Source organism: Arthrobacter sp. CDRTa11 (assembly GCF_026427775.1).
GTDB lineage: Bacteria > Actinomycetota > Actinomycetes > Actinomycetales > Micrococcaceae > Arthrobacter.
The window spans coordinates 2,287,061-2,344,731 of the sequence record NZ_CP044532.1 but is presented as its reverse complement, the minus strand read 5'-3'; the positions used below and the strand labels follow the sequence as shown (position 1 = coordinate 2,344,731).

44 protein-coding genes (2 of these 44 running past the window's edge) are annotated in these 57,671 nt (G+C 61.3%); 20 read left to right on the top strand and 24 right to left on the bottom strand.

Annotation, left to right across the window (positions count from 1 at the left end):
• The 3 genes from F8G81_RS10525 to F8G81_RS10515 form a co-directional block, all read left to right on the top strand.
• On the top strand, nt 1–1,287 hold the 3' portion of the coding sequence (locus F8G81_RS10525) for an alpha-galactosidase (RefSeq protein WP_267278913.1). The gene continues 900 nt to the left of window position 1, outside the view; the window shows 1,287 of its 2,187 coding nt (coding positions 901–2,187); the start codon falls outside the window, past its left edge; the stop codon is at nt 1,285–1,287.
• Between the two features lie 1,624 nt (nt 1,288–2,911).
• A complete protein-coding gene (locus F8G81_RS10520) occupies nt 2,912–3,532 on the top strand; it encodes a helix-turn-helix domain-containing protein (protein ID WP_267278912.1) in 621 nt (206 codons plus the stop codon).
• A complete protein-coding gene (locus F8G81_RS10515; protein WP_267278911.1) occupies nt 3,529–4,089 on the top strand; it encodes a DUF6036 family nucleotidyltransferase in 561 nt (186 codons plus the stop codon). The genes F8G81_RS10520 and F8G81_RS10515 overlap by 4 nt, the downstream gene beginning before the upstream one ends.
• Nucleotides 4,090–4,453: 364 nt before the next feature.
• Here F8G81_RS10515 and F8G81_RS10510 read toward each other — a convergent pair whose 3' ends face one another.
• The 6 genes from F8G81_RS10510 to F8G81_RS10485 form a co-directional block, all read right to left on the bottom strand.
• Nucleotides 4,454–5,467: a hypothetical protein gene (locus F8G81_RS10510; protein WP_267278910.1), complete on the bottom strand. Its 1,014-nt coding sequence runs from the start codon at nt 5,465–5,467 to the stop codon at nt 4,454–4,456.
• A gap of 569 nt (nt 5,468–6,036) precedes the next feature.
• Nucleotides 6,037–7,503 (bottom strand): NAD-dependent succinate-semialdehyde dehydrogenase, encoded by a 1,467-nt coding sequence (locus F8G81_RS10505; RefSeq protein ID WP_267278909.1) that lies wholly within the window; start codon nt 7,501–7,503, stop codon nt 6,037–6,039.
• Between the two features lie 39 nt (nt 7,504–7,542).
• Nucleotides 7,543–8,889, bottom strand: a complete 1,347-nt coding sequence (gene gabT, locus F8G81_RS10500) for a 4-aminobutyrate--2-oxoglutarate transaminase (protein WP_267278908.1) — start codon at nt 8,887–8,889, stop codon at nt 7,543–7,545.
• Nucleotides 8,890–9,069: 180 nt separating this feature from the next.
• Nucleotides 9,070–9,873, bottom strand: a complete 804-nt coding sequence (locus tag F8G81_RS10495) for a maleylpyruvate isomerase family mycothiol-dependent enzyme (RefSeq protein WP_267278907.1) — start codon at nt 9,871–9,873, stop codon at nt 9,070–9,072.
• Nucleotides 9,874–9,920: 47 nt separating this feature from the next.
• A complete protein-coding gene (locus tag F8G81_RS10490) occupies nt 9,921–11,612 on the bottom strand; it encodes an amidohydrolase (protein WP_267278906.1) in 1,692 nt (563 codons plus the stop codon).
• Nucleotides 11,613–11,812: 200 nt separating this feature from the next.
• Nucleotides 11,813–13,144, bottom strand: a complete 1,332-nt coding sequence (locus F8G81_RS10485; RefSeq protein WP_267278905.1) for an MFS transporter — start codon at nt 13,142–13,144, stop codon at nt 11,813–11,815.
• 210 nt (nt 13,145–13,354) lie between these two features.
• On the opposite strand from F8G81_RS10485, the gene F8G81_RS10480 reads away from it, so the two are divergent.
• The 5 genes from F8G81_RS10480 to F8G81_RS10460 all read left to right on the top strand — a co-directional run bounded on the left by F8G81_RS10480 (nt 13,355) and on the right by F8G81_RS10460 (nt 20,299).
• Nucleotides 13,355–14,473 (top strand): PucR family transcriptional regulator, encoded by a 1,119-nt coding sequence (locus F8G81_RS10480; RefSeq protein ID WP_267278904.1) that lies wholly within the window; start codon nt 13,355–13,357, stop codon nt 14,471–14,473.
• Between the two features lie 12 nt (nt 14,474–14,485).
• The gene (locus tag F8G81_RS10475) at nt 14,486–14,809 is read left to right on the top strand and encodes a DUF2961 domain-containing protein (protein WP_323809240.1); all 324 of its coding nucleotides are present in this window, start codon (nt 14,486–14,488) and stop codon (nt 14,807–14,809) included.
• A 1,155-nt stretch (nt 14,810–15,964) separates the two neighbouring features.
• Complete coding sequence (locus F8G81_RS10470) at nt 15,965–17,488, top strand: aldehyde dehydrogenase family protein (protein ID WP_267278903.1); 1,524 nt, start codon at nt 15,965–15,967, stop codon at nt 17,486–17,488.
• A 219-nt stretch (nt 17,489–17,707) separates the two neighbouring features.
• On the top strand, nt 17,708–19,729 hold the full coding sequence (gene acs / locus F8G81_RS10465; protein WP_267278902.1) for an acetate--CoA ligase: 2,022 nt from the start codon (nt 17,708–17,710) through the stop codon (nt 19,727–19,729).
• Between the two features lie 12 nt (nt 19,730–19,741).
• The gene (locus F8G81_RS10460; RefSeq protein WP_267278901.1) at nt 19,742–20,299 is read left to right on the top strand and encodes an adenylate kinase; all 558 of its coding nucleotides are present in this window, start codon (nt 19,742–19,744) and stop codon (nt 20,297–20,299) included.
• Nucleotides 20,300–22,607: 2,308 nt separating this feature from the next.
• Here the strand turns inward: F8G81_RS10460 and pntB are convergent.
• The 6 genes from pntB to F8G81_RS10430 form a co-directional block, all read right to left on the bottom strand.
• On the bottom strand, nt 22,608–24,131 hold the full coding sequence (gene pntB / locus F8G81_RS10455) for a Re/Si-specific NAD(P)(+) transhydrogenase subunit beta (RefSeq protein WP_267278900.1): 1,524 nt from the start codon (nt 24,129–24,131) through the stop codon (nt 22,608–22,610).
• Nucleotides 24,128–25,681, bottom strand: a complete 1,554-nt coding sequence (locus F8G81_RS10450) for a Re/Si-specific NAD(P)(+) transhydrogenase subunit alpha (RefSeq protein ID WP_267278899.1) — start codon at nt 25,679–25,681, stop codon at nt 24,128–24,130. Before F8G81_RS10450 ends, pntB begins: the two co-directional genes overlap by 4 nt.
• Before the next feature lie 167 nt (nt 25,682–25,848).
• Complete coding sequence (locus F8G81_RS10445) at nt 25,849–27,021, bottom strand: hypothetical protein (RefSeq protein WP_267278898.1); 1,173 nt, start codon at nt 27,019–27,021, stop codon at nt 25,849–25,851.
• Between the two features lie 48 nt (nt 27,022–27,069).
• Nucleotides 27,070–28,125 (bottom strand): 2,3-butanediol dehydrogenase, encoded by a 1,056-nt coding sequence (locus tag F8G81_RS10440; RefSeq protein WP_267278897.1) that lies wholly within the window; start codon nt 28,123–28,125, stop codon nt 27,070–27,072.
• 40 nt (nt 28,126–28,165) lie between these two features.
• Complete coding sequence (locus tag F8G81_RS10435; RefSeq protein WP_267278896.1) at nt 28,166–28,951, bottom strand: acetoin reductase; 786 nt, start codon at nt 28,949–28,951, stop codon at nt 28,166–28,168.
• 70 nt (nt 28,952–29,021) lie between these two features.
• Nucleotides 29,022–30,812, bottom strand: coding sequence for a flavin-containing monooxygenase (locus tag F8G81_RS10430; protein WP_267278895.1), 1,791 nt, complete (start codon nt 30,810–30,812; stop codon nt 29,022–29,024).
• A 239-nt stretch (nt 30,813–31,051) separates the two neighbouring features.
• Here F8G81_RS10430 and F8G81_RS10425 point away from each other — a divergent pair, with 239 nt between their 5' ends.
• A complete protein-coding gene (locus tag F8G81_RS10425; RefSeq protein WP_267278894.1) occupies nt 31,052–32,299 on the top strand; it encodes a helix-turn-helix domain-containing protein in 1,248 nt (415 codons plus the stop codon).
• A gap of 1,101 nt (nt 32,300–33,400) precedes the next feature.
• On the opposite strand, the gene F8G81_RS10420 is transcribed toward F8G81_RS10425, so the two are convergent.
• Nucleotides 33,401–33,769, bottom strand: a complete 369-nt coding sequence (locus F8G81_RS10420; RefSeq protein WP_267278893.1) for a type II toxin-antitoxin system death-on-curing family toxin — start codon at nt 33,767–33,769, stop codon at nt 33,401–33,403.
• Nucleotides 33,766–33,972, bottom strand: a complete 207-nt coding sequence (locus F8G81_RS10415; RefSeq protein ID WP_267278892.1) for a ribbon-helix-helix protein, CopG family — start codon at nt 33,970–33,972, stop codon at nt 33,766–33,768. The genes F8G81_RS10420 and F8G81_RS10415 overlap by 4 nt, the downstream gene beginning before the upstream one ends.
• 492 nt (nt 33,973–34,464) lie before the next feature.
• Here F8G81_RS10415 and F8G81_RS10410 point away from each other — a divergent pair, with 492 nt between their 5' ends.
• Nucleotides 34,465–34,956 (top strand): gluconokinase, encoded by a 492-nt coding sequence (locus tag F8G81_RS10410; protein ID WP_267279186.1) that lies wholly within the window; start codon nt 34,465–34,467, stop codon nt 34,954–34,956.
• A gap of 71 nt (nt 34,957–35,027) precedes the next feature.
• Here F8G81_RS10410 and F8G81_RS10405 read toward each other — a convergent pair whose 3' ends face one another.
• From F8G81_RS10405 to F8G81_RS10375, 7 genes are all read right to left on the bottom strand, one after another.
• On the bottom strand, nt 35,028–35,261 hold the full coding sequence (locus tag F8G81_RS10405) for a hypothetical protein (protein WP_267278891.1): 234 nt from the start codon (nt 35,259–35,261) through the stop codon (nt 35,028–35,030).
• On the bottom strand, nt 35,258–40,021 hold the full coding sequence (locus F8G81_RS10400) for an NAD-glutamate dehydrogenase (protein WP_416377140.1): 4,764 nt from the start codon (nt 40,019–40,021) through the stop codon (nt 35,258–35,260). The genes F8G81_RS10405 and F8G81_RS10400 overlap by 4 nt, the downstream gene beginning before the upstream one ends.
• Nucleotides 40,022–40,076: 55 nt before the next feature.
• Nucleotides 40,077–41,018 (bottom strand): 2-hydroxyacid dehydrogenase, encoded by a 942-nt coding sequence (locus F8G81_RS10395; RefSeq protein ID WP_267278889.1) that lies wholly within the window; start codon nt 41,016–41,018, stop codon nt 40,077–40,079.
• Nucleotides 41,019–41,091: 73 nt separating this feature from the next.
• The gene (locus F8G81_RS10390; RefSeq protein WP_267278888.1) at nt 41,092–41,913 is read right to left on the bottom strand and encodes an ABC transporter ATP-binding protein; all 822 of its coding nucleotides are present in this window, start codon (nt 41,911–41,913) and stop codon (nt 41,092–41,094) included.
• Between the two features lie 5 nt (nt 41,914–41,918).
• A complete protein-coding gene (locus F8G81_RS10385; RefSeq protein ID WP_267278887.1) occupies nt 41,919–43,679 on the bottom strand; it encodes a dipeptide/oligopeptide/nickel ABC transporter permease/ATP-binding protein in 1,761 nt (586 codons plus the stop codon).
• Nucleotides 43,672–44,718: an ABC transporter permease gene (locus tag F8G81_RS10380; RefSeq protein ID WP_267278886.1), complete on the bottom strand. Its 1,047-nt coding sequence runs from the start codon at nt 44,716–44,718 to the stop codon at nt 43,672–43,674. Before F8G81_RS10380 ends, F8G81_RS10385 begins: the two co-directional genes overlap by 8 nt.
• A gap of 11 nt (nt 44,719–44,729) precedes the next feature.
• Nucleotides 44,730–46,316 carry an ABC transporter substrate-binding protein gene (locus tag F8G81_RS10375; RefSeq protein WP_267278885.1) on the bottom strand — a complete coding sequence of 529 codons (1,587 nt, stop codon included), beginning with the start codon at nt 46,314–46,316 and terminating at the stop codon, nt 44,730–44,732.
• A gap of 305 nt (nt 46,317–46,621) precedes the next feature.
• Between F8G81_RS10375 and F8G81_RS10370 the strand changes: the two genes are divergently transcribed.
• From F8G81_RS10370 to F8G81_RS10330, 9 genes are all read left to right on the top strand, one after another.
• Nucleotides 46,622–47,254, top strand: coding sequence for an RraA family protein (locus F8G81_RS10370; protein ID WP_267278884.1), 633 nt, complete (start codon nt 46,622–46,624; stop codon nt 47,252–47,254).
• A 48-nt stretch (nt 47,255–47,302) separates the two neighbouring features.
• On the top strand, nt 47,303–48,652 hold the full coding sequence (locus F8G81_RS10365) for an MFS transporter (protein WP_267278883.1): 1,350 nt from the start codon (nt 47,303–47,305) through the stop codon (nt 48,650–48,652).
• Nucleotides 48,653–48,727: 75 nt separating this feature from the next.
• Entirely contained in the window at nt 48,728–49,531 is an 804-nt protein-coding gene (locus F8G81_RS10360; RefSeq protein ID WP_267278882.1) for a LamB/YcsF family protein, read from the top strand.
• Between the two features lie 133 nt (nt 49,532–49,664).
• Nucleotides 49,665–50,390 carry a carboxyltransferase domain-containing protein gene (locus F8G81_RS10355; RefSeq protein WP_267278881.1) on the top strand — a complete coding sequence of 242 codons (726 nt, stop codon included), beginning with the start codon at nt 49,665–49,667 and terminating at the stop codon, nt 50,388–50,390.
• Nucleotides 50,380–51,405 carry a biotin-dependent carboxyltransferase family protein gene (locus F8G81_RS10350; protein WP_267278880.1) on the top strand — a complete coding sequence of 342 codons (1,026 nt, stop codon included), beginning with the start codon at nt 50,380–50,382 and terminating at the stop codon, nt 51,403–51,405. Before F8G81_RS10355 ends, F8G81_RS10350 begins: the two co-directional genes overlap by 11 nt.
• Nucleotides 51,406–51,495: 90 nt before the next feature.
• Complete coding sequence (locus F8G81_RS10345) at nt 51,496–52,293, top strand: SDR family oxidoreductase (RefSeq protein WP_267278879.1); 798 nt, start codon at nt 51,496–51,498, stop codon at nt 52,291–52,293.
• A gap of 66 nt (nt 52,294–52,359) precedes the next feature.
• Complete coding sequence (locus tag F8G81_RS10340) at nt 52,360–53,532, top strand: pyridoxal phosphate-dependent aminotransferase (protein ID WP_267278878.1); 1,173 nt, start codon at nt 52,360–52,362, stop codon at nt 53,530–53,532.
• Nucleotides 53,533–53,537: 5 nt separating this feature from the next.
• Nucleotides 53,538–54,140, top strand: a complete 603-nt coding sequence (locus F8G81_RS10335) for a TetR/AcrR family transcriptional regulator (protein ID WP_267278877.1) — start codon at nt 53,538–53,540, stop codon at nt 54,138–54,140.
• A 30-nt stretch (nt 54,141–54,170) separates the two neighbouring features.
• Nucleotides 54,171–54,761, top strand: a complete 591-nt coding sequence (locus F8G81_RS10330) for a TetR/AcrR family transcriptional regulator (protein WP_267278876.1) — start codon at nt 54,171–54,173, stop codon at nt 54,759–54,761.
• A 32-nt stretch (nt 54,762–54,793) separates the two neighbouring features.
• Here F8G81_RS10330 and F8G81_RS10325 read toward each other — a convergent pair whose 3' ends face one another.
• From F8G81_RS10325 to F8G81_RS10315, 3 genes are all read right to left on the bottom strand, one after another.
• Nucleotides 54,794–55,300 (bottom strand): hypothetical protein, encoded by a 507-nt coding sequence (locus F8G81_RS10325; RefSeq protein ID WP_267278875.1) that lies wholly within the window; start codon nt 55,298–55,300, stop codon nt 54,794–54,796.
• A gap of 213 nt (nt 55,301–55,513) precedes the next feature.
• Entirely contained in the window at nt 55,514–56,602 is a 1,089-nt protein-coding gene (locus F8G81_RS10320) for an L-idonate 5-dehydrogenase (RefSeq protein ID WP_267278874.1), read from the bottom strand.
• A gap of 2 nt (nt 56,603–56,604) precedes the next feature.
• Complete coding sequence (locus F8G81_RS10315; protein WP_267278873.1) at nt 56,605–57,378, bottom strand: SDR family oxidoreductase; 774 nt, start codon at nt 57,376–57,378, stop codon at nt 56,605–56,607.
• Nucleotides 57,379–57,666: 288 nt separating this feature from the next.
• Between F8G81_RS10315 and F8G81_RS10310 the strand changes: the two genes are divergently transcribed.
• Nucleotides 57,667–57,671, top strand: partial view of an ectoine synthase gene (locus F8G81_RS10310; RefSeq protein WP_267278872.1) — the start only. It continues 343 nt past the right edge of the window; the window shows 5 of its 348 coding nt (coding positions 1–5); the start codon lies at nt 57,667–57,669; the stop codon falls past the right edge of the window.

The window sequence follows — 57,671 nt, the reverse complement described above, 5'->3', positions numbered from 1 at the left end:
GTCGTGCTGAACACATGGGAAGCCGTCTACTTCGATCACAACCTCACCACCCTGATCGAACTCGCGGAATCCGCCGCGGACCTCGGCGTGGAACGCTTTGTGCTCGACGACGGCTGGTTCCGCGGCCGCCGCGACGATCACGCCGGGCTCGGCGACTGGTACGTGGACGAATCCCTCTGGCCCAACGGGCTGACGCCGCTAATCGAAGCCGTCACATCGAACGACATGGAATTCGGCCTCTGGGTGGAGCCGGAAATGGTCAACCTCGACTCCGACATCGCACGAGCCCACCCCGACTGGATCGTTGGTCCCGCCTCCAAGTCGCACAAGGACGGCGGCCGGCTGCCCCTTGAATGGCGGAACCAGCACATCATCGACCTGGTCAACCCGGAGGCCTGGCAGTACATCTTCGACCGCATCGACGCACTCCTGCGTGATAACAACATCAGCTACCTCAAATGGGACCAGAACCGTGACCTCCTGGAGCATGGCCACGCCGGTCGCTCCTCGGTGCACGAGCAAACCCTCGCTGCGTACCGTTTGTTTGACCAGCTAAGGAAGGCCCACCCCGACGTCGAAATCGAAAGCTGCTCCTCAGGCGGCGCCCGTGTGGACCTCGGCATCTTGGAAAGGACGGACAGGATCTGGGCCTCGGACTGCAACGACGCCCTGGAACGCCAGACCATCCAGCGCTGGACCGGCCTGGTGGTCCCCCCGGAGCTGGTAGGCGCACACGTGGGCCCCACCACATCGCACACGACCGCCCGCACCCATGACCTGTCCTTCAGGGCCATTACCGCGCTCTTTGGCCACTTCGGCATGGAATGGGACGTCCGGGATGTGCAGGGTGCGGAGCGGACGGAGCTCAAGCGTTTCATCGGCCTCTACAAGCAGCACCGGGACCTCATCCACAGCGGTCGGATGGTCCGCGCCGACCTGGCGGAAGACTCACTCATGCTCCACGGTGTCGTGCCGCAGGCCGGCGCGGAAGTGACGGCAGGCTCGACATCCGCGCTCTTCGCGCTGGTCAGCACCGGTTCTGCCTTCAACCAACAGCCGGGACGCATCACCATCCCGGGACTGGAAGCGGACCGCACGTACCGCATCGAAGCCATCTTCCCGCTTCCCTCCGACGCCGACTACGAGTACAACTACACCCAAGTCCAGCCGCCTGCCTGGATGGCGGACGGTGCTGACGCCACCGGACGCTTCCTGTCGACGGTGGGCCTGCCCATGCCCGTCCTGAACCCTGAACATGCTGTGCTTCTGCAAGTCACGGCGGTCTAGCCGACCCAATACCCTCACGAAGACTGCCCGGCGTTCCCGTCTTTGGGAACGCCGGGCAGTCGCGTCTCCGGAGAAAACCATATGGAAATTCTGGACACAGGTGGCACCGGTTACATCGGTCCCAAACAGTTCTTTCCGTGCAGGAAGCCAGCCATAACGTGGTGGTGATTAACAACCTGGTCAACTGCTGCCGTCCGGCATCGAATGGTTTCTGTGATTTCCACCCGGCTAATCCGCCAGCTGCTCGCTCGCGGCCAGCGGTTTCTTCACGCAGCCAGCTCTTCCTTTGCGGTCCGCGACTCTGGGGCGGGGTTGCGAGACTTTCACCAGATGGGAACAGTCGTAGTGCGGACCCTCTTGTCAGGTTGACGAAAACCCCAGCCTGACGTCAGGACGTCAGGCTGTTACTGAGGCGTCGTCAAAATGGGGTTCAATTCTTCTTTTTCTGACATTGGCTTGGCGTGGCCCCTAGAACAAAACCTGGCACTTCCGACTCAGCGCAACGATAAAGTATTTCGAGCGGCCGCACCCAACATCTGGCGTCTATTCATTAACTTAGCTGTGTCAGAGGACGGGCCCTTATCAGTCATGGCGCCCCGCTCCCCCACGCCCTTAATTGTAAGAACCCAGCTTCGCTGTCTGTCATTCTGCCCTCCGGGACTGCTGGGCGGTTTTCCTTCGCCGTCGGGGAGCTACATGCCGCTCATGTCCGAGATCCCCACCGCGCTCCGACGTCACAAAGCGGATTCCCAAAATCAGACTTAAGTGTGGACAATGTCCACACCCACTTTGGCAGGACAAACCCAGCACATGCTGCTCCCTGGCGTGCAAGAGGAGCCCTTCAAAAAAAGATTTCGAACCAAAGTTGGCGACGTCATGTCGTGCCCGCAGCCCCGGACCATGAATAAATGTTGGCCACCCCCCGACCAACCCGACAGGACGAAACGAGGAACCGCATAAACCGAGCCACAGCAGGCGGAGGGCCCACTAGCCAGGGTCCTGAACCCGCCACCCCACACACCTGCATAGGCCCCCGCGGCGGCCAGGCCACAGCCCGCGAACTTAGCGTCAGAGGGACGCCATCACAAGCTTTGTACACACGTTAAAGCAAAATCCCCTCTGACGAGGGGATCTCTTGTGCCCGAGGTGGGACTCGAACCGCATTCCAACCCTTGAAAACATTGGGAACTCCAGAAAACATAAGCAATCCGAGCCAGTCCGGCCTATGTACGACCCAGTCCGAAGCCAAAAGTGTGGACATTGTCCACACACCAATTTCGTCGTTTCAATCTCCCCAACCGCCGACCGCATCCCACATGGAAGGGGTGCGGTTTCTTCGTTGTCCTGCCAAACAATCCGACGCTCCACCCGGGCCTGAACCCACGGCCGCAGGGCAAGCCTGGAGGCAGTAGCTGCTGCGTACAAAACCAGGTCGAACATCCGATCTCTCCACGGCGGCCGCACCTTCCTTCGGCAATATCATGATCCGCTCGACCAAGACTCCTGACCGATCAATAGCGTGCACTGATGCTGGCATGCCGCACAGGAGCCAGCTGACCCCCGACACCGCTTTCAGATGCGCATGTCACCATTCGGTGACATAATGGACCGTAGAAGGGATGCCATGACACTGGAAACCACCATCGAGACCCCCGCAGCAGCCGGCGCCATCATCCGCGCCCGCCGCACAGCCCGCGGACTGTCCCAGCAAACCCTTGCGGACATGGCCGGAGTGTCACGGAAGTTCCTCATCGATCTGGAGGCCGGCCACGCCCGCGCCGAACTCGGCAAGACCCTGGCCGTCATGGCCGCTCTCGGCCTGACCTTGGCCGCCACCGACCCCATCCCCCGCGGCGGCGACTTCGACCCGGCACGGCGCGACTACGCGACAACCTTCACGCGACTTATCGCCGAACGGGACTTTGAGTTCGCGATCAAAATGCTCGCCGACTACGCCAACGCATCCCTCACCGCTGGCAGACCGCTCCTCCAGCGCAGCCCCCGCCTCAAGGACCCGCACTGGTCAGCGGCCCTGGCCGGAATCACCAACTACACCGCACACCGCCTCGGCCAACCGGCGCCATCCTGGACGCGACGGATCAAGCCCCTCGATGCGGCGTGGATGCCGGCAGAGTCGTACCGCAGCATCCGTACACCCATGAAGGAACTCACTCGCACCGAAACCCCGCCGGAACTCGCCGCTTTGAACGTCTTCATCCGCGAACGCAGCCTGGCCACCGCATGACCGGCGGAGAACTCACCGCCGCACAAATCCGGGCCCTCCTCCATGAACTCGGCAGGCGTCTGCAAGCCGCCGGCGCTCACGGCGACGTCAAGCTCGTCGGCGGTGCCGCCCTCGTCCTTCAGGGCATCGGCAACCGCCCCACCGCCGACATCGATGCCAGCTACGCCGACCCACACACCATCCACGCCGTCGTCGCAGACATGGCCGCGGACTACGACCTCGCGCCCGATTGGCTCAACACCAACGCCGCAGCCTTCGTCCCCGACAACGCGACCTGGGTCGACCTTGAACAGCTCGACGGACTCACCATCCAGGCCGCAGACATCGAAACGCTCCTGGCCATGAAAATCGCCGCCGAACGCGACAAAGACACCCTCGACATCGCCAGGCTCCTGCGCCGACTCAACATCACCAACGCCGCCGACGCCGTCGACCTCGCCTACGACAAATACGGCGAACACTCCATCCCCCTCGCCGCAGGACGCGGCAACTACCTCATCGTTGTCGACGACGCCCTCGACGCGGCCACCACGCTCCAGTCCGAAACCAACGAATGAAACACCAGCCCGTCGAGCGATCGACAGCCTCACGCTTAAAGAAGGCAACTACACCTGCGGCTGCGGCGATGAGGAGCGCGAGAGCCGTGGTGACGGCCGAGATCCAATCAGTAGCGCTCGGGGCGTCGTCCTGAACCGCTCGTATGAGTTCTCTTGCCAGTTCAGCCCACTGATCCGCAGTCATGCTCGGACTGTAAAGCTTTCAACGTCAAGCTCGTCAGGACTCAGGTATGTGTACAAGCGAAGTTCGTTGAGGTTTCTCGGTTGAGCGAAAAGTCACTTACAGAATCAAAAGAACACAGAGGCTCGACGCCCCACGATTCAACAGAGGATTCACCCATGGAGTGGCGGTCATCGGGATGTCTCATGAAATTTCGGAGTTCGCGACTTCCCACTTACCGAGCGCTTCTTCATACTCAGATTTGATCAAACGACCATCTTCCCGGCGCATTTCAACAGTTAGTCGAACAGGCCTAGCACCGCCTAGTACCTCTAGATCGATATCCAACTTCAGCGATGGACTGTTTTTAAGAATCCGACGCTTCTGTGGCGGGATGTTTTTCGATGCGAAGCTCAAAGTGACAGCACCCGACGTAGTAACTGTGATGGCTTCCCTTGTCGTAATGGGTGCGGCTAGAGGGTCCGGCTGTTTGTCTTTATCGAGTACCTGCGGCCCTACTTTCGTCGCGAAAGCCTCGTCACCAATCCAAAGTTGGCCACTCATGATGTGCGTCGGTAGCGTTACGGTTTCACGCCCGTTATGGGCGATGAAGACGCGAAGACTGCCGTTGCAAACTAGCGCCTCTTCTTGGTGCTCCGAGCGGCCTTGCGGGGTAGCCCGCCGAATCTCCGGTCGATATGTGGCACGAAGATAGCCCTGGAGTGCGATCACTTCGGGCAACTTGGTGACCGGTATCAACATTCTGAGCAATTCATCGCGTCGAGCGCTCCGAGTTCCTGTGCCTTCCCGCATGGGCACCTCAAGGCTTGGGTTAGCAGAACCAGTTTTGACCACATACGGCGCACGGTCTGAAGCGATGGCAACGGCTACAACACTTTCTCCATTGGGACCGACAGGAACGTGAATGTGACGTGTCATCTCAGGAGGCGTGTGGTCGAACTTGTTCGTTATTTGCGCCCACCAGTCGAGGATGTCAGTCCCAGCTACATCGTGGACCGTACCGTCCTTTTCATCGATGCCGATGATGTAGACGACAGGATCGCCTGCAGCGCGGTTTAGGCTACCGGCCAGCTGACGCGCCTTGTTTTCCTTAGGCCAGTCCCTCTTGCATTCGATGAAATCGTTCTCTACCGACTGTCCGGACCGTATCTCATCAACGGCGGAAATCACTCTGGCTTCAAGATCGATGGCACGCATGGCATCCACGCTATCCAATGGCAGCGAAAACCTCGCTAAGGCGTTGACCGTCGGCGTGGTATGCCCTAGATTTGACGCCTCGTCCAGGAACAGCACTCCCCATTGCACGCCGGGTGCACGCAACTGGCCCCCTCCGGAGCAGGAACCAGCCCACCGGACCCTGGCTGACCGGCGGACGGGCCCCGATCGATACCAGAGGCCAACTCTGTGCCTGCCCTCATCGCCGCGGCGCGGGCGCCGACCCCGTCGAGCGAGATGATCGCATTGATCGAAGGTTGCCATCGGTGGGCCTCCTGCAGTGCAATGTCAACCAACTCCGCCGACGACACCAGACCATTCCGGATGCGGGCCGCCAGCTCGGAAACCCCGACATGGGCGAAGAACCCCGCGCCATGGGGATTCTTCAGTGATGCCTGGGACGATCGCATACTTGCCTCTTTGCACTCGATGGTTTCGATAGAGAATCGGCGAGGGCCTCCACGTTCCACTGCGGAACGTGGAGGCCCTCAATTTTCAGTCAGTTTCAGTGGCTATCGATGAGTCCTGTGGGACCGGTACAGCTGCGTTTATCAGCGCGGAATGAGGGTGTATTTGGTCGACAGGAACTCGCTGATGCCCTCGAATCCGCCTTCCCGGCCAATTCCGGATTGCTTTATACCGCCAAAGGGTGCGGCGGCGTTGGAGATGAGGCCGGTGTTCAAGCCCATCATTCCCGTCTGCAGTTTCTCAATCATGCGCTGTCCGCGATGAACGTTCTCGGTGAACACGTAGCTGACAAGTCCGTAGTCTGTGTCATTGGCGATTTTGACTGCTTCCTCTTCGGTGGTGAATCGGATGATGCCAAGGACAGGTCCAAAGATTTCTTCAGACATCAGAGCTGAGTGGGGACTGAGCCGGTCCAGGACCGTTGGCTGAAAGTAGTTGCCCGGACCTTCAATGGACTTACCTCCAGTGAGGACTGTTGCGCCGGTCGCTACGGCGTCAGCAACCAGGCGCTCAGCCTTTGCGACCGCACGGCCGTCGACCAAAGCGCCGATGTCGGTAGTTTCCTCAGCTCCCCTGCCGATCTTCATTTGCGCCACTCGGTCGCTTACGCGTTGAGCAAAAGCATCTGCGATGGATTCATGGACAATGATGCGGTTCGCCGCCGTGCATGCCTGGCCGATATTGCGGAACTTCGCTAGCAGGACGCCTTCAACGGCTCGATCCACATCTGCATCCTCGAAGATGATGAACGGGGCGTTTCCACCCAGCTCCATTGACGTTCGCAGTACATTTTGGGCTGCGGCTTCAAGGAGTTTCACACCCACAGGGGTCGAACCGGTGAAGCTGAGTTTTCTGAGGCGGGAATCCTTTAACAGCGCGCTGGACTGGTCCGCCGACGATGTGGTCGGAACCACATTTACAACTCCCGCAGGCAGGCCCGCTTCTTCGAGCAGTTGTACCAAGAAGATGGTCGTTAGCGGAGTCAGTTCGGCGGGTTTGATGACAACTGTGCAGCCGGCCGCCAGGGCGGGGGCTATCTTGCGGGTTGCCATGGCCAATGGGAAGTTCCAGGGCGTGATGAAATAGGTGGGTCCGACCGGGAGGTGCGATACGACGATGTTGCCAGCGCCCTCCGGAGTAGGGCGATAGTCGCCGCGGACACGGACGGCCTCTTCCGAGAACCAGCGCAGGAACTCGCCTCCATAGGTCACTTCGGCGCGGGCTTCGGAGATCGGCTTGCCCATTTCGATGCTTATGAGCAGTGCAAAGTCCTCGTGGCGTTGCATCAGAAGGTCGAAGGCTCGGCGGAGGATGTTTGAGCGTTCGCGCGTAGAGGTCTCAGCCCATGCCTCCTGTGCGGTTACGGCAGCTTCGAGCGCCCTGAGGGCGTCGTCGACTGTCGCGTCGGCGATCGTTTTGATGATTTCCCCGGTTGCGGGGTCTTGCACGTCGAATGTCGCGCCCGCCGAAGAGGGCTGCCACGTCCCTCCGATGCCAAGACCGGTTTGCACCCGGTTGATCAGTTCTTGCTCGTGGGGCTTTAAAGTCATTTCTGTCCTTCTAAGTACGTGAAGTTGGTTTGCTGTGGTTCAGGCATTTGCTTGGAGGGCATTCGCCACGACCTGAAGGCCCTCGCGCAACAAGTCGTTTGATATGGACAACGGCGGCAGGAACCGGAGCACATTGCCATACGTGCCGCACGTGAGTACCAGCACGCCGTCCTGGCCTGCCTTCTTCGCGATCGCAGAGGTGAGCGCAGCGGCCGGTCTCTGAGTGCCAGCTTCGACGAACTCGATGCCCATCATGGCCCCGCGGCCGCGGATATCGCCGATACGGTCATCGTCCTCACCGAGACCAGCGAAGAAATCGGTGATGATGGCACCAATTTCCCGTGCACGTTCCGCCAGGTTTTCCTGCTCATAGATTTCGATCGTTGCCACGGCGGCAGCACAAGCGATGGGGTTCCCTGCATAGGTACCCCCAAGCCCGCCCTCCACGGCGGAGTTCATGATGTCCTTACGGCCAGTGACTGCTGAAAGAGGGAGTCCACCGGCCAGTCCCTTGCCGAACGTCATCAAGTCCGGGACTATGCCCTCATGGTTCGCAGCGAACATGTCACCGGTACGGGCAAAGCCGGTCTGCACTTCGTCCAGGATGAAGATGACCCCGTTTTGGGATGTCCATTCCTGTAGGGCCGGTAGAAAACCGTCCGCAGGGGCGATGAAGCCGCCTTCACCCTGAATGGGTTCGATGATGACGGCAGCGACATTTTCGGCACCAATTTGCTTCTCGATTTGAAGTATCGATCGTGCACCGGCCTCAGACCCCGTGAGACCGTCTCGGTAGCTATAGGAAGCGGGAACCCGGTAGATCTCGGGGGCGAAAGGGCCAAACCCGTTTTTATAGGGCATGTTCTTTGCGGTCATTCCCATGGTGAGGTTTGTTCGCCCATGAAACGCGTGGTCAAAGACAACTACCGCCTGCCTACCGGTGTAGTGGCGAGCGATTTTGACCGCATTCTCAAGGGCTTCAGCACCAGTGCTGAAGAGCGCCGAGCGCTTTTCATGATCACCAGGGGTAATGGCGTTGAGCTTCTCGGCGACTTTGACGTAGCCGTCATAGGGGACGATGGTGAAACAACTGTGCGTGAACTGCTCGACCTGTTGCTGCACCGCTCGCACCACAGCTGGAGCTGAATTTCCTACACCGGTCACGGCAATGCCGGAACCGAGGTCAATAAAGGAGTTGCCGTCTGCGTCGATCAGCACCCCTCCTCCAGCGGCTACAACTGAAATAGGGAGCACTCCACCAGTACCTGTTGCGACGGCCGCTTCCTTGCGGGCCAGCAGTTCCTGCGATTTCGGGCCGGGGATAGTGCTCACGAGCTTCCGCACCTGTGGGAGAGTGGGGCCGCCTATTATTGTTGGAGCTGACATGGTTGACCTCTTCTTTCAAGAGTCGTCGAGGAGACTTGTTCATTGCCTAGAGGCATGGGGCGTCTGCGGAATTTCCGGCTGGACGAGACAGATGCTTCAGCCAATGCACACCGAATGCCCGCACGTGCGGTGTTCCTGATCCGGAGAGCAGTCTCTGTTGGGCTTCTTCGGCAGTGGTGACTAGATCCAGCGGTGCGCCGCCGGCGCGGGGCCGATCTCACGCCCATCTTCATTGATCTCCACCACGCCATGGTGGCCACGTCCGGTGGCCCAGGTCAGGAGGTCCGTCAGTGTGCCGGAGACTGTCAGAATGCCGCTTGCCGGTTCGCTTGGTCCTTCACCAGCAGGCTGAAAGTTCACGTGAGCGTCTGTTGCAACAGAGCGTACGTAATGGCCGTCCCGACCCTCCCAGGTAGTAAGAACATCCTGCACAATGCGGGCTGCGGCTGGCCGTGGAATGTCCTGGACGGTTGCCCCGTTGTTGAGATCGATGGCATGCAGCCATAGTTCGCGGGCCCGCATCCAAATGGTCTCGGAGATGGCAATCATGCGCCCCTGCGCGTTCTTTACCTTGTAAGCCCAGCGATCCTCCGGCAGATTCGTCCATGCTTCTTCGAGCAGTGCAGCCTCCTGCGATGAGAGGCGGATCAGACCCGTATGGGAGAGTGCCGATCCGAGGTCGATCTCATCCGCCCGTGACTCAGCCGACTTGTACATCGGATTCTCGATACCTGTCCGCGCCCACTGGACCAGCCGGGCAAGTGCTCGGGCGTTGTAGCCGATGTGCGCAATGACGTGTGCTCGGGTCCATCCGCGAAGGAGCGATTCGCCCTGAAGGTTCTCGGGGTCCAGATCGCGGACCAGCCGGTCAAAGCTCACCTGTCCCCCGCCGGCGAGGGCGAGATCCGCGGCGATCGTCGGTGCGGGCCCTTCGAGCGGGTCTGCATCCGATAGCGAACGCGTTAAATTACTTACTTTGTGCACCGTTAGATCCTCTTTGTTGTGTGCGTTTGGGTTGGGATGTTCGATCGTCAGCTGGTGCCCGACAGGAGCTGCAACTCTGGTGTGGAGTTCCTATGAGCTTCTCTTGCGTCATAGCTCAGCCGGCCGCCAAGTATCGTGGCCACGATGTCGATCTGGGCGATGTTGCGGGCAATCAGGGGCGATTCCGAGAACACCGTGAAATCAGCGAGTTTGCCGCGTTCGAGCGTTCCCTTGTCTCGGAATTGACCGGTGGCGCGGGCAGCCCACTCTGTGTGCGTTCGGAGCGCTTCCTCAGGTGTGATGGCCTCTCCTGCGGCGAAGGGCAAGCCTTTGTCGGTCCGCCGGTCAACGGCTGACTGCATGCCCCTGCGCAGGTTGTTATCTGCTACCGGCAGGTCAGAAGACCCTGCAAGAAGGGCACCTGCGTCGATAACGGACCGGCCCCTGTACAGCCAGGATTCCCGTTCAGGCCCAACCAAAGTGGCAATCTGATCGCCTAAGGGACCAATGAATCCTGCTTGAGGGGCCACTGCGATGCCAAGGATTCCGGCTCGTTCGACTTGGTCCGGGCGGGCGATACCAAAATGCTCAATGCGGCAGGGCGCCTCACCGCGGCCGTACCTATCCTGTGCCTCCTCGATGAGGTCCATCGCCAGGTCAATGGCGACATCGCCAATGGCGTGCAGCGCCAATGGCCATCCGGCACGGTAGGCACACAATGCGCGCTCCCGGTAGGTTTCTGGTTCGTCCAAAAGGTACCCGGTGTTGTGATCGTGTCCGCAGAAGGATTCGGTCACTGCAGCGGTTGCGCCCAAAAGAGACCCGTCAAGGAAGACTTTTACGTGTCCGAACCGGACGTAATCGTCACCGAACCCGTAACGGATCCCCAGGCCAAGTCCAAGACCTGTTCCTTGATGATGGAAATCGGCAGGATGCCCCGTTAAAGGTTGCAGCGCGTCCATGGAAGGCATCAGCTGGGCGCGTGCATGAAGGTGCCCGCTCTCGGCAGCGGCCTGGTAAGCCGCGACCTCGACTGGGCTGTGGCCGATCCACCCTCCGCCAATGCCGGCTTCGGTAAAGCTGGTTATCCCTTGTGCCGCGTACCGCTCGGTCGCAGCATCCAGGGCCCGAATGATTCTCTCGGTTGAGTAGGGCAGCAGCAGTGCCTGCACCAATCCCTGTGCAGCTTCTTCCAAGACACCGGTAGGTTTTCCTTCGTCGTCTCGCACCACAATTCCGCCTGCCGGGTCCTGGACGGTCGAATGTGAAGCCCCGATCAGGTGCAGCGTGGCGCTGTTGGTGATTGATGAATGGCCGGAAGCGTGCCGAAGGTAAAGCGGACGATTTCCAGTTATTTCATCGATACGCCCGATGTCCGGGAAGCGTCCCCCATGATGGGCTTGGTTGAATCCGGTACCGTGTACCCAGGCATCGTCATCACCGGACAGGCGCTCTGCTTCGGCCTCGATCTTGGCGTAAACCTCTTCGAGTCCTCTGCACCCACTTAGATCCACCGCATCGAGGCCGAGACCCCACCACGTTGTGTGGCAATGTGCATCGATAAGACCGGGGGTGATGCACGCATCATCGAAGTCAAGGGTCCGCTCCGCCTCCATATCTGTGACTTCTTCATCAAAGCCAACGATACGTTCGCTGATGACTCCGACAGCTGTCGCAATGGGCCTGTCGGGGTCCATGGTGAGAATCTCGTTCGCCCGGACAAGCAGGTCGAGTTTCATTGTGAAGTTCCTTTCTGGGGTCCAAGCCCATCCTTTCAGCGATGAGAGCGACCGTTTTTAGATGACTGTTGGCTTGGACTTGCCAGCATTGGACGGGCCCAGTCGAAGGGTTGGTCAGGGTAATTGCCTGCGCGACGACCGGGGCCCGGTCAGCTTAGGGATGGGCAACCGAGGCCGGATTGCCTAAGGCCCATTTTTCGCTAGTGCTTGAAACCGGGCAGGTTCACGCTGAAACGGGGCGCGATTGCACCGGCCGAGGCGGTGATGATCGAGATCAGTGCCAGCATCGCGGCGGCGGGCCACCAGTGGTTCCCCGCGGCTGCAACTACGCCAGTGACAATCAGCGGGACAAAGCCTGCCACCATGGCCGAGGTGTTGTTTGCAACAGCGACACCCGTGAAGCGGGTCTTGGCTTCAAACAGGCCGGTCAGAACCGCGCCGGTGCCGGCGTAGGGGAAGGATAGAGTCGATACCGCAAGAACCATGGCGATGACGACGAGGACGTGGTTGCCGGAGGTGAGGAGCAGGAACGCCGGAACGGCAACAACAGCGGAGGCGATACCGCCCCACAGTATGACCCGGCTTGAACCGTACTTGGCGCCGAGGCGTCCACTCCAGACAATCACAAAGATCTCTGCCACCGCAGCGGCAATGGTGCCAAGCAGCATCAGGGATGAGGGGTATTTGAGGACGTTGACTCCGTACCAGACGCAGAACGTGGTGACGAGATAAAAGCCGCCCATGCCTAGCAGGCAGGAGGCCATACCGATCAGGAGCTGCCGCCAAGCGTACTTGAAAGTGGTGCGGACTGGGGTCTGTTCAATTTCGCCGGCTGCTTCGATTTGACGGAACACGGGTGACTCTTCGAGCTTGCTACGGATATAGATGGCGATGAGGAGCAAGGGCAAGGAGATGAGGAACGGAATGCGCCAGCCCCACGCATCGAAGTTCTCTTTAGTGAGGAGGAACGTGACCAGGAAGAATCCACTGGAAGAAAGTATCGTCCCGATGGGCGCACCAATCAGTGGAATCACGGCGTATCGGGCGCGAAGGTGCAGCGGGGAGTTTTCCACCACCAAGGTTAGGGCGCCTGACCATTCCCCACCGACGAAGAGGCCCTGTATTACCCGCAACAACACAAGCAGGATCGGGGCGGCGATACCGATTGCGGCGTAAGTCGGCAGCATGCCGATAAGGCCTGTAATTATGCCAATACCGACAATGGTGATCATCAGCGTCTTGCGGCGTCCGATCCGGTCGCCCATGCTCCCGAAAATGATGCCGCCGAGGGGTCTGGCGGCAACGCCAACCCCAAAGGTGGCGAAAGAGGCCAAAGTCGCCGCAGTGGGGTCGCCGCTCGTGAAGTACTGAACGTTGAACACCAGCGCAGCTGCGGCACTGAACAGGAAGAAGTCGTAGTACTCAAGTGCGGAGCCGATCAACGCGCCCAACGCGACCTTGTTGGCGTCTTTCCTGCTCAGCTCTTGGACGGCATGTTGCTCTATCGTCACCGTCTGTAGTGTCTCACTCATGGTGGTCATCTCCGTTGATGCGTGATCTGGTTTACGTTTACATGAATCTTGCGCAAACATCTTGTTCAATGAGCATCTCAAGGGATACAGCCATTTTCGCTCAGCATTTCCCCCCGGATTCTTCGCAAAAACAGGGCATATGCACATATTGTGGAGCGTATGACTATGAACGAACCCCGGCTTAGCGGGGGTCCGGAGCCACATGACTCTATGCGTTGGCAGGAACTGCTGGACCAACTCAATCTTGAGGACCTCACGGAGGCATTCCTTTCTCGAATCATCGCAATCCCCGGCTACGATCCTGCCCCGATTCCCCTTTCTGAGATACGTCGTACGGGGCGCCTGGCATTCGAGGCCATGATCTCTGGACTACGGGAAGGTGGGCTTCACGAAGCAGTCGCTGTAGCTGCTGATGTCGGGGTTTCCCGGGCACGAGCGGGCATCCCCATCACCTCATTGATGTCAGCTATCCGTCTTGATTACAACGTCCTTTGGGAGGCCCTGACCAGGGTGGCAACACCGGAGGATGCACCTCTGGTGGTTCGCCACACCTGGATTGTGCTCAACACCGTGGACGAGTACGCGGGGCAGACCCAGCGGGCCTTTATCGCCGAGCGAGAGCGTATGCAGGACGAAGCATTTTCCGTACGGCAGGGACTGCTAGCGGAACTTTTCCAGACACGCGAGGTGACGGACGAACAGTTGCGGACCATCGCCGGTGAGCTTGAGATTCCCCTTGCTTTTCCCCTGCTAGTAGTGGGCGCGGAGCCCGACGAGATTCCAGCCCTGAGAGTTTTCATTGCTGAGGCCGAACGCACAGGTAGAAGCGTGTTTTCCCATCATCTTGGTGACGCACTTATTGTGTTCACCCCGCAACTTGAAGGGCCGGATTCTAAGCGCGATCTCTTCCTACGCCATCTGCTCACCATCAGAGTCGGAATTACCGATGCCGATGCTGGTCTCCGAGGTCTTCGTCAAGCAGCAAACATTGCCCGCGATCTCGCTCGGGTGTTCAGGGCCGGTGAACGTGGTGCAATGACCTGGAAGCGGGGCTGGGCAAGGCTTGCAAATCGGAGCTTGATCTTGGCAGGGCATCCTGTGCTGACGGACGTCAACGCAGCCCTTTCAAACTGCAGTAAAACGGAGCGTAGCCGGTTGGAAGAGTCTGTTCGCAGTTACCTCCGTACAGGCAGCGCAGGAGACTCGGCAGCGGAGCTCTTTTGTCATCGCAATACACTGACGAACCGCCTGCGTCGCTTTGCGGAGCTCACAGGGATCGACCCTGCCGTCCCACAGGATGCGGCGCGCCTCGTCGTTGGGTGGGCATGACCCGCGCGTCCGCTGTGCCGCCTAACCTCTAGCCTGGTCGTTACCTTTAGCGCTCCCTACTTCGGCTACCCGTTCCACGAGACCGTTAACCGAACCAAGGCAGCACCCTTCCACCCAGGGATGCCCCCCATGCATGGCATCTACCGTTGGCACATCCCAGACCCCATCTACTTCCAGGAGCGCCCGCGTGTGGCGGTTCAGCAAATCGGAACGTGGGATCACGGAGGACTGTTCGAACGCAGCGACGACATTTCCACCACCTCGTACTGGTATCAAGATGGCGTGAACCAAGTCCTCCCTGAGCTTCTCATCGCCCAGCACCGCTGGCCGAGATAGATTCCGGGACAAGGTTGAAAACCGGCGCAGACTCGAACTGGGTCTGCGCCGGGGTCGGCCGACTACCACCCGCACTGGGCCGGAAGTGGCCGATGGCTGTGACTGCTAGCGGACCCCGTTTTTCGTCACACCCACCTAGGGATTCCGGTATTCGGGAGGGACCTCTCGGAGTCGCGTTCGGAATCGCGCGTGCCATTCAGCTCCATACCCGTCTTACCGCTGATCCATTGGAAGAGCACTTCAGCTGCCCCAGACGCATGGGTGTCACTGCAAGTGATCCTCAAAGTCGGTGGTGTACTGCCGCTAACCAGCCGCAGCGGTGCGAAGGGATCATCCGGGCGTGAAACTGTGCTGGTGCGTGTCTTGCCGGTCGAAGGCTGCCTGAGGGACCTCGTGTTGTGTACCTGATTCAAAGCCATGGAGTTCCAGAGATCGAACAGACGCCAAATGTCAGGCCCTCCGTCGACTAGCTCCAAGCGAACCTTCAGGATCTAGTCCTGGCCGTCCAGCCCCGGTCAAGGCCTCAAACTTGTCCACGGAACCCATTCTCACGGGCCCCGCCGCCCTACTCGTAGGACGGAGTGACATCTCCCGCGCCGCAGCTGAGCTCGACGAAACGGTGGTCATCGGCGGAGTGTGATCGAGGAAGTCGCCCAAGGCAGCAGGATAGCGAGGCGCGAATTGTGTCCGTGTAAGGGTCGGTGACTGCGCACCGGCCCTTGCACCACGGCGGTCCGGGTCCGCGGTCGTAGACCTGGGGATCGCGGCCGTAAATGGCTGCCACATCGTTCAGCATGCCCACGGGTATGGACGTTTACTGCCTTGATCTTGGCATTGCTCAGCGGTTCGTCTAGACGTTCGTAGCCTTCGATCATGCGCGCCCTCCGTGCCGGCATGGGCCTTGCCATCAAGCACCGACTGGCACAATCGTGACATCTCAAGCGGACGGTGGGCTGGGGCTGCTCCCGCTTTTCGCCAGGGAGCTGGGGGTACCATCGATTTCGAGTGGTTGCTGGAGCCCGAACTCAACCAGATGACAGGGTAAGTGCCTTAAAGCAAAGGTATGCAACCTGCTTGTAACCTCCCTGCTCCTACGCTGAAAACGGTGGACGCCGGCTCAGGCCGCCACCTTCATGCGGAGCAAAGGAGCTAGCAATGACTGTTTATGCACAGCCCGGTACCGAGGGCTCAAAGGTCACTTTCAAGGACCGGTACGAGAACTGGATCGGCGGCGAATGGGTTGCCCCGGTCAAGGGCCAGTACTTCGAGAACATCACCCCTGTCACGGGCAAGGCCTTTTGCGAGGTGGCCCGCGGTACGGCAGAGGACATCGAGCTGGCCCTGGATGCCGCCCACAAGATCGCGCCGTCCTGGGGAAAGACCTCGGTGGCAGAGCGCGCCGCCATCCTGAACAAGATTGCCGATCGGATCGATGAGAACCTCGAGATGCTGGCCGTGGCCGAATCCTGGGACAACGGTAAGCCCATCCGCGAGACCCTGAACGCGGACATCCCGCTTGCGGCTGACCACTTCCGCTACTTCGCCTCGGCCGTCCGCGCCCAGGAAGGCCGGCTGTCCCAGCTCGACGAGGACACCACGGCCTACCACTACCACGAGCCCCTCGGCGTCGTTGGCCAAATTATCCCCTGGAACTTCCCCATCCTGATGGCCGTCTGGAAGCTCGCCCCGGCCCTCGCGGCGGGCAACGCCGTGGTCCTCAAGCCGGCCGAGCAGACGCCGTCGTCCATTCTGGTCCTGATGGAGCTCATCGGCGACCTTCTTCCGGCCGGTGTCCTCAACGTGGTCAACGGCTTTGGTGTGGAGGCCGGCAAGCCGCTGGCATCCAGCCCGCGGATCCGCAAGATCGCCTTCACCGGCGAGACCACCACCGGTCGGCTGATCAGCCAGTACGCCAGCCAGAACCTGATTCCGGTCACCCTGGAGCTTGGCGGCAAGAGCCCCAACATCTTCTTCAACGACGTGGCCGACTCCAACGACGCGTTCTACGACAAGGCCCAGGAGGGCTTCGCGCTGTTTGCCTTCAACCAGGGCGAAGTCTGCACCTGCCCGTCCCGTGCCCTGGTCCAGGAGGACATTTACGAGTCCTTTATGGCGGACGCTGTTGCCCGGGTGGAGAAGATGATCCAGGGGAACCCGCTGGACACCGAAACCCAGGTGGGTGCCCAGGCCTCGAACGACCAGCTGGAAAAGATCCTCTCCTACATCGATATCGGCAAGCAGGAAGGCGCCAAGCTGCTGACCGGCGGTGCACGGGCGGAGCTCCCCGGCGACCTGGCAGGCGGCTTTTACGTCCAGCCCACCGTGTTCGAGGGCCACAACAAAATGCGGATCTTCCAGGAGGAAATCTTCGGCCCAGTTGTTTCGGTGGCAAAGTTCAGCGACTACAACGACGCCATGGGCATCGCCAACGACACCCTCTATGGCCTCGGCGCCGGGGTCTGGTCCCGAAACGGCAATGTGGCCTACCGCGCCGGCCGTGAAATCCAGGCCGGCCGCGTCTGGGTCAACAACTACCACGCCTACCCCGCCGGCGCCGCGTTTGGCGGCTACAAGTCCTCAGGCATCGGGCGGGAGAACCACTCCATGATGCTGGACCACTACCAGCAGACCAAGAACCTGCTGGTCAGCTACAACGAAAACAAGCTGGGCTTCTTCTAGGCCAGCTGCAGCGATAACCCAACCTCATCTATCTTGTATCGATAAGGATTCAGTGATGATTTCCGAATCCACGTATCCCGCACTGGTCTGCGAGAAGAGGTGGCTGTCCATCGCACGGTCGCCGAGAGAGATAACGTGCGGTGTCCCAGCCGATTGAGGCACGCAATTTACTGCCTTGCTTTGGTCCCGCAGAAACTGAAGGAAACGAAGGGTTTTTACATGTCCACGGATATTGCCGCAATGTCATCGGGAAGCTATGTTGAGCAGGGCGACGCGCTGGAAAACCTGCTGCACGAGACGCGGGCTTTCGCGCCCACTCCGGAATTCGCTGCTGACGCCGTTGTCACGGCTGCGGATTATGAAGAGGCCGACGCCAACCGGCCGGGTTTTTGGGCTAAGAAGGCGCGGGAGCTGCTCACCTGGAACAAGGACTTCACGCAGGCGCTGGACTGGTCCAACCCGCCGTTCGCGAAGTGGTTTGTGGGCGGGGAGGTCAACGCCGCGTACAACGCGCTGGACCGTCACGTGGAGAACGGCCTCGGGGACCGGGTGGCCATCTACTTTGAGGGCGAACCCGGCGACACCCGCACGTACACGTACGCCCAGCTCACCGACGAGGTCAAGAAAGCCGCGAACGCCTTCGAGTCCCTCGGCGTTTCCAAGGGTGACCGGGTGGCGGTGTACCTGCCGATGATCCCCGAGGCTGTCATTACGCTCCTGGCTTGTGCCCGGATCGGTGCCGTGCATTCGGTGGTGTTCGGTGGTTTCTCCGCTGACGCGCTGCGGTCCCGGATCGAGGACGCCGAAGCCAAGCTGGTGGTCACGGCCGACGGCACGTACCGCCGCGGCAAGCCCAGCGCACTGAAGCCCGCGGTGGACCAGGCGCTGTCCGCCGATGGCCACAGCGTGCAGAACGTGGTGGTGGTCAAACGCAACGGCCAGGACGTGGACTGGCACGAGGGCCGGGACCACTGGTGGGCTGACACCGTGGAGGCCGCTTCAACCCGGCACACCGCCGTCGGCCATGACTCCGAGCATCCGCTGTTCATCCTCTACACCTCCGGCACCACCGGCAAGCCAAAGGGCATCCTGCACACCACCGGCGGGTACCTCACCCAGACCGCGTACACCCACAAGGCAGTCTTCGATCTGCACCCGGCAACTGACGTGTACTGGTGCACGGCCGACGTCGGCTGGGTCACCGGCCACTCCTACGTCGCCTATGCGCCCCTGATCAACGGCGCCACCCAGGTCATGTACGAAGGCACCCCCGATTCCCCGCACCAGGGCCGCTGGTGGGAGATCGTGGAGAAGTACAAGGTCTCCATCCTGTACACCGCCCCGACCGCCATCCGGACGTTCATGAAATGGGGACGGGAGATCCCGGACAAGTACGATCTGTCCTCCATCCGGGTGCTGGGCTCGGTAGGCGAATCCATCAACCCCGAAGCGTGGATGTGGTACCGCGAGGTCATCGGCGCAAACGCCGGCAAGAACGGCGAACGCAAGGACCATCCTGCCCCGATCGTGGACACCTGGTGGCAGACAGAGACCGGCGCGCAAATGATCGCTCCGCTGCCCGGCGTCACCGCCACCAAGCCAGGCTCAGCGCAAACACCGCTGCCCGGCATCGCCGTGGACGTCGTCGACGAGATGGGCGAGTCCGTGCCCAACGGGCACGGCGGATTCCTGGTCATCCGCGAGCCGTGGCCGGCCATGCTCCGCGGCATCTGGGGTGACCCCCAGCGCTTCAAGGACACCTACTGGTCACGCTTTGAAAACATGTACTTCGCCGGCGACGGAGCCAAAAAAGACGACGACGGCGACATCTGGCTCCTGGGCCGGGTGGATGACGTGATGAACGTGTCCGGCCACCGGCTCTCCACCACCGAAATCGAGTCAGCACTGGTCTCCCACCCCTCCGTGGCCGAGGCAGCCGTCGTCGGGGCCGCGGACGAAACCACCGGCCAGGCCGTCGTCGCGTTCGTCATCCTCCGCGGGGACGCGGTGGACTCCGGCGACACGATCGTGCAGGAACTCCGGAACCACGTGGGCAAGGAAATCGGCCCCATCGCCAAACCCAAAACCATCCTCGTGGTCCCCGAACTGCCCAAAACCCGCTCCGGCAAAATCATGCGACGCCTCCTCAAAGACGTCGCAGAAGGCCGCGACCCAGGAGACGCCACCACCCTCTCCGACAACACCGTCATGGCCCAGATCGCCAAATCGCTCACGAAGTAGAAAGTAGCCACTATGAAGAGAATGCTGCTCATGGGCCCTCCCGGTTCTGGCAAAGGCACCCAGGCAGAGCGTATTTCATCGCAACTCGGTATTGTCGCCATCTCTACCGGGGACATCTTCCGCGAGAATGTCCGTAGCCGTACGAAGCTAGGCACTGAGGCCAAGCAATACATAGACAGGGGCGACTTCGTTCCGGACAGCATCACCAACAACATGGTTTGTGATCGGCTCGCGCAAGTTGATGTCGCCGACGGCTTCCTTTTGGACGGCTATCCCCGCACAGTCACTCAGGCGCAGTTCCTCGATCACGTCCTCGCCGACAAGGGCCAGCAGTTGGACTGTGTCCTGCAGCTGACGGCCGACAGCGAGGAACTTGTCACGCGGCTACTCAAGCGCGCAACGGTGGACGGCCGCACGGACGATACTGAAAAGGTCATCCGCCGCCGGTTGGACCTCTATCAGCATGAGACCGAGGCCGTCGTGTGGCACTACGAAGAGCTGGGCCTCCTCACCCGGGTCAATGGCACCGGACCAGTCGAAGAGATTACGAGGCTCATTCTCCCTGCTTGAGCAAACGGGTTGGCTGTGCTGATGGTGGAGGGAGGTGCGCCCAAACTTGAAGTGCGGCCAGATTGTCCGTGCCGCATGCCCACCCGGTGGCGACGAGTGGTCCCCGCGGCGCGCCATGCTGACAAAAGGAGGAATCCACTCTAGCTCCCTCAGCAAGCGGGGAGAGCACTTTCAAGAGGACCAGTGCCCTGAACAACCTGAATGGCACATTGTTGACCACTTATGTCGGAAGTAAATCGCCGTCATTCCCCGGCGTTCCAGGGCCCAGGGCCCCTTCTTCTGCCGGAGCCCTGGTCCCCTAGGTTCCGCCGGGCAGCCCCTGCCTGAATACCGGCCCGGATGACCATCCGGCGGCGGGCTGGCCCCTCTTCCCGTCGACGCCAGGGTCCTCTGGCGTCGTCGACACTACTAATCAACGCCCTGAGAGTAAGGATCTATTAGCATGCACGCAGCACCCGGTTGTCTTGTCGTAGCGGTTCAAACCCGAATGGAACTGGACACCGCCCTGGATGAAGCGGTCGCTCTGCTGAAGCCGGCAGCCATGACTCAACAGGTCGGCATCTCGGTGACCCGACTCGGCCCGGGTCGCTATGAAGCGCGTCTAAACAGCCGTGTTCCCCAGGGTGTGACACTCGAAAGATGGGAGACCGAGCGGCAATGAAGGGACGAGAGAGCGAGGCCTCCGGTGCGTCGGCTTTCAGCGTTTCTAATATGGTCTGCCCTGCTGCCCTCCGGGCTGGCTGCCCGCTGGGCACGGCGGCTGTCGACCTGGCGTCGGGGAGAGACGGATTGAAAGTGTCGCTGACAGAATGCGAGATCGGAATCTTCCTGTCCCTGGCCCCGGGGCACCGCGTCGCTGTGAGGAATCACGATGCAGGGGCGTTATGGCGCGGATGGGTTGACGTGACTTTTCCCGACCAAGGATTTGTCTGGGTTATCACGGACGTCGGTGAGCGAAAGCTGTTCGATATCCGCGTGCACACAGTCTGGCGAGCAGAGCAGTCCGGAGCCTGCGGCAGATTTCGCCAAGCAGACGGCAACGGCATCGGGTATCTGCAATAAATCAGTCCGCAAAGAATAGTCTCTTCGCCTTCGGCATCAGACGGCCCTAACCGTTCTTATCTGCGAGTCTCTGGTTTTCGACGACGCCAACACCTTCCCAAGGCAGCAGCATCACTCCTCAAGTACCGGGCAGCGGCATTGGACCGGGTTAGAAGGCCTTATTGTCCCCGTACTTCACCGCGTTGTGATCGAACAACTCGGCCCAACATCTGCGCCGACCTCACCCTGATCCAGCGTTCCTCCACGCACATCACACACTGAATCATTCATGCACCTCGCCGTCGGCGTCCTCCATACGGAAAAGGCCCTCACCAATATCGCAGTATTAGGGCAGGTACGCTAACTCGCATTTTTCATGAGGGTTAGGTTGGAATCCGGGTCCCGGTTTAACTCTTGTGCGGGTTGTTTTTGTGTTGGGGCGCAGCACTGGTGTCGCCGGTTGCTGCTGGGTGGGCGTCGGTTTCCACGCATCGGAGTGGTCGTGCTGGTGCTTGATTGAGGTTGGCCAAAGGGTTCTCGGGTCGGAAGGCGGTCCTCTGAGGCGGCTTTTCCGCTCGGCTATGGCTGTTACTAGTAAGGAATGTGGCACAGGCCTCCTTGGCGGGAAACTGGAAGAACGTTTTCTTTAGTTCGCTCCAGCGGTCAATCACATGCGTGACGAGGGCAATGTACTTCGCGGCTGCGTCGGTGGATAGGCTTACCTTGTTCTGTCCATCATGAAGCCGGCCACCTACCCGACTGCACCGGCTCGAGCGCGGAAACCTCTACCTGTGTGACGCCCTCGCCGAAGCCTGGACTCAGCAAGGCAGGTCCGCATCACCGGGTACCGGTCGATGCGACAACTCCCACGAAACCGGGTCCGAACGACCGGCCTGACGAGGGCAAGCAGCATACCCCCGTCGAAGCCATCGTCCTACTCACAAGACCCTCAGGCCAGCCGGGTGTCAACAAAGGACGTCACCACGTTCTGCCGTGCATGGGAGATCAGAAAGGTGTTCTTTCAGTCGGTAAAAGAGTGCGTCAGCGCCGTTTACGACGCCTGGCGGGCGCCACCTTCATGAAACCCTGTGGCCAATTTTGGAGGCTATTTACCAGCTGGAGGCGAAGATCTGACAGTGCGTATGACGGGTGCGGCTCTCGCCAGGCTACGCGCAACCACCGCTCCTATGATCGGCACTCCTTGTCGTATCACATCCACAATCTGATGATTTCAGCACCCGCGGCCCAAATTAGATCTACACGTCGGCTACCAGCGAGCGGGACGTGAGGAAAGGTTCCTCTGGTAAGGGGCCGTGTCTGAGAACGCTTTGAGGATGTCTTCGACGCGTTGTTTGGCGTCGCCGAAGAGCATTTGGGAGTTGTCGCGGAAGAACAGTGGGTTTTGGACGCCAGCGTAGCCTGCGGCCATGGAGCGTTTGAACACGATGACGTTCTCGGCTTCCCAGACCCGCAGGACAGGCATCCCGGCAATGGGGCTGCCCGGGTCCTCGGCCGCGGAGGGGTTGACGGTGTCGTTAGCGCCGATGACCAGGACCACGGAGGTGCCGCCGAGGTCTTCGTTGATTTCATCCATTTCCAGGACGATGTCATAGGGGACTTTGGCTTCGGCGAGGAGAACGTTCATGTGCCCGGGCAGGCGCCCGGCGACCGGGTGGATGCCGAACCTGACATTCACGCCCCTCTCTCGGAGCTGGTGTGCGAGTTCCGCGACGGGGTATTGGGCCTGGGCCACGGCCATGCCGTAGCCGGGGGTGATGACCACGGACGAGGCGTTGGTCAGCATTTCAGCGGTGGCCTGGGCGGTGATTTCGCGGTGCTCGCCGTACTCTGCGTCCGCCGCGGCCGGGGCGGCGATGCCGAAGCCGCCGGCGATCACGGAGATGAAGGACCGGTTCATGGCCTTGCACATGATGTAGGACAGGTACGCACCGGAGGAGCCGACGAGGGCACCGGTGATGATGAGCAGGTCATTGTTCAGCAGGAAACCGGCCGCGGCCGCGGCCCAGCCGGAGTAGCTATTGAGCATGGACACGACCACGGGCATGTCGCCGCCTCCGATGGAGGCGACCAGGTGCCAGCCCAGCGCCAGGGCAAGGGCTGTCACGACGATGAGCAGCCAGAGCTGGGAATCGTTGACGTACCAAACGGTCAGGGCGATGAACGCGGCGAGGGCGCCGAGGTTGATCGCGTTCTTGCCCGGCAGCATCAGCGGTGAGGACTTCATCCGGGCGGAGAGTTTCAGGAACGCCACGATCGAGCCGGTGAAGGTCACCGCGCCGATGAACACGCCGATGAACACCTCGGCGTGGTGGATCGCTGTCAGGTCCGGGGATAGGTCCGGGGCTTCGAGGTGCCCGTTCCAGCCGACGAGTACCGCGGCGAGGCCCACGAAGCTGTGCAGCAGGGCGATCAGTTCGGGCATGCCGGTCATTTCGACGACGCGGGCGCGCCAGAGCCCGATGGCACCGCCGACGGCCACAGCGGCGACGAGCAGGCCCACGCCGGTGAGGCCGGCGCCGCTGCCCCAGGCGCCCTGCAGGGTCAGCCAGATCGTCGCGGCCAGGGCGATGATCATCCCGGTGATGCCGTAGATGACCCCGGCACGGGCTTTCTCGTGCTTGCTCAGCCCGGCGAGGCTGAGGATGAACAGCAGGGCAGCGACGACGTAGGCCGCCCCCGCGATGGAGTCGGCGGTCAACGGACCGGAGACGGTGTCAGACACGGTAAGGCTCCTCGATAGAATTCCTGCTGCTTCAGTGGCCGCGCTCATGAACGTGCCTTCCCGGCCGAGAACATGGCGAGCATGCGCCGGGTGACGGCGAAGCCGCCGAAAATGTTAATGCTGGCCAGCAGAACCGCGACGGCGGCAAGGATCTGCATGACCAGGTTGTCCGAGGTGACCTGCAGGAGGGCACCGACGACGATGATCCCCGAGATCGCGTTCGTGACGGACATCAGCGGCGTGTGCAGGGCGTGGTGCACTTTCCCGATGACGTAGAAGCCGACCACGATCGAGAGCATCAGGACCGTAAAGTGCTGGGGCAGCGGCGCCGGAGCCACCGCGTTCACCAGGAACAACGCCGCGATGCCGGCGGCAAACAAGCCCGCTTTACCGGCGGTACCGAGGCCTTGCTTCTTCTTCGGGGCGGTGGTTTCGGCAGCCGTGGCCTGGGCCTTGGCCGCCGGGGCGGCGGAGACCTGGACCGGTGGCGGCGGCCAGGTCTTCTCACCGTCGCGTACCACCGTCACCGAGCGCTGCACCACGTCATCAAAATCGATCCGCAGCTGACCGTCCTTATCCGGCGTCAGGAGCTTGAGCAGGTTCACCATGTTCGTCCCGTACAGCTGGGACGCCTGGGCCGGCAAACGGGCCGGAAGATCCGTGTAGCCCAGGATCACCACCCCGTTGTCCGTGACGATGCGTTCGCCGGCGACGGAGCCTTCAACGTTCCCGCCCTGACCCGCGGCCATGTCCACGATGACGCTGCCAGCCTTCATACCGGCCACATCCTCAGCCGTGAGGAGCTTCGGCGCCGGACGCCCCGGGATCAGGGCCGTGGTGATGATGATATCCACATCCGCTGCCTGCTCGGAGTAAATTTCCGCGGCCCGGGCGTTGTACGCCTCGGACGTCGCCTTCGCGTATCCATCGGAGGACTTCATCTCTTCGGCGACCTCGACCTTGAGGTAGGTACCGCCGATGGATTTCACCTGGTCGGCGACCTCCGGCCGCGGATCCGTCGCCCGCACAATCGCGCCCAGGCTGGACGCAGCGCCGATCGCCGCCAACCCGGCAACACCGGCACCAGCGACGAGGACCTTCGCCGGCGGGACTTTGCCCGCCGCCGTCACCTGACCCGTGAAAAACCGGCCGAACTCGTGCGCCGCCTCGATAACGGCACGGTACCCGGCAATGTTCGCCATCGAACTGAGCACATCCATCGACTGCGCCCGCGAGATCCGCGGCACCGCATCCAACGCCAACGCAGTGACCGGACGCGAAGCCAGAGCCTCCACCAACTCAGGCCGCAAACCAGGGCTCAACGACCCGATCAACGTCGCCCCCTCGGTCAGACGAGCAATCTCATCCTCAGTGGGCGGATTAATCCGCAACACCACCTCGCTGCCCCACGCCTCATCGGCACCCACAATCAAGGCACCCGCTTCGGCATAAGCCTCATCACGGAACGACGCGGACTCCCCCGCACCCTTCTCGACCACAACCTCGTAGCCCAACCCCAGCAACTGCTTCACGGTGACAGGCGTCGCCGCCACCCTCGTCTCACGACCCAACTCGGCCACAATGCCAATACGTGTCACTATTTCCTTCTCTCTAAGATGGATAACGTTTCCAGGCGGGAATCCGCGTGGACCGCGGACGAGGGTCCCCCGGAGATCAACGACCGTATTACCCACCCCTGTCCTTGAGCCATCCGGTTGCGTCCCCGCCTGTCATTTTCGAGTCAGGCACTACAAGCCATTGGACCTTATCCCGGAGAAGGCTCAAGGGAGCGAAGAGCGCCGAGTCCGAATGACTGAAAACCAACGACGTAAAACAGGGTCCAGAGCACCAACCAGTCGATAAACCCCAGAGCGTTGCCGTACAGCCCGCCTGCGACCACGGGCTCGTGCAGGATGTGTTCTGCAGCGAAGTAGTAGTATCCGAGAAAAGTCGCGATGCCCAGCGTGAAGGTGACCAGTGCACGGACCATGAGGTTCGCCGCAACCCCGAACCCTGTGGGCTTGTTTCCGAAAGCATTCGCCCAGAAGATCATCCAGAACGCCCAGCACACACCGATCTGGGCCGGGAACTGATTGATTGCACCGCCCAATTCTTGTACCGCAACACTCCCGACAAACATTTGGGAGAGGGGCATCATGAGGAGGTAGATGACGGTTCCGAAGAGCACGTTTCCGATCAGGGACGCGAGAGCCGTGCGTCCGCCGCCACCGAACAGCCGCCACGGCCAGTTGTCGAGTGTTTGACCCGTGAGGATCACTGCGACGACGATCGAGTAGAACCATCCCAGCACGGTGTCGATGGACATCAGCGAAGTGGCCGCGCTTTCGGATACCGAGGGCAGCCCGAAAACAAGGTATAGCGCCAGTGTGGGCACCATCATGGACCCGATTTCGCACACTCCGATCAACGGCTGCTTCATCCCGAGCTTGGTCCACGGCCAGTGCATCCAGTTGAGCACGACCATCACCCACGTCGCGAAGCCGAACAGGACGAACAGTGCGCCGGCAAAGTACCCCATTCCGCCGTCGCGAGAGGCGGCGAAGCTTGGATAAAAGTGGCCGAGCACGTTGGCGAGCACCCAAGTCACAACCACTGCGAACACCGTAGTCGCGCAGATGATGACAGACCCGCGCAGCGGCTGGGGGATACGGTCGACTCCCCAGAACTCGATGTTGAAGCCGATAAAGACGATGAAGAGTATCGCCCAGAACAACGCTGCGTTGAACGGCAGCGGATAAAATGCCCAGGGACTGGTAGTCGGGTCCGCAAGCAGGTACCACGACCCGAGCGCCAATACCACCACAACACTCAGGTTCGAGACACCGTAAAGGAACCACCGTGTTCGCGTCCTGTCAGGGACTCTGCCACGGGGAAGCTCAGCGTCCACATCCCTACCGGCCGTTATCGAAAATTCCATCTTTACGCCTCATCTCACGTTGCTTTCGCCTTTGAATGCAGCCGTCGGCTACGGGTGGACCAGAATTTTCACCGCGGTGTCATTGTGGTGGATCAAGGTATCGAACCCCTTGTCCACAAGGTCTTCCAGCGCGATCCTGTCGGTGATGAATGGCTTCAGGTCCACTTTGCCGTCTTGGACCAGCCTGATCGCCTCCGCGTGGTCGCGCACGTAGGCGATTGTGCCCCGCAGATCGATCTCCTTCAGCACGATTTTCTGCATATCAACCGTCGCCGGACGGCCCCAGATGGACACATTCACCACCACGCCGGCAGGCTTTAGAGCATTAAGTAAGGTATCCAACACTGCATTGACGCCCGCACATTCGAAGGCCACATCTGCGCCGACACTATTCGTGATTTCCTGTACCCGTGTCTGGACGTCTTCCTGACTCGGATCGATCACGTAATCCGCGACCCCGCTGGAGCGCGCCTTTTCCTTGCGGGCCGCGCTGAGCTCGCTGATGATGGTGGTGACACCCATACTTTTCAAAACAGCAGCGGTCAGCAGCCCGATGGGTCCGGAACCGCCGATCAGCGCGACGTCGCCTGGCTTGGTGCCGCTGCGGATCACCGCGTGATGGGCAACCGACAGCGGCTCGATCAGTGCGGCCTCATCCAGCGGAATGTCACCGATTTTATGGACCCACCTGGTATCCACAACAATTTTCTCGCTGAGACCGCCGCCCCCGCCGGACAAGCCGATGAAGCCCATCTTTGTGCACAGGTGATAGTTGCCTGCCTTACAGGGTGCACACTCGTCGCATACGAAATAGGGCTCGACGACGACATTGTCGCCGACCGCAAGTTCGTCAACACCTCCCCCGACCTCAACAATCGTCCCTGAAAATTCATGGCCCATGGTGACCGGGGATTCTTCTCCGGAGAGGGGATGGGGGTGTCCGGGTGATGGGACAAAGATGGGGCCTTCCAGAAACTCATGGAGGTCGGTTCCGCAGATGCCGCACCACGCAACCTGGATTTTTACTGTCCGGGCCCGCACCTCCGGCTCAGGAATATCGTCGATCCGCAGGTCATTGCGGGCGTAAAACCGTGCTGCTTTCATGCTCTATTCTTCCTTTGTCTTGATATCTGGTTCATCGGGCTCAGCTGTACAGGATGCCGCCGTCTACGATCAGCGTTTGTCCGGTGACATAGTCCGAGTCTGGGCTGGCGAAGAAGGAGACTACCTTCGCTACGTCCTCGGGCGTCTCGATCCGGCCCAGGGCGATGGCTTCGACATTCTCCTTCAGGTTCTGGCCGGACGGCTTGCCGTTGATCTTGCTCAGTTCCCGGTCGATCAGCTCCCACATTCCCGTGCCCACAATGCCCGGCGCATAGGCATTTACGGTGATGCCCTTCGGCGCCAGCTCCTGCGCTGCGGCCTGGGTGATACCCCGCACCGCGAACTTGGATGCCGAGTACGCTCCGAGAATCGGAAAGCCCTTCACTGCCGCAATCGAAGCGGCTGAGATGATCCTGCCGCCGTGTTGAAGTTCATCGAACTTTGCAGTGGCCGCCTGAATGCCCCAGATCACGGAGTTCAGATTGATCCGGAAGACCTGCTCCAGGTCCTCTTCGGTGATCTCCACTACTGGCCGGATCTGGGCGATGCCCGCGTTGTTGACGATGACATCAAAGCCGTCGAGCTGCTGGGCGGCTGTCTCGACTGCACCCACAACATCTTCCCGCCGCCCGACGTCGGCGGCGATGAAGACCGCCTTGCTCCCTATGGCTCTAATTTCGGCGACGACGGCCTCGCACTTCTCCTCCTGGGAATCAAGATCCGCCACGGCAACGTGGAAGCCGTCCCGGGCCAGTCTCAGTGCTATACCTCGGCCGATCCCTTGGCCGGCGCCTGTGACGAGGGCTACTTTGTTCTGAACAGTCATAGTGTTGGCGTCCTTTGGGTAGGGCGACGGCTGCGCCATGTCGGTGCAGCCGTTGCCTGGTGGGTGGTCATCAGCGGGTGTGGTGCGATGCCTGAAGCTCAAACACCGGTGTGGGCAGCCCCTCCAGCCGGGCCTTGAGCTGCAAGGCGAGGTAGTTGGAGTAGTGCCGGCTCTGGTGCAGGTTGCCGCCGTGGATCCAGAGGTTGGGCACGTTGGTGGGCTTCCACATGTTGCGGAGTTCTCCCTCCCACGGCCCGGGGTCCTTGGGGGTTTCGGAACCGTAGCCCCAGCACTTGCCTACCCTGTCCGCCACCTCGGGTGAGACGAGGTCCGCGAGCCAGCCGTTCATGGAGCCGTAGCCGGTGGCGTAGATGATTACATCGGCTTCCAACTCGGTGCCGTTGTCCATCACCACAGCGTTGCCAGTGATCTTTCTGACCTGACCGTTGGCGAGTTTCACGCGGCCGTCGATGATCAGTTGGGAGGCGCCAACGTCGATGTAGTAGCCGGAGCCGCGCCGCAGGTACTTAAGGAACAGCCCCGAGCCATCCACTCCGAAGTCCAGTTCGAACCCCGCTGCTTCGAGCTGGGAGTAGAAGTCGGCGTCCCGCTTTGCCATCTCCTGGTAGACCGGAATCTGGGCTTCCGGGAGGATCCGGTACGGCAGCGAGGCGAACAGGAGGTCGGCCTTCTCCGTGGTGACACCGTTGGCCAGCGCCTTCTCCGAGTAAAGGTCTCCAAGGGCCAGATCCATGAGGGACTCACTGCGGGCGATGTGGGTGGACGAGCGCTGGATCATGGTGACGTCGGCGCCGTGCTCCCAGAGGTCGGCGCAGATGTCGTGGGCCGAGTTGTTGGACCCGATCACCACGGCCTTCTTGCCTGTCCAGTCGCCGCCGCCCGGGTGCTTGGAGGAGTGGTACTGCTCCCCGAGGAAGCTCTCGGCACCGTCGAACGTTGGCACGTTGGGGTAACCGGAGACGCCCAAGGCGAAGACGAGCTGTTTGGGACGCAACGTGATCAGTTTGCCGTCGCGGATGACTTGGACGATCCATTCCTGGGCGTCTTCGTCGTAGCGGACGTTGGTGCATTCGGTGTTGGACCAGTAGTTCAGCTCCATGATGCGGGTGTAGTGCTCCAGCCAGTCGCCGATCTTATCCTTGGCCGCGAAAACGGGCCAGTCGTCCGGGAATTTCAGGTATGGCAGGTGGTCGTACCAGACGGGGTCGTGCAGGTGCAGGGACTTGTACCGGTTGCGCCAAGAGTCGCCGGGCTTTTCGTTTTTCTCGATGATAATGGTGGGCACACCGAGCCGGCGGAGCCTAGCGCCGAGGCCGATGCCACCCTGCCCACCGCCGATAATCACCGTATATGGCTGGTCCTCGTAGCCGAGCCTGGCTTCTTGTTCTTCCTTGAGTTCCAGCCACGACTTGCGGCCCTTGCTGATGTGGTGGGCCACGCCCTTTTCGCGGTTAGGCCCCTTCTTCTCTTCGAAGCCCTTCAGTTCCTGCATGGTGGTGAGCAGGGTCCAGCATTTGCCGTTGCGTAGCCGCAAGTGTGCGTATCCGCGGGCTTGTGAGGTCTCGAATTTGACCCATGCTTCGCTGTTAGCGGCGTCGCCGGTGGCGTCTTCGGCCAGAATCCAGTTGTTTGGCTGGATATCCTCGAGAGTGGCCTCCAGCATGTTCCTGATCTGGTTCTTGCCCTCGAGCGTCTTGAGATTCCAGGTGAAGGATACAAAGTCGCGCCAATACGACTCGTCCTCGAACAATTCCAATGCTGCCTCGGTGTTGCGGCTGCGCAGCGCCTCGTCGAACTGCGCCAGCCACCCCTCGGCTATGCCGTTTGCGGTCTCAGGCATGTCTCCTCTTTCCATTGCTAGCGATGAGTCATTCCCGCATCCGTTACACCCGCCCGGATGGTGACTCGTATCACAAGTACATGCCACAGGGGGTTACAATCGGGTTACACCGGCCCACACTCCCTTTTGCTCTGGGGTTTTCGAGTGGACGGATTCAACGGCGAATTGGGAGTAGACACATGCGGCACGCGTTGGCGCCCGATCCTGGGCTACGTTTCTCCTCCCCTCGGGAGTACGCCATGCGACTCCGCAGCGCGCAGGAGGCTACCCTGTCCGGCTCGCCGGATCCTGCGTTCTCGGCGTCGTTGCTTGAGTCGTGGCGCCGCTCCCTAGCTCTGGGAATCAATCCCGAGCAGCACAGCCCCGTGCATCTGCATGACATATCTGAAGCCCGTTCGCTGGGCGCCGCACACCGTCTGGCGTCGGTGGTTCCGCCTTTGTCACAGATGCTGGCCGATGAGTCCGCCGCCGGCCGTCACCTGCTGATCGTGACTGACCATCAGGGTGAGGTGCTGTGGCGGGTAGGCAGCGGGTCAGCGTTGCGGCTGGCGGACTCGCTGGAGTTCGTTGAAGGTGCAGACTGGTCCGAGGCAGGTATCGGCACCAACGCCATCAGCGAAGCGCTTATTACAGGCGGCCCGGCCCAGTTGTTTTCGGCCGAGCACCTGGTCCGGACACACCACGACTGGGCATGCACTGCCGCCCCGATCCGTGACCCTTTCAGCGGGGAAATCGTCGGCGTGCTGGATGTTTCCGGGCCGATCGATACCGTAACGCCGGACAGCCTGCGGATGGTGCGTTGCGGTGTCCGGTTAGCGGAGGAATTGCTAAGGTCGGCAGGCCCGACGGCGGAAGCGAGTCCACCTGCCGCCGTCAGGCTTTCCGGTCCCAGCACCGCCTCCACACTGTTTCTGCGGCTGCTCGGCGACAAGCCGACAGCGGAGCTCGACGGCGGCCGTAGCATTCCAATCACGCTGCGCCGAGCCGAAATACTGGCTTTGCTGGCATCCCGAACGCAAGGCTGGAGCGCAGAAGAGCTGGCCTACCAACTGCACGGCGAGGACGGAGCGGCCGCGACAATCCGAACGGAAATGCACCGGATCCGCTCGGTGCTGGGTGCGGTCGTGGAGCCCAATCCATACCGTTTTGCCGCCGGCGTGCGCGTGGTGTCCGACGCAGACGCAGTGGCCGGGCATTTGCGGGCCGGCCGCGTGGGAGAAGCGTTGGCGGCGTACCCTGCCCGCTTACTCAACCGCTCAACAAATCTGACCGTGGAGCTCATGCGTGACGAATTGAATGAGGCTGTTGCGGCCTCGGTCCGTTCCAGCGGAGACGCCGATGTGATCTCACGCTGGTGCGCGAGCGACATGGGCTCGGGCGATATCGCAGCCGCTGCCGCGTTGACAAACTTAACTGGTCCTGGGGACGCGCGTTTCCAGTTGGTGCGTGCTCGAATGGAACGGATTGATCGGGAGCTGCGGGCATAAGCTCATACGAAGGGCGCCGCCTCCAATCGCGCCGTCACCTGGATAGAGGTGCTCCCCGTCACATTCGCCCTCCAAGGGCGCCAAGCACGAGGCAAAGCCGGAAGCCGGATTCGTCGGCTTAGAAATACATTGGCTCCTCCATGAGCTTATATGTCCGCTCGTTGTACAGCCCAACCTGACGTCGGGCTGTTACTGAGGCGTTGTCAGAATGAGGTTCCATTCTTCTTTTCTGACATTGGCTTGGGGAGGCCCCTCAGATCAAAACCTGCCACTTCCGACTCAGCGCAACGATGAAGTATTTCGGGCGGCCGGACCCGATATCTGGCGCCTGTTCATTAACTGAGGTGTGTCAGAGGGCGGGCTCCTATCAGTAATGGCGCCCCGCTCCCCACGCCCTTAATTGTCAGAACCCAGCTTCGCTGTTTGTCTTTCTGGCGTCCGTAACTGCTGGGCCGTTTCCTGCGCCGTCAGGGCGCTACATGCCGGTCATATCTGAGATTCCCATCAGCACTCAAACGTCACAAGGCAGATTCCCAAAAATCAGACTTAAGTGTGGACAGTGTTCCACATCCCCTTTGGCTGGACAAATCGAGCGCAGCCGGCTCCCGCCACGTCTAAGAGACGTCCTACTAGAAGAATTTCGCCCAACGTCGGCGACGTCATGTTGTGCCCGCAGCCCATGACCATGAACAGGTGTTGGTCACCCCCGACCAACCTGACAGAACCGGAACGAGGAAGCACGTAACCCAGCCCACAGCAGGCGGAGGGCCCACTAGCCAGGACCCTGAACCCGCCACCCACACACCTGAATAGGCCAAGCGGCGGCCAGGCCACAGCCCGCGAACTTAGCGTCAGAGGGACGCCACCACAAGCTTTGTACACACGTTAAAGCAAAATCCCCTCTGACGAGGGGATCTCTTGTGCCCGAGGTGGGACTCGAACCGCATTCCAGCCCTTGCAAACACTGGGGACTCCAGAAAACATACCGAATCCGAGCCAATCCGATCGATATACGACCCGATCCGAAGCCAAATTTGTGGAGATTGTCCACACTCTCTTTTTCCACCTCGAAGCACCTCCGAACTGCAGTCAAACGCATGCCTAACGTTTGACGAGGTGGGTCGCAATCATCCCCGCGCTCTCCTCCAGTGAGACGTCGGCGGCTGCCACGCCAACGACGAGATTGAATGCCTCGTCAGTGCTGAAGTCATGACGGTAGTCGTTGATCCAGAGCATCAGAACCATCAGCGTCCAAGCCGTACGCTTGTTGCCGTCGACCAGCGGATGGAACCGCGCCACCGACTCCATGAGCGCCGCTGCCTTCATCGCTAAGCCCGGATAGGCTTCCACACCCATAACCGTTGCGGCAGGCCGCGCCAGTGCCGAAGCCAGGAGCCCTACGTCCCGGATATGAAAACCGTACCGGTCAACAACCTGCAACGCGTCCTCGACCTCGAGATACTCCGTCACGCATCCTCAAGGCGCGTCAAAAGCTCAGCGTCATGGCTCATCACGAAATCCAGGCCCTCGCCAATGTCACGTCGGCGCCGGTGACGCTGGAGCACAAGCTCGGCACCCTGGAGCAGCAACGCAGACTTCGATGTGTGTTCCTCCGCCGCGAGCTGATCCAGCCGCCGGTCCAGATCTTCGGGTACACGCAGATTCATAGCCATAGGAGTATGGTACCAAACCAGTACCAACGAACGATGCGCTTGGCGCAATAGCTGCATGACATCCAGATCTGTTTCATCGAAGCGGACATCAAAGGACCTTCCCCTGTGACGGAACGTCCATTATCGGCGTTGCGAAATGGCGGGGCAGGCGCCGGAGAACGAAACGCTCAGCCGAGATTACCTGAGGGACTCACGCTCAAGATTCAACAGTCGTGGGATACGGGCTTCCTGGTGACTGCCCGTGAAGTTTGCCCCTACCCGCATGCGAGGGTCCGATAACAGCACACAGTGATCAAGGGTTCGCGATTGGACGAAGCCCTGCAGAAGCACACGAAGTGCGGTAGCCCGAAACCTTGACCTGGTTGTTGGTAGTTGAGAAAATGTTCTCAGTTGCGAACTGAATCGCACCATCCTGCCAATTGGCAGGCGAGCAAGCAAGTGCCTGTTGAAAGGATCCTTTTGGATAACAAGTCCCTCCCCCCGTTGGTCGTTATGGGAGTGTCCGGTTGCGGAAAATCTACCGTTGGTGCCCTGCTCGGAGAACGTCTCGGCATGCCCTTTCAGGATGGTGATGACCTTCATCCCGCGGCCAACAAGGCCAAAATGGGCGCAGGTATTCCCTTGAATGACATCGACCGCATGCCGTGGTTGGACGAGATTGGCGAAGCCCTTCGCCGCTCGCAGGATGTGCAAAAGCCGCTAATCATCGCCTGCTCGGCATTAAAGCGCTGCTACCGTGACTTGTTGAGAAGTCACGTCCGCGATGTTGTATTCATCCATCTCGTGGGCGAAAGGAAAACGCTGGTGGCCCGTATGAACGCCAGGGCACACGAGTTCATGCCGACGAGCCTGCTCGACTCACAACTGCGCACTCTCGAACCTCTGGCAGAGAACGAACGGCATATTCTTGCTGACCTCACGCTCACGCCATCTCAACTCGTCGATGAGATCTGCAGCAATCTCCAAGAGTTCGCCACTCACTGAAGACGCCGCTTCAAGCACCTGAGACCGTTACTTCCACTGATTTCAGCGGAAGCGACGGCCTCTGGCTGCTCTTACTGGAGGTACCGGAACACCGCCGACGTGGGTGCCACCGCCACACAATAGTCACGGTGCTGCGCCGCGAAGGACGACGAGCGGTTGTCTGATCCCGAGCGGAAAACCGCCGGAGCGCCGCAGGCGATGCACACCAGGTTACGCCTGCTGACCGTGGGCCGCTCCGGATGCTTCGGGTGAAACTGAGCGACGTTCCACTCCCGGCCGTCCACCGTGCTTTTGGCCGACTTCATGCCCGCGCGGCCCTCCTGAGCGTGCCGGTGTAGGCCGCCAGGGCTTCGAAGCTGACTTCTGGTGCAGCCTTCAGGAGGCGGTCGGCCTCAACCAGGCGGCTATGGTGCCGTGCCTCCCAAAGTCCGAACCGCTCACTGGAAGCGGCGTCGACTGCAAGTACGGCAACGGCAAGTTCCGGGACCACCGCGGACAAGTCCTCCCGTAGGGAAGCGCGAGCCATGGCCTGCCATTTTGTGGACCGGGGAAGCTCATCGATCCGGCCGAGCAGGTCCTCGATGCCGAACCGCTCGTGGACCTCGAAATACGTTGGCGCGATGACGTCCAGTGACTTGCCCGTCAGTTGCTGCACTCGGGCAATGTCCAGGGCGGTGAATGCTTCCCGAAGTTCGGCCCAGGCCCTGGCAACGGCGGCTGGGATGCCCCACTCTCCTGCCATCTCGAGCAGGTGCGAAACGTCCAAGCGATCACGGCCAACCAGAAGCTCAGGGAGGCGTGGGCGTAGCTCGTTAACTACAGGACGGTAGAGACCGATGCACTCGGCGATGGGAAGACGATGGTCATGTTGGAGGAACCATCGCATGGCGCGGTCCAGGACCCTGCGTATGTCCAGATAGATGCGGCTCCACTTTTCGGCTGGAAGGTCAGCGCAAGTCCGTACCAATCCTGCGGAAAGTTCCCTCAGGCCGAAAAGTTCGCTGGCGATGACGAACGCTTTTACGGCCTCGACTTCGGTGCTGGAGGTTTCCTCCATAAGCCGGAAGATGGCTGTGATTCCGCCGATGTTCACGGCATCGTTGGCCAGCACCGTTGCAATGATGTCGCCTTTGAGCGGATGCGCGTCGATGCCCGCACCAAGGCGCTCCACCAGTGGCTGAGGGAAGTATCTGCGCAGCATTGCTTCCAGGTACGGGTCTTGGAGCAGAGACGTCTGCCGAATTGCTGCGGCGAGGGAGTTTTTCGAGTAGGCGGCCAGAACGGACAACTCTGGCGAGGTGAGGCCCTTTCCGTGGGAGATCCGCTCCTCGAGCTCCTGGGTGGAGGGCAGGAACTCAAGTTTGCGGTCCAGCTCTCCCCTGGCTTCGAGAAACTGCATGAGTCTCTCATAGTTGGGGAACGACGCCGGCGGGAACCTACGGTCGGTGAGCAGGAGAATGTTCTGGGCAACGTTGTTGGCCAGCACGGCCTCGGCCACATGGTCTGTGAGCCCTGCGAGGAATCCTGCGCGGTCGGAGCCGGGGAGCCTGCCTGCCCGGATCTCCTGGTCGACGAGGATCTTGATGTTGACTTCGTGGTCGGAGCAGTCGACGCCGGCCGAATTATCGATGGCGTCGGTGTTGAGGAGGACGCCGTTGAGCGCCGCCTCGATACGTCCCGCCTGGGTGGCGCCCAGGTTCCCACCTTCTACGACGACGCGGGCGCGCAGTTCGTTGCCGTTGACTCGGATAGCGTCGTTGGCCCGGTCCCCGGTATCGGCGTGGCTCTCGGAGGAGGCCTTAATGTAGGTGCCGATGCCGCCGTTGTAGAGCAGGTCCACGGGAGCTTTGAGAATGGCGCGCAGCAGGGCAGGGGGGCTCAAGGACTCGATGCCCTGATCCAGGCCAAGGGCCTCCCGAACGGCCGGGTGCAGCGGAATTGTGCGAACTGTCCGTGACCATACTCCGCCGCCGTCGCTGATCCTGTTTCGGTCGTAGTCCTCCCAGCTGGAACGCGGAAGGTTAAACAACCTTTCCCGTTCCGCGAAGGAATCGCCGGCGTCTGGTTGCGGGTCCAGGAAAATATGGCGGTGGTCGAAAGCCGCTACGAGCCGGATATGGCGGGACAGCAGCATCCCGTTTCCGAAGACGTCCCCACTCATGTCCCCGACACCTGCCGCGGTGAAGTCAACTGACTGGGGGTCCAGGCCCAGCTCACTGAAGTGGATTTTGACCGATTCCCAGGCACCGCGGGCGGTAATTCCCATGCGCTTGTGGTCGTAGCCTTCGGAACCACCGGAGGCGAAGGCGTCGCCCAGCCAAAAGCCGTACTCGGCAGCGATGCCGTTCGCGATGTCGGAAAACGTTGCGGTGCCCTTATCGGCGGCTACCACCAGGTAGGCGTCGTCGCCGTCATAGCGGACGACATCCGTCGGCGGCACCACGGTGCGGTGCCCGTTCTTCTCGAACCTGATGTTGTCCGTGACGTCGAGCAGCCCACTGATAAAGGTCCGGTAGCAATCCTCCCCCTCCAGCAGCCGGGCGCTACGATCGCTTATTCCAGCGGCGTGCTTGGCGTAAAAACCGCCTTTTGCGCCGTCCGGAACTATGACGGAATTCTTCACCACTTGGGCCTTGACGAGGCCGAGGACCTCGGTGCGGAAGTCTTCCTGGCGGTCAGACCACCGCAGTCCACCCCTTGCGGTTCTCCCGAACCGGAGGTGGACGCCTTCCACCCGGGGCGAGTACACCCACACTTCGTGCTTGGGCCTGGGTTTTGGCAGGGCGGCAATGTCCGAGGGGTCCAGCTTGAGGCTGATGTAAGGTTTGCCCTGGTAGAAATTGGTGCGGACGGTTGCCCTCACCAGGTTTGCCAGGGTTTCCAGGACAAAGGCCGCGTCAAGGGTGGAAACATTGTTTAGCGCGGCGGACAGGTCCGAGTCTGCTGATTCGACCGCCGCAAAGCGGCCAGTCTGGCCCCCAGCCGGTGGTGCAGGCGCTTCGCCTAGCCTTTGATCTGGTTCGAACTTCGCCTGGAATAAGCGCACAAGGGAGCTCGTGGCTTGCGGGTGTGCCTGGAGTGTTGATGCCACGAAGTCAAAGGAGTGGGCGGTCCCGAGCTGGCGCAGGTATTTTACGTAACAGCGCAGCAGCGCCACTAGCCGCCAGGGCAGACGAAGCTGCAGAACGAGGGAGTTGAGTACGTCCGATTCTGCCTGTGCCGTCAGGACCGCGCCGAAGGCGTTGGGCAGGAGATCCCACGCTGCGTCCTCCGCCACTTGGAAGGGACGCACCGCGATGAGGTCATACAGGAAGTACTCCTCCCCCATGGAGTCCGTGATTTCATAAGGGCGCTCCTGTACCACTTCCAGGCCCAGGTGCTCGAAGTAGGGCAGAATCCGGCTCAGGCTTTGAGGTGTCCTGACGTACAGCCGCATCTGGACGGTACCGGGCCCGTCCGCATTTTCATCGATGAAAAGCTTGGCCGCTGACTGGCCGTCCGCCGTCTTCCCGCCGTCGAGCTCCTCAAAGCGGCCGATGTCCCGGATGGCGTCTTCAATGCTGTAACGGACGCGGTATTCAGCGGGAAAGGCTTCCTCCCACCGCTTGGCAAGGGCTTCGGCCGTGCCCGCTGGTCGGCTGTCCTGCAGGCCCTGAACGATCCCCTCGGGCCAGGACCGGACGGCATTGGAAACGCGGCGTTCAATCCCCGCCTCGTCCAGGGCGGCGGTGCGTTCGGCTGTGGTCCAGACAGTGAAGAAGATTCGGGCCAGGGCCGAGGAACTCACCCGTGCCTCATGCTCAACGTCGTAGGCCCCGAAGGAAACCCGCAATTCATCTTCAATGCGTGTGCGTACGGAGGTGTTGTAGCGGTCCCGGGGCAGGTACACCAGGACCGTGACGAACCGACCGTAGGCGTCAGCCCGCAGGAGTGCCCGGGCCATACGCCGCTCCTGCATCCGGATGATTTGGCCGCATTTATGCAGGAGGTCATCTACCCCGATTTGGAAGAGCTCATCGCGCGGGTAGGTCTCGAGAATGGACATCAGCTGGCGTCCGGAGTGACTTTCTGGGGCAAAGCCGCTCCCGGAAAGCACGGCGCGGATCTTATCCCCCACCACCGGGATGTCTTCGATGGGGCCGTTATAGACACTTGAGGTGAAAAGCCCGAGGAAGCGGTGCTCCCCGCTGACCTGTCCGGCCGAATCAAAGGTCTTGACCCCGATGTAGTCCAGATGGGCGTCGCGATGGACGGTGGAGCGCGAAGCCGCCTTCGTAATGACGATGGGTGCGGGCTCCCGGGCGGAGTCCCTGGCAGCTCCGCGCAAAATGCGCGGCCTGGCGTCCGCCTCGCCTAGCCGGAGTACGCCCAGACCACTGCCTGCAACGGCGATCAGCCGGTCTTCGCCCGTCCCACGTTCGAGACGGTATTCGCGGTAACCCACGAAAACGAAGTGGTTGCTTTCCAGCCAGCGCAAAAAGTTCTTTGCGGCATCGACGCCCGTAGCCGGGTACGACGCTCCCGGCGTCTGAGGCGCCGAGGCCAGGAGCGCGCCGGCGGCCTCTCGCAGTTTCTGGCGCATTCGCTGCCAGTCGATGGTGACGGCGTGGACATCCCTGAGCACCGCGCGCAGGGAAGCCAGCAGCTCTTGTAAGACATCAGGTTCCAGGCGAAACCGCAGCTCGACCGTAATCCAGGATTCAGCGGACGCATCCTTCTCCGCCCGGGCAGGGCGGATACTCTCGATGTCCCCTTCGGCATTGCGCGCGACCAGGAACCTCGGGTGGACCACCAAACGGATTCCGAGCTTCCGCCGGGTCAGTTCGGCGAGCAACGAGTCCACCAGGAACGGCATGTCCTTGGCTATGACGGCCAGGACCGTGTTCTCTTCATCCGGGAGAACGCCGACCCACGCATCAGTTTCAGGGATGCGCCCGCGCCCAGCACGATAGTGCGCTGCGGCGCGTGCCTCCAGCTTCCCGAGTTCGTACTGATTCTGATCCTCCGGCGAAAGCCCGGCGTAGTAGCCTGCCAGGAATCCATCGGGGATGCGGGTGGTCTCCATGAGTTCATCCGTTGACAACGTTGTTCCTTGCTCGGTGGTCGCTAAGGTGCTTGGCTTAGAAGGGTCCGGCCTGGACCAGGTTGGCCGGCTTCCGGCCCTCTGCGAGAGCCTCAAGCTGCCTGGCCAACAGCTTGCGGATCCGCGGTTCAAACGCTGATGCGTTGCCGCCTATGTGGGGGGTGATCAAAGCGTTCGGGGCTTTCCACAGCGGGTGCTCGGATGGAAGGGGCTCGGGGTCTACGACGTCGAGTGCACAATGCAGACGGCCAGAGACTACTTCTGCGGTAAGGGCTGCTGTGTCCACCACCGGTCCGCGCCCCACGTTCACTACCAGTGCCCCGTCAGGGAGGGCGCGGAGTACCTCGGCGTTGACGAGGTGATACGTGGCGTTGCTGAGCGGGGTGACCGTGACCAGGACGTCGTGGCGTGGAGCAAGTTTGGCGAGTTCGGATGCGGCGTGCACTTCGCCGAATTCGTCTTGTCGGGCGGAACTGCCAATCCGTGTGAGCTCTACTTCAAACGGTTCAAGCCGCTTGGCAATTTCGCGCCCGATTCCGCCGACGCCCACCAGGAGAACCTTCCGGTCCGCCAGGGAGGACCTGCGTTCCGGGCGCCATGAGCCGCTCAGCTGGTCTCTTGCGGCGATGTCGATGCCGCGCAGCTTGGCAAGGATGAGGCCAAGGGCAAGTTCAGCTGTTGCGGCAGCGTGCACGCCGGAGGCGTTGGCCACGGCAGCGCCGGGACCCGCTGCTTCGGCGATGCCGTCGTAACCGGTCGACTGCGCCTGGACAAACTTCAGATTAGGCACGTTTCGCAGTTCACCCAGGACTTCCCCGGCATTCAGGTACGGCAGGATGACCGCGTCGATGCTGCTCAGGTCTATCCCTTCCGGCTGGGAACGGAGATCCCAGATAGCGGGGCGGATAGATTCCGGGAGCGGCTGAAGACGGGAAAGAAGCTCCTGGTCGGGGAAGGTGACGTTGCGGACAAGTTGCATGGAAGGCCTTTCACGGGGTCGTGCCGGAGGGGAAGGGAAGGAAAAGGTGCCGGATGCCAGAAGAGGCGGAGGATCAGATTGCGGCTACCCGCCGTTCGCCAATGTCGAACCCCGGGCCACCCGGGACGGAATCGATGAGCCTGCGCGTGTAGGGGTGTTTGGGGCTGCCGTAGACGCTGTCCACGTCTCCGAGTTCCACGACTTCCCCGTGGAAGAGGACCATGATCTCGTCACTGACGTGGTGCACCACGTCCAGGTCGTGCGAAATGAAGGCCATGGTCACGTCCAGTTCCGTGCGCAGACGGCTAATGAGGTTCAGGATTTCGGCCTGGACGGACAGGTCCAGTGCCGAGGTAATTTCGTCGGCGATGATGAGTTTCGGTCCAACTGCCAGCGCCCGGGCGATGGCAATGCGTTGACGCTGCCCGCCGGAAAACTCGTGCGGGTATCGCTCGGCCACGTCGGCGTCCAGGCGGATGGTTGAGAGCCAGTAGGAGATCTTTTTGGCATGGGCGCGGGGGTTGGACTTCACGGGATCGATCGCCTCAGCAAGTGTTTGCCCGATGGTCCGGCGGGGGTTCAGCGATGAGTAGGGATCCTGCGGGATCATCTGGACTTCACGGCGCATTGCACGTCGTTGCGCCCCGGTCATCCTGGACACATCCGCGCCGTTGATCAAGATACTGCCGGCGCTGATCGGGTTCAGACCAACGATGGCTTTGGCCAATGTTGACTTTCCTGATCCGGATTCACCTACGATGCCCAGCGTTTTGCCGCGTTCGATTGTCGCCGATACACCCTTGATGACCTTCGCCGCGGACTGTCCGGAGCCAAAAGTGACCTCGACGTCGCGGACTTCCAGCACGGGAACAGCGGAAGTTGGAGTGCTTGTCATGGCGGTTACTTCTTTCCTTCCAGAGGGACGGGGCCTGGGGTGTCCTCTGTGACTTCGTCGTAGGTGAAGTCTTCGGCCCGCACAGAGACGAGTTCCGCTTTGCGTTCGGCGATGCTCGGCGTCGCTGCAAGCAATGCCTTCGTGTACGGGTGTTTCACGTCGCCGGCGGCCAGCTGGGCACCGGTGAGCCGTTCCAGGATTTTTCCGCCGTTCATAACGATGACCTTGTCGCAGAGCGCTTGCACCACACCGATGTCGTGGGAAATGAACAGCATTGCTGTACCCATTTCCCGGTTGATGGTCCGGAACTGACGCAAAACGTCTGCCTGGACGGTGACGTCCAGTGCCGTGGTGGGTTCATCCGCAATGATGAGCCGGGGATCGGTGACCAGGGTCGAGGCGATCATGGCCCGCTGGAGCATGCCACCGGAGAGTTCGTGCGGGTGCTGCTTCATCCGCGTTTCCGGTTGAGTGATCCGGATGTCCGCCAGCGCCTTGACCATCCTGCCGTAAGCGGTCTTTTTGGACTGCTTCAGGTGTACCCGGCTGACTTCGGTCAGCTGGGAACCGATACGCAGCGCGGGATTGAAGCTGGTTCCGGGGTCCTGGTAAACCAGACCGATGGACGTTGCCAGTGTGCGCGGGTCGTTCTTCCTGAGCAGGTTCAGTTCGCCAAGCCTCATGGTGTGGGCTGTGACGGTTAGTTCTTCCGGGAGCAGCCCGGCGATGGACATGGCGGTAAGGGATTTGCCGGACCCTGATTCACCCACGAGTCCCACTACTTCCCCCGCTTTGATGCTCAGGGATACACCCTTAACCAGCGGCACGCCGTTCGGTGTGCTGACGGTGAGGTTATCGACCTCCACCAAGGCTTCCTGGTCGGCCCGCATGGAGGCCGGGAGTTCAGAGGCAGCCTTCACGCTACCGAACTTGCGTCCGCCGCGGGGGTCCGTTGCGGCGGCAAGACCGTCCCCGATGAGCATGGCACTCAACCCTGCTGCGGTAATCATGATGGAGGGCATCACCGCCTGAAGTGGTTGGGAGTAGATGTTCACGAGAGCCTCGTTAAGCAGGCGCCCAAAGTCGTACTCCGGATTCTGAACACCGAGTCCGATGAATGAAAGGCTTGACAGCTCAATCAGCGTCGTGGCGAAGACCGTTGCGGTCAGCACCAGAAGCGGTTCTGCCATGTTGGGCAGCAGGTGGCGCGTGATGATACGCGGGCCCGGGACGCCCAGCAGACGTGCCGTTGATACGTAGTTCCGCTGCGAGATCGATGCAGCCATGTTTGCGGTCAGGCGGGCGAACGCGGGGATGCTGGCGATCGCGATTGCCAGCACAGCAGACCAGGCTCCCTGTCCGAGGATCGCGGCGATGAGCAGCGCGAAAATGAGGCTTGGATAGGCGACGGCGGCATCGATGACGCGCAGGACGGCGTTACGGATCCTGGGCGGGGCGAGCCAGATGAAGGTACCTATCAAAACACCGCCGACGACTGCGATGACCGTTGTGGCAGCGGTCATTACCAGGGTGAGCCGGGTGGCGACCAGGGAACGGGCGAGGACGTCACGCCCGAAGTCGTCGGTTCCCAGCCAGTGTTCTTCGCTGGGCCCCTGGGACGCGTTGGCGGTGAGCTTTTCAGCGGCCTCGGTGAGGAAGAGGGGTGCCAGGAGACCTATCAGGACCATGATGGCCATCAACACGATGCCGACAATGAGGCCTGTGGTCCACCGGAAGCGGCTTTTTGTGCGGCGTTGTTCAGCCATTGGACTTTCCTCCTCCGAGGGTGCGCGGATCGATAATGCCAAGGATGACGTCGACCAGCAGGTTGAGGATGATGGCAAGGAACCCGAGGACCAGGATGATGCCCTGAATCACGGGGTAGTCCTTGTTGATAATGGCCGTGACGATTTCCTTGCCGAGTCCGGGCCAGTTGAAGACGTTTTCGATAATGATGGCGCCGCCGAGCATGCCGGCCAGGATCAGCCCGGCGAGGGTCAGGGTCGTCGTCATCAGGTTGGGCAGGGCATGGCGGGCGTAGAGCCTCAAAGGCGGCAGGCGCCAACCGCGGGCGGTCCGCAGATAGTCCTGCTCCAGGACAGTAGAGGTTTCACGGCGGACCACGCGCGCGATCGAGCAGATCGGTGCAATCGAGAGGCCAAGGACGGGAAGGATCAGGGAACTGAGGGTTGCTGCACCGGCGGCCGGCAGGACCTTGAGGATGATCGCGAAGAGCACCACCAGTAGCGTGGCCATAACGTATTGCGGCACCGCCTGAAAGAATCCGGTCAGCATCCCGAAGGACACGTCCAGCCACTTGCGGCGTCCACCGCGGGTCAGGATACCCACCACCATTCCTGCCGGAATGGAAACCAGCAGGGTCACGATGATGCCCAGTAGGGCGAGTTCCGCGGTGAAGGGCAGCTTGGTCGCGATGATCGAGGAAACTGATGTGCTGTAGGCGAAGGATTCGCCAAGATTGCCTGTAAACAGGTTCCCGACGTACTGAATGAACTGCAGGTGCAGGGGCTGGTTCAGCCCCAGGCTCTCCCTGATGGCCTCGATCTGCTCGGTGGTGGCGTCGGCGCCGGCCACTGCTACGGCGGGGTCGCCGGGGAGGAGCGGGACCATGAAGAAGGTAACCACCACGAGCAGGGCGACGGACAGCAGTACTCCGCCTGCGCGGCGCAGGCCGTAGCTGGCCCAGGGGGAGAGGTTGCGGAGCCCGCCCCGAGGGCTCTTCGGAGCCCCCGGGGGGTTGCTGAACAAGGCGGTTTCCCTGTTCAGCATGGTCGGTTCAGTCATGGTCCTTGGCCTTACTTGGTGATCCGCATGGTGGCGTAGTCCACGATGCCTGAGGGCGCCTGGATGGAGAAGCCTGCGCGCTGTGCAACGATCTGGGGTTCGCCGACGAAGGGAACAATGTCGTTGTCTTCCAGGATGCTGATCTGCGCCCTTTCGTAGGCCTCGCACCGTTTGCCCTCGTCGGTGGCCGACTGCGCGGTGGCGATTTCAGCCAGGATGTCCGCGTTTTCGCCGCCGCCGATGTTACGGCCGCCCTTCTCGGTGGGTACGCCTGCGATCCGGGTCAGGGACGCTGCGACGGTACCGACGAAGTTCGCGTCGCCCTGGATGGTGAGATCCCACGTCTCAGGCTTGGTCTGGGTCATGGTGGCCCAGGTTCCGTTGTCCACGAGATTGAGGTTGACGGTGGCTCCGGCCGCGCGTAGCGCCTCCTGGACGTAGGTGCTTCCTGCGCCGTTCGGGCCGATACTGGTGGTGCCAACCATCTTGAAGGTCTTGCCCGCAAGTACAGCTTTTGCGGCCTCTGCGTCTTCCTTGGTGAAGTGTGAGTTGTCCTCCAGTGCACACGGCACGGTCGGAGCGACAATCGAGGTGTAGGGGATTCCCTTGTTGGCGTAGGCGGCGGCGTTAAAGGCCTGCTGGTTCATCAGTTGCGCCACTGCCTTGCGCAGGGCGGGGTCGGTGAAGGGGCTGCCGGGGCGCTGGTTGAAGAGCAGGAAGATTCCGGCGAAAGGCACGGACGTGACGGTGTAGTCCTTGTTCCCTTCAAAGCGGGCGGTGTCAGCAGGAGCAATGTCCGAGATGTCCATTTCGCCGGTAAGAAGCTGGTTAGCCACGGTGGTCTTGTTCACGCCGGGGAAGAACCGCACGGTCTTGGCCGGTGTTCCTTCGAGCTCTTTGGACCACTTCGGCCAGGCCTTGTAGTCCTCGCGCAGGGTCATGTCGTAGCTGACACCATGGCCAGCTTTTGTCAACGTGTAGGGGCCCGAGAAGGCTCCCTGCACGGATCCCTTGGCCAGGCCCTCGAGATCGGCGAGCCCGGCGGGGCAGATGATGCCGGTCTGGGCCAGGGTCAGTCCGCCGATAAGTTCGGACCAGGGCTGGGCCAGTTTGACCGAAACCTTGCCTGCGGCGTCGTCTGCGGTGATCGTCGGCTGGCCGGGGCCGAAGACGAGCTTGGCGAAGTTGTTCTTGGTTGCCGGATCGGCGAAGTAGGTCAGGGACTTGGCCACGATGGTGGGGGTGATGACGGTTCCATCAGCGCAGGTCGCATCCTTGCGGATGGTCAGTGAGGCTTCTGTTGCCGTGGACGTCCAGTCGGTGGCCAGTCCCCCGATGAACTTGCCGTCCCCGTCACGGCGGACCACAGTGTCGAAGAGGAAACGGGCCACCTCATAGTCGTCCTTGGCATTGGCCTTGGCGGCGTTAAACGTTGTGGGATCTGAGTTCAGCGCGGTGCGGATGGTGTCCGTGGAAGGGCCAGCGGTTCCGCCGGTCCCTGAGCCAGTGGTTCCTGTGCCCGTGGTGCAGCCGGTCAGGAGCAGTGTGAGGGCAGTGGCAGCTGCCGCCGCCCCCAAGAAGGTGGATCGTCCTTGCATCGGTGATCTCCTGGTCAGTTCGGGATCGGGCCCCGCAGCTCTGGAAATGAGCCACTGGAGCGTGGATCTACGAAATCGGTTATTTGCGAGAGTATTCGCGAATGAGAAGATTTTCTCTTATTCTGTGATGCAAGTCAACGCCTGTTCGTGATTTATCTCACCAGAAGTCGGCCCCGTGAAGGTTTTACAGGGGAATGCAGGTCCGGGGTTGACTCTTGGGCAAAAAAACGCGAAACTTTTCTCATATGTGATTGACGTCTCAGGGCTTGCCGGCAGGTATCCCCGACCAACCAAAGGTGGAACAAATGGCAACAACACTCGACCTCACCGTCCGAAAGGCGACCTGGACGCGTCCGCCGCGTGAACTCGTTCAGGCCTTCGAGAAGTTTCCCGTGGCCAATATCGGCGATGCCATGGAACGACTCGGGCTCGTTGACGGCAACATCAACCCGGTCTGGGCGGGAGCGCACTGCGTCGGCTCCGCGCTCACAGTCCTGGGCGCGGCAGGAGACAACGCCGCGGTCATCGAGGCCCTGAACTACATTGAGCCCGGGGACGTCATTGTTATCAACGGCTTCGGACATCAGCACCGTGCGCTCGTCGGCGAGCAGCTCTCCCAGCGGTTCGAAGCCGCAGGTGCGACCGGCGCCGTCATCGACGGTTACATTCGTGACCGCGCAACCATCACCGAGATCAAATTTCCCGTGTTCGCCCGCGGCACCACTCCGGCAGGCCCCTTCAAGAACGGCCCCGGCGTCATCGGTGAACCGGTGGCCATCGGTGGCATCGTCTGCTCAGCAGGAGACATTGTTGCAGCAGACGACGACGGCATCGTCATCATTCCCCAGGCCCGGGCCGCGGAAATCCTGGAACTCGTCAAGGCCGTCGCTGTCCACGAAGCCGAGATGACCGCAGAGATCACCCGCGAGTACACCTAATCCCCCTGCGTAATTCCGCAGCGGGCCCCTAAACTGAAAGAACTTCCAATGGCCAAAACATTGACGGAATCAGTGGACCTGAACACCGCTCAAGTAAAAGTCGTCACTGCCGACGGCAAGATGGTGCGCAAGGCGACAATCGCCGGCACCATGGGCTCCTTCGTGGAGTGGTACGACTACGGCATTTACGGGCTTCTGACCACGTATCTCGCCATCAACATCATGGGCTCCAAGGATCTCGGATCCCTGCTGCTCACCAACGTGGGCTTCCTCGTCAGCTTCCTTGCACGCCCCTTCGGAAGTGTCATCTGCGGCTATCTGGGCGACAAGCTCGGACGCAAGAACCTGCTGGCCATGCTTCTTCTGCTGATCTCCGCCGCGACCGCCTGTATCGGACTCATCCCTTCCTCATCCGTCATTGGCTGGGCGGCACCGGCGCTGCTGATCCTGCTCCGCATCCTGCAGGGCTTCTCGGCCGGCGGCGAAGTTGCCGGCGCCATGGCGTTCGTGGGCGAATACGCGCACAACAAACACCGCAACTACTCCATGAGCTTCATCGCGGTCGGCTCGTTCTGCGCCCTGCTGTTCGGCAGCGGCTTCTCCGCCATGCTCATCACCACCCTGGGCGACGCCACGATGGAATCCTGGGCCTGGCGCATCCCATTCCTCTTTGCTGTTCCGCTGGGCTACGTGGGCTACTACATCCGATCCAAGATGGAAGATACTCCGCACTTTGCGGCGCTGCGCGAGCGAAACGCGGTGGAGCCCAACCCGCTGCGTGCCGTCTTCACCTCAAAGCGCCACTTGAAGGCCATCGCACTGACAATCTTCCTTCCGGCCGTGAACGGGCCCGGCTACTACCTGCTGTTCGCCTACATGCCCACGTACCTGAAAACCCAGCTCGGCAGCGGCAACAACTTCAGCATGCTCCAAGCCCTTACTGTCACCGCTTTCAGCCTCGTGGCGATCATCATCTCCATTCCGCTGATGGCACGGCTTTCCGATCGCATCGGGCGCAAGCCCGTGCTCATCTTGTCCGCCGTACTCATGGCGGCGGTCTCCTACCCGATGTTCGCGATGATCACCACAGGCAATATGCTGCTTGCCTGCATCGCCACCGTGGTCATGGCCATTGCATTCTCAGGCCACGCAGCAGTGGTGCACACGGTACTCACGGAAATGTTCCCGACCACCGTCCGCTACAGCGCTTACAGCATCGGTTTCAGCATCAGCACCATCATCTTTGGCGGCAGCGCTCCCCTGGTCATGACCGAAATCATCAAGGCCACCGGCAACAGCATGGTTCCGGCCTACGCTGCCATCAGCACAGCCATGATCACTTTGGTTTCCATCTATTTCCTCAAGGAAACAAAGGGCCAGCCGCTTCAAACCCACTAATAAACCAGCGACGGGGGCCTGCCGCCGACTCTGGATCATAGAAGGCACAACAATCAGAACCATTGGGAGTCAACCTTGAGCATCAACTCAGTCGCCGTCGTCGCGGACCTCGGCGAAAGCTACGGAAACTACACCATCGGTGATGACGAGGCCCTGCTCGGGCTGGTCACCGCCTCCAACATCGCCTGCGGCTTCCACGCCGGGGACCCCCGCGTTATGGATGCCACAGTCAAGTCGTGCGTCGAACGCGGCATTGAGCTGGGGGCCCACCCCGGATACCCGGATCTGGTGGGCTTCGGCCGACGGCTCATCGAGGCCAGCGAGGAAGAAATCCGCACTGACGTGCTCTACCAGATCGGAGCATTGGACGGGTTTGCCCGCATTCACGGCGGAAAGATCAGCCACGTGGCACCCCACGGCCGGATGGGCAGCATCGCCCAGACAGACGCCAAACACGCACGCGCCATCACTGACGCCATCAAGGCCTATGACCCCTCGTACATCGTGATTTGCCAGCAGGGCCTGCTCGCCGAGGAATCACGTAAACGCGGGCTCCAGGTTGGCTACGTATTCCTGGCTGACCGCGGCTACGGCGAGGACGGCATGCCCGTCTCCCGCAACACCGAGGGAGCGTTGCTGCACGATCCTGAAGAGATCGGTCGCCGCGTCGTCCAGGTTGTCACCGAGGGCACAGTAAAGGCCGTCACAGGCAAAGTCGTCCCGCTGGGGCACGACGCCGACGTCGTCCTGCTTCACGGTGATCATCCGCAGGTCCTGGAAAACGGCACAGCGCTCCGAGCAGCCCTGGACCGGGCCGGAATCAATGCGACGGGTCTCCAGGAGGTTCTGGCAGAAAAGGCCCGGCTGGCCGCTGTCTGATTCCCTTCCTGCCCCGACGGCAGGCGCCTGAAAATCCACGAGAGCCAAGGACCCCATGAGTACGCATCCCCCGCCACACGAGCTGCCTTCCTTACCTGAGATCAGGGCCGTTCCCTTTGGGGATTCGGCTTTGATGATCAGCCTCGCAGGCGTCAGCACGGATGAACGGCAGGCCGGCAGCCGCAGGCTTCGCGAAATCTTGCTCGACGTCCGTCCCCATGGATTGGTCGACGTCGTCGCGGGGATTGATTCACTGCTGGTCGAATTCGACTGCCTACAGGTAAGCCACGAACAGCTGGCGCAAACCATTCGGCTGGCGGCGGCTGGGCGTGGGCTGGATGGGCGCGTCGAAATACACGCGGGGAACCAGTTTGTTATCCCGATGGTCGTCACGGAGGAGTTCGCCCCGGATCTTCCGGACGTCGCCGATGAACTGGGCATCAGCCAGGACGAGGTGTTGGCCAGGCTCGAGGCATCGGAGCTCTCGATCAACCTTCTCGCCTCGGCGATGGCCCCCATGATGGGAACTGTCCGATTCCCGGGGCAGGTGAGCCGATGCAGGGAGCCACGAACGAACGTTGACAGCGGCTCAGTGATGGTGGCTGGGACCAGCGCGATCATCCAGCCGTTCCCCGGCCCCACAGGCTGGAAAGTCATAGGGCGGACACCGCTGACAATTTGCGACATACGCGAAGACCCAGCCACCTCCTATAAGCCCGGAGACAGCGTGCGATTCAAGGTTGTGCCGCACAGCGAATGGGCACGCCTCACAGGCCGGTTCCTCCGGCCCGTGGGCACGCCGGACCCGGCGAATGAGGACACACAGGACCAGGAAGGAACCTCCCAAAGTGCGGGTTGAACAGGACGTTGCGCTGAAAGTTTCCGAACACGGCTGGCTATCCACATATCAGGACCTGGGACGGGAGCATTCCGAGTTCATGGGCGTGCCATGCGGCGGGGCCGCCGACCAGCATTCTGCCTCCGTGGCCAACATCTTGGTGGGAAACCAACGTTCCGCTACATGCGTGGAAGTCATGGGTGGCCGGTTTGCATTCGTTGCCAAAAGCCCCGTGCTGATCTCGGTGACCGGGGCACCGGCCGATGTCACCGTCAATGGACAGCCAGTCCCGATGTGGGAACCTGTCTGTGTTCCCGGTGCAGCGCGTGTGGTCATAGCCAATGCCAGGGACGGCATGCGCAATTACCTCGCTTTCAGTGGCACCCTTGCCACGGGGCACTTCATGGGCAGCGCCGCACCGGAGGCACGAATGGGCTTCCCTCAGGTGATCACAGCCGGGCAGACGATAGAGCTCCGCACCGCCTACGCAGGCTTCGAACATCCCTATCTGACCCAGCCCCTGTTCCGCCTCCCCGTGCCCATTCCTGCCTTCAGTCCGGGAGTCTGGACCGTAGACATTGTTGAGGGCCCGGAGACGGACGCCGCTGTGGGCATCCGCGAGCTGCTGGCGTCCCGCCAATACACCGTGACGCCTACATCAAACCACGTCGGCCTGCGCCTTGACGGTCCAGTGGTCCACCCCGAAAGCCTCGGCGAGATCGTCTCACACGGCGTACCCATCGGAGCCTTCGAGATTCCGCACGGCGACGAACTGATCATCCTGGGCCGCTACCGGACCCTGACCGCCGGATATCCGATCGTCGCTTTTGCCACGAAAGCAGCCCTTCCACGCCTGGGCCAGGCCCGACCAGGGCAAAAGATGCGGTTCAACTGGGTCAGCCAACAGCACGCAGTCCAGGACTACCGCGAGCAGCAGAACGCCCTGCTCGCCCTTGAGGAACGTGTCGCCAAGCTTTTTTCCGCGGTCGGCCTGCCTCTCCAGGCAGCCCCCGTTGCCGAGCCTGCAGCGGCCTGATTCTGCAGCCAGGGGTTGACTTGAGTACCCCACAAATGAGAAACTTTTCGCATATGTGATTCATGTATCACTCTTACAGGAATGGAAACCATGGGACTTCTTGAAGGAAAAGTAGCCGTGATCACCGGTGCAGGCACCGGGATGGGCCGCTCCACAGCAGCACTTCTGGCCGACGAAGGCGCCCATGTTGTCGTGGTGGGACGCCGGCAGGCAGTCCTGAAGGAACTCGCCGAGGAGATCATCGCCAACGGCGGTAAGGCCTACGCCAAGGCCGCAGACATCTCCTCTAAAGACAATGTCCAGGACCTTATCGATTGGGTGCGAAGCACCCTTGGCCCGGTGGACATTCTCGTAAACAACGCCGGCAGCGCCAGCAAGGTCCTCAATGTCCGGTGGATAGGCGAGGAAGAATGGAACGAGGTTCTCAACGTCAACCTCAACGCCGTATATCTCCTCACTCAGGCCGTCCTGCCGGATATGCTGAGCCGTCGCACGGGAACCATCATCACCGTGTCGTCGCTCGCGGCTGTTAACCCCAACCTCCTGGGCGGGGCAGCCTATGGGGCAGCCAAGGCCGCAGTGCGGAACTTCATGACCTACCTGCACAACACCTTCCGCAACGACGGTCTCCGCGCGATCACCATCCTTCCAGGCGAAACGGCGACCCCGATTCTGGACAACCGTGCCCGTCCGCCCCGGCAGGAGGAGCGCGACAACATGGTCCAGCCCGAGGACGTGGCCCGGGCCATTCACTTGGTCGCCACCATGCCCCAGCGCACTGTGGTCCAGGAACTGATCATCGCCCCCACCCTGCAGCGGGACACTTCGGGGGACCTCGAAATCAGCAAGTGGACGGGCGCACCGGCTGAGGACCTCCCGAAGGGCTGACGGCCCGCCGCTCAGCCCAAGCACTTGCCTACAAGGCTTTCATCAACTATTCGGAGCAGGACAACCATGACCACAGAACCCGTTACCGCCATTGCCAGCGGTTTCCAACCGTCCGAAGCCGTGCTGCGCGTGCAGCGCACGTCGCTGCGGGTGCAGCAGCCCCAGTCAAAGGGGGATCTGGTCTCCCTGGCCATGGGCGAGCCGGACTTCGATACGCCGGCACAGGTTCGAGCTGCTGCTGTGAAGGCCCTGGAGGAGGGCCACACCCACTACTCGCCGTTGCTCGGCGAGCCGGAACTCCGCGAGGAGCTGGCTGCCCGTATCGGCCGGCTCCTCGGCGGGGTGGCCAGCTCCAGCGACGTGCTGATTACCCAGGGAGGGACGGCGGGACTTGCCGCCGCCATCCTTGGCATCGTCAACCCGGGCGACAGGGTGGTCATCCCTGACCCTACGTACTCCCTCTACGCCGACCTGGTCAGCATGGCCGGGGGCACGATCGTGCCTGTCCCGCTGGCGGACGACCTGCATTGGGACCTGCCATTGCTGGCCGAAGCTCTTCAGGGAGCCAAGATGTTTGTCTTCTGCAACCCTTCCAATCCCACCGGGATTGTTCATTCGAGGGCTGAGCTGGAAACCCTGGCGGATATGGTCGCAGGTACCGAGACCCTGGTGCTCTCCGATGAGGCCTACAGCGACCTGGTCTACACTTCCGATCCCTTTGTCTCGGCCCTGGAAATTCCCGGTCTGGCAGACCGGACCATCTACTGCCAGACCTTCTCCAAGAGCTATGCCATGACGGGCTGGCGGGTCGGGTATCTGTGGGGACCGTCCAACGTCATCAGGGCAGCGGCCCGCGTACACAATACGTTTAACGGGTCCATGAACACGGCGGTGCAGCTCGCAGCGCTCACGGCCCTGCGGACCTGCGGCCCTGATATTGAGCGGATGCACGCTTCCTACTCCTTGCGCCGTGAGCTGATGGTCGCGGGTCTGGTCCGCGTCCCAGGATTGACGGTGAGCTCGCCGGAGGGCGCGTTTTATCTGTTCCCCAAGTACGACGTCGATATGCCGGCGGCAGAGATGGTGGCACACCTGCGGACCTTCGGCGTAGCAGTCCGCCCGGGAAGCGAGTTCGGCCGCAACGGTGAGTTCCACCTGCGCCTGTCATACGCAGCCAGCGCTGAAGCCATCACGCTGGGCGTTGAACGGCTCGCCGCGGGCCTCACGGCGCTCAGGTAAAGCGCATGCAGGTCATGGATCCTAGTGCCGGGTTACGACTCGACACTCAGCGCAACCGTTCCCTTTTGGTCAGTGCCGCCGGTCGCCTCTTTGGTGCCGGCGGCACTGCCACTATGTCGGAGGTTGCGGCAGCAGCCGGAATTTCAACTGCCACTGCATACCGGCACTTCGCCTCGGTAGAGGACGTCCTGGCTGCCTACCGTTTCGAGGTAGGTCGCGAACTCCTGGCCTACAGCGGGGCCCAGGAAGTCCATGGATCGGAGCTGCTGCAGTGTGTGTGCCGTAAATGGGTTGAGCTCGTCGTCCAGCATGGTGCTTCGATGATCCACACCCGCTCCGCCGACGGCTATCTCGCCAGAATCCGGAATGGAGCCTACTACCTGACAGTCCAGGCAGAGGCCCTGCGGCGACCAATCGACGAGGCCTGCCTGGAGCTGGGGACCGGGCCCTTGGGCGATGAAGGCCTGTTTCTTTGGAACGTCTTCTTCGATCCCCGGGAAATTTTTGACCTGATCGACAGTGTCGGGCTCACGACGGATCAGGTCGCACGGCGCCTCACAAGAACCTTTACCGGCGCCCTTCAAGGCTGGAAACCGGACAACCCCTAAACTAGGGAGGTAACGAAAGGGTGCTGAACCATGCGTAGTGATACACAGCGCAACCGCAGACAACTGATCAAAGCTGCCGGGCAGCTCTACGCTGCCCGGCGCGGAGCGATCAGCATGACAGACGTCGCGAAGCAGGCGGAGATATCCACGGCAACCGCCTACAGGCACTTCGCTTCAGTTGAGGAAGTCCTCGCCGAATACCGCTTCGGCGTCGGCGAGAAACTGCGTGACTTCAGCCTTAAGCAGGAATCTTCCGGAGTGGCCTTGCTGGAGGCTGTCAGCAGGAAGTGGGTGGAGCTGGTGGTCCGCCACGGCGGAGCGATGTTGTATACGCGTTCCGGCGAGGGCTATCTGGCCCGGCTGCGCAAGGGGACTTTCTACCTGACGGTCCAGGCTGACGCCCTGGAGCGGCCGCTGCGGGAAACCTGCGAAGAACTGGGCTTCGAACCCCTCGGCGATGAAGCCCTCTTCCTGTGGAATATCCTTTTCGATCCCCGCGAAATCCTCGACCTGATCAACACCGTGGGACTGACCAAGGACCAGGCGTCGCACCGCCTCGTTGCGGCTCTTAAGGGTGCGATGTCTGGCTGGAGTGAGGACCGCAAGCAAGCGGCAAGCTAAGTCAGCGAGCGCAAAACTCGGACATCTGTTTTTCAACCGCGCCGCAGGAGCTCGCGGAACCGGTCAGCTGTCATATTCGCCGCGGCTGCCAGACGGAACACGTCGCATTCGCCGTTCTTCAGGGCTTCTTGGGCGGCCAACAGCAGTTGCTTTTCTGCCCGTGCTTTCTCCTCGATAGCAGCGGCCAGCTTGGAATTGATCGCGGCGAGCCGATCCAAATGCACGCGGGCTGAGGTGCCGGTGAACTCGACATGAAGCATGCTCCCAGCAACCCTTTTGACGTCGATGGCCTTCATTCCGGTAATTTCGGCGATGGCCCTGGCGGGAACCCGGTCTGCAAGGGCCATTGCGGCCGCCTCATTGCGGCGAATGAGGAGCGAGCGGATATCGCTGGCAATGCGTGCAAGCGAAGTGCGGGTCTCCGTCAGGTGGCGTTCGAGGGCGCCTGACCTCATCCGGCGTGCGTCTGCCAGTTGCGCGTCACTCCGCCGTTTTTCTGCAGGCTGGCGCCGGGGTCGCTCCTCAAGTCTGTACACCATGGCCTGTGATTCTTCCGAACGGTTCGAGCAGGGTCCATTCGACTGGATCGTTCGAGTAAGCAGGCATGAGGCTGCCTTCCAGCACCGGCGAGGGGGGACCTTCTTCCCCGCCGGGTAGCCAAAGCCCGCTCAAGGGGCAGTGGCTTCCCGTCCGGGCGGTGAGCCGGTTACGGGGTTGTCGGGGTATTGTCACTTGCTGGTTGGAACGCAACATTAGTCAGCTCCCTGCATAGCACTGGGTGTAAAAGAGATCAGGACTTTTCCGGAGAGCCGGGAGTCCTTGGCCGTGCTGAAGGCTTCGAGGGATTCGTTGAAGGGGTATTCGTGGGTGATCACTGGATCAACGAATAGGCTGCCGTCGGCAAGGGCAACTAGAACGTCGTCGATTTCGGAATTGAAGCGGAATGAGCCCAGGAGTTCGAGTTCCCTGGTGATTGCCAGGGATATGGCAATAGGTTGTTCTCCGGTGGGCAACAGCCCCACCATCACTACTTTCCCGCCCCGCATGGTTCCACGGATGGCCGAATTAAGGCCGCGGTAGTTCCCCGAGGACTCCACCGTGATGTCGGCCTCGACGGCGGCAATGGCCTCGGAGTCAGTTGCCAGAATCGTGTGGGTGGCACCGACGCTTCGTGCAATTGCCAAGGGCTCTTCATGCAGGTCCACGGCAGTGATTTCGGCCGCTCCGGCCCTTTTGAGCACTGCAACCGCCAGAGAGCCGATGGGTCCGCTGCCGATGACAAGTGCGCGTTTTCCAGCGACGTCTCCGGCGCGGGCGACGGCATGCCAGGCGACGCTGGCAGGTTCAGCTAAAGCGGCGGTCCGGAGCGAAAGTCCTTCGGGCAGCGGGCGAAGCATCCGGGCCGGCAGGACCGCTAACTGGCTGAAGGCGCCCTGCGTGTGGGGGTAGCGTGCCGCGCTGCCCAAATATGTGCAGCCGGGTGACAGGTTTGGACGGTCCTCAGGGTAGCGCACGCCCGTACCCCCAGGCGTGGCCGGATGGACGGCGACTCTCGTTCCGGCGGCGGGCCCGTGGCCGTTCGCCGCAGCAACCTTTACCATGCCCACGACCTCATGGCCCAGGATCAACGGCTGCCGAAGGACTGACTCACCTGCCGCACCATGAAGCCAGTAATGCAGATCCGACCCGCAGATCCCGCCGTAGGCGATCTCGACGACGGCTTCATCCGGGTGCGGTTCCGCCGGCTGTATTGGATCGAGGCGCAGGTCTCCCACTCCGTGCACAACGAGTGCGCAGCCGTGAGTCGCTTTAGTGGTGGCAGTGGCGTCAGCGGTCGTCATCCTCAGACCACCGCCGTCATGCCGCCATCGATGAAGATGGTTTGACCGTTCACGTAGTCCGAGCCGCGGGACGCGAGCCATTGCACCGGCCCCGTCAGGTCACCGACGGTCCCCCATCGCCCCGCAGGTGTGCGCTTGCAAATCCAGGAATTGAACTCCACGTCGTCCACGAGCGGCTGGGTCATCTCCGTATGGATGTAGCCCGGTGCGACTGCATTGATCTGCAGGCCCGAGGCCGCCCATTCGGCCGCCATTGCCCTGGTGAGGTTTCGAATGCCGCCCTTCGCCGCCGTATAGGCGCCAATGGTAGGACGTGCCAGATCCGACTGCACCGAACCGATGTTGATGATCTTGCCTCGTCCCCGAGGCACCATGCGCCGCGCCACTTCTCTGCCGACAAGGAACGCGCTGGTGAGGTCCGTGGAGATGACACGGTTCCAGTCTTCTACGGCCAGTTCCAGCAGTGGGACGCGGTGCTGGATGCCGGCGTTGTTGACGAGGATGTCCACATCACCAAAGTTTTCTTCGATCTCGGCAATGCCGCGCGCAACCGACGATTCATCGGTGATGTCAAAGGCGACGGCCCCGATTTTTTTGCTTCCGAACCGGGCTATAAATGACTTGCGTGCCTGCGCCAGGCGCTCCGGATCCAGTCCGTGGAGGACGACGGCAGCACCGGCGGCAGCAAGCCCCGCGGCCAGTGCGTTGCCGATGCCGCGACTTGAACCGGTGACGAGCGCAGTGCTGCCCGTCAGATCAAAAGGACTGGACTCCATGGGGGATTCCTTATCGTATTCGCGACGGCATCGATGCCTCGCTACGGGTGTTGGGCTTGTTTCCAGCGTAAGAGGGTCCGGGTCAGAAAGCAAGAAACTTTTCGCATTTGTTAGATGATTCGCGTTTTGCAGGCAGGCTCGCCGGCGCGCCGGTCTTCACGTTGGCAGCAGTGACTTACTTCACAAAAAACCATTGACACGAAGACTTGACAGTGAGACGCTCTTCTCAAGTAAGAATTTCTTCGTGTTTCCATTGCCAAGCACTGCCAGTGAGAAAAGAGACTCCCCATGCA

Excerpts from the sequence above, each read along its gene's own strand:
- F8G81_RS10375 (WP_267278885.1), bottom strand. The coding sequence starts at position 46,316 with ATGCAAGGACGATCCACCTTCTTGGGGGCGGCGGCAGCTGCCACTGCC.
- F8G81_RS10440 (WP_267278897.1), bottom strand. The coding sequence starts at position 28,125 with ATGAAAGCAGCACGGTTTTACGCCCGCAATGACCTGCGGATCGACGAT.
- gabT (WP_267278908.1), bottom strand. The coding sequence starts at position 8,889 with ATGTCAGCTCCAACAATAATAGGCGGCCCCACTCTCCCACAGGTGCGG.
- F8G81_RS10395 (WP_267278889.1), bottom strand. The coding sequence starts at position 41,018 with ATGCAACTTGTCCGCAACGTCACCTTCCCCGACCAGGAGCTTCTTTCC.
- F8G81_RS10490 (WP_267278906.1), bottom strand. The coding sequence starts at position 11,612 with ATGAAACTCGACCTGCTTGTCCGGGCGAACGAGATTCTCACCATGGAC.
- F8G81_RS10405 (WP_267278891.1), bottom strand. The coding sequence starts at position 35,261 with ATGAAGTCGGCCAAAAGCACGGTGGACGGCCGGGAGTGGAACGTCGCT.
- pntB (WP_267278900.1), bottom strand. The coding sequence starts at position 24,131 with ATGAGCGCGGCCACTGAAGCAGCAGGAATTCTATCGAGGAGCCTTACC.
- F8G81_RS10425 (WP_267278894.1), top strand. The coding sequence starts at position 31,052 with ATGCGACTCCGCAGCGCGCAGGAGGCTACCCTGTCCGGCTCGCCGGAT.
- F8G81_RS10480 (WP_267278904.1), top strand. The coding sequence starts at position 13,355 with ATGCGTTGGCAGGAACTGCTGGACCAACTCAATCTTGAGGACCTCACG.
- F8G81_RS10355 (WP_267278881.1), top strand. The coding sequence starts at position 49,665 with ATGATCAGCCTCGCAGGCGTCAGCACGGATGAACGGCAGGCCGGCAGC.
- F8G81_RS10505 (WP_267278909.1), bottom strand. The coding sequence starts at position 7,503 with ATGACTTTAAAGCCCCACGAGCAAGAACTGATCAACCGGGTGCAAACC.
- F8G81_RS10430 (WP_267278895.1), bottom strand. The coding sequence starts at position 30,812 with ATGCCTGAGACCGCAAACGGCATAGCCGAGGGGTGGCTGGCGCAGTTC.
- F8G81_RS10330 (WP_267278876.1), top strand. The coding sequence starts at position 54,171 with ATGCGTAGTGATACACAGCGCAACCGCAGACAACTGATCAAAGCTGCC.
- F8G81_RS10385 (WP_267278887.1), bottom strand. The coding sequence starts at position 43,679 with ATGGCTGAACAACGCCGCACAAAAAGCCGCTTCCGGTGGACCACAGGC.
- F8G81_RS10335 (WP_267278877.1), top strand. The coding sequence starts at position 53,538 with ATGCAGGTCATGGATCCTAGTGCCGGGTTACGACTCGACACTCAGCGC.
- F8G81_RS10470 (WP_267278903.1), top strand. The coding sequence starts at position 15,965 with ATGACTGTTTATGCACAGCCCGGTACCGAGGGCTCAAAGGTCACTTTC.
- F8G81_RS10345 (WP_267278879.1), top strand. The coding sequence starts at position 51,496 with ATGGGACTTCTTGAAGGAAAAGTAGCCGTGATCACCGGTGCAGGCACC.
- F8G81_RS10435 (WP_267278896.1), bottom strand. The coding sequence starts at position 28,951 with ATGACTGTTCAGAACAAAGTAGCCCTCGTCACAGGCGCCGGCCAAGGG.
- F8G81_RS10400 (WP_416377140.1), bottom strand. The coding sequence starts at position 40,021 with ATGGAGACCACCCGCATCCCCGATGGATTCCTGGCAGGCTACTACGCC.
- F8G81_RS10510 (WP_267278910.1), bottom strand. The coding sequence starts at position 5,467 with ATGCGTGCCATCGATCTTGAAGCCAGAGTGATTTCCGCCGTTGATGAG.
- F8G81_RS10340 (WP_267278878.1), top strand. The coding sequence starts at position 52,360 with ATGACCACAGAACCCGTTACCGCCATTGCCAGCGGTTTCCAACCGTCC.
- F8G81_RS10485 (WP_267278905.1), bottom strand. The coding sequence starts at position 13,144 with ATGAGTGAGACACTACAGACGGTGACGATAGAGCAACATGCCGTCCAA.
- F8G81_RS10380 (WP_267278886.1), bottom strand. The coding sequence starts at position 44,718 with ATGACTGAACCGACCATGCTGAACAGGGAAACCGCCTTGTTCAGCAAC.
- F8G81_RS10325 (WP_267278875.1), bottom strand. The coding sequence starts at position 55,300 with ATGGTGTACAGACTTGAGGAGCGACCCCGGCGCCAGCCTGCAGAAAAA.
- F8G81_RS10315 (WP_267278873.1), bottom strand. The coding sequence starts at position 57,378 with ATGGAGTCCAGTCCTTTTGATCTGACGGGCAGCACTGCGCTCGTCACC.
- acs (WP_267278902.1), top strand. The coding sequence starts at position 17,708 with ATGTCCACGGATATTGCCGCAATGTCATCGGGAAGCTATGTTGAGCAG.
- F8G81_RS10520 (WP_267278912.1), top strand. The coding sequence starts at position 2,912 with ATGACACTGGAAACCACCATCGAGACCCCCGCAGCAGCCGGCGCCATC.
- F8G81_RS10460 (WP_267278901.1), top strand. The coding sequence starts at position 19,742 with ATGAAGAGAATGCTGCTCATGGGCCCTCCCGGTTCTGGCAAAGGCACC.
- F8G81_RS10370 (WP_267278884.1), top strand. The coding sequence starts at position 46,622 with ATGGCAACAACACTCGACCTCACCGTCCGAAAGGCGACCTGGACGCGT.
- F8G81_RS10320 (WP_267278874.1), bottom strand. The coding sequence starts at position 56,602 with ATGACGACCGCTGACGCCACTGCCACCACTAAAGCGACTCACGGCTGC.
- F8G81_RS10515 (WP_267278911.1), top strand. The coding sequence starts at position 3,529 with ATGACCGGCGGAGAACTCACCGCCGCACAAATCCGGGCCCTCCTCCAT.
- F8G81_RS10365 (WP_267278883.1), top strand. The coding sequence starts at position 47,303 with ATGGCCAAAACATTGACGGAATCAGTGGACCTGAACACCGCTCAAGTA.
- F8G81_RS10415 (WP_267278892.1), bottom strand. The coding sequence starts at position 33,972 with ATGGCTATGAATCTGCGTGTACCCGAAGATCTGGACCGGCGGCTGGAT.
- F8G81_RS10390 (WP_267278888.1), bottom strand. The coding sequence starts at position 41,913 with ATGACAAGCACTCCAACTTCCGCTGTTCCCGTGCTGGAAGTCCGCGAC.
- F8G81_RS10410 (WP_267279186.1), top strand. The coding sequence starts at position 34,465 with ATGGGAGTGTCCGGTTGCGGAAAATCTACCGTTGGTGCCCTGCTCGGA.
- F8G81_RS10445 (WP_267278898.1), bottom strand. The coding sequence starts at position 27,021 with ATGGAATTTTCGATAACGGCCGGTAGGGATGTGGACGCTGAGCTTCCC.